The sequence below is a fragment of the Serratia sp. CY47444 genome (assembly GCF_052168635.1).
Classification (GTDB): domain Bacteria; phylum Pseudomonadota; class Gammaproteobacteria; order Enterobacterales; family Enterobacteriaceae; genus Serratia; species Serratia bockelmannii.
The window spans coordinates 53602-110697 of record NZ_JBJNMH010000011.1; the positions used below are offsets into that span (position 1 = coordinate 53602).

Consider the following 57096-nt stretch of genomic DNA (forward strand, 5'->3'; position numbering starts at 1 on the left):
CGTTTTGAAGTGCGCACCGACGACATTGAGCCGAATACGCTGCTCAGTGAACATGAAACCGAGCAGGAAGCGCTCGACGCCAAGCACCGCTATGAAGACGAGGCGCTAGAGCTCTGACCTGCTGCACAGCGGAAACCGGCGCCAGGCCGGTTTCCTGTTTATCCCCCCGCGTTAGCATATATTTCCCAGAACAATATTGATAATGATAATCATTTATGTGATTTTTATCGCCCCTATTGGGTGTTTCACTTCTGGGAAAAGAGATGTCCAATTCCGAGTTGCAGGCGCTGTTTCTGCGCCATATGCGGCCGCTGCAAGCCTATTTGAACGCCAAACTGCGCGACCCTCAGCTGGCCGCGGATTTGGCGCAGGAAAGTTTTACCCGCCTTACCGAGCAATATCCGCAGGGTAACATTCTCGATATCGAAGCCTACCTGTACAAAACCGCCAAAAACCTGATGCTCGACCATGTGCGCCAGCAGCAGCGGCGGCAGACCGAAGCGGTCGAAGACGACATTCTGGCGCAGTATCCCTCCAGTGAACCGGCGCTTGAACAACGGGCGATCGATAGCCAATTGCTGCAGCTGTTGCAGCAGGCGCTAGCGGACATGCCGCCGCGCACGCAGCAAATTTTCCGCCTTAACCGGCTCGATGGCCTGACCCAGGCGCAGGTGGCGGCGCAGCTGGGCGTGTCGCTCAGTACGGTGGAAAAACACCTGGCCAGCGCGCTCGAGCGGCTGATGGCGCGGATGGAAGAACAATAATGGCAATTTTTTTACGGGTTTATCCGCGCTCAGACGTCTTAACCTATAACCAGAAAAAACAGAGGTCTATGCCATTATGAAACCGCTAACCGCACAGGCGCGACAGCAGGCGGCCGCCTGGGCCGTGAGTCTGGCCGAAGGGGCGCTGCCGGCCGATCGGCGGCGAGCGTTGGACGCCTGGCTGGCCGCCGATCCGCAGCATCCGGCGGCGCTGCGTCAGGCTCGCCTGCTGTGGACGACGCTTGGGCAACTGCCGCCTGAGCAGCGGCAGGCGTTACAACCGCAGGTGGCGGCGCTGAAAACGCCCTCTCGCCATCGATGGCCCCGCTGGGCGGTGGCAGCGGCGGTGGCGCTCGCCGTTTCGTTCGGCGTTTATCGCGGGCCGGATCTGTGGATCGGCCTGCAGGCCGATTATCAAACCGTTCGCGGTGAGGTGCGCGAAGTTGCTTTGCCGGACGGCAGCCGGGTGGCGCTGGACAGCGGCAGCGCGATCGCGCTGGCGTATTCCGCAGATGAGCGCAAGGTGCGGCTGCTGAGCGGCGCCGCCTATTTTATCGTCGCGCCGTTGGGCGGGGCGGAAAGCCGTCCGTTCAGGGTGGAAGCGAAAAACGGCGTCACCCAGGCGCTGGGCACCGAGTTCAGCGTGGCGCGCACTGAACAGGGCGTCGACGTCAGCGTGCATCAGCACAGCGTGCGGGTGACGCTTGAGCGCGGCGAGCGCTCGCTGGTGGTCGCGCAACGCCAGGCGGCGCATTACCGCAACGGGCAGCTGCAGCTGACGCGGCAAACGGCCGGCGATGACGCTTGGCGACGCGGCTGGCTGGTGATCGACCGCCAACCGCTGACGCAGGCGCTCGCGCAGCTCAACCGCTATCGCGGGACCCGCATCGTGGCGGTCAATCCCGCGCTAAGAACGCGCACCGTGAGCGGTGTGTTCGCGCTCAATAAACTCGACGACGGCGTCGGCGCCATTCGTCAGGAACTCTCCGCCCGCCAGCTGAATCTCCCCGGCATCACGCTGCTTTACTGAGCGGCCAAGGCGGGCCGGGATGCCCGCTTCGCCGTTATTTTCACTTTCTGTAAAAAATCTTTACGGGTTTTTGCCTCCCGGAACGTCCTTATGTTTAAACGAGATTGATTTCCATTATCACTTAGTTTGGCATTCTTTCGGGTGGAACACACACGCATGCTTATTCACAAGGGAACCACGCCGGCCGGCCGATTGGCCACGGCGGTACGCGCCGCGCTGGCGGCGATGATGTTGACTCAGCCGGCTGTGGCGCTCGCCGTCCAGGCTGAGGCGAACGGCGCGCAGGCCGCACAGCAAAAGAATTTCAACATTGCGGCGCAGCCGCTGCAGAGCGCCATGTTGCGCTTCGCCGAGCAGGCCGGCATGCAGGTGTTTTTTGACGAGGTGAAACTCGACGGCATGCAGGCGGCGGCGCTGAACGGCAGCATGAGCGTTGAACAGGGCCTGCGGCGCTTGATCGGCGGCAATCCGGTGGCTTTCCGCCTGCAGCCGCAGGGGCAAATCGTATTGAGCCGGCTGCCGACGGCGAACGGCGACGGTGGCGCGCTGGCGTTGGACAGCCTGACGGTGCTGGGTGCCAGCGGCATCAACGCCAACGATTGGGTTTACGACGAACCGCGCTCGGTCAGCGTCATCAGCCGCGAACAGATGGACAACCGCCCGGCGCGACACGCGGCCGATATTCTGGAGCAGACTACGGGAGCCTATTCCAGCGTCAGCCAGCAAGATCCTGCGCTGTCGGTCAACATCCGCGGCATACAAGACTATGGCCGGGTGAACATGAATATCGACGGCATGCGGCAGAATTTTCAAAAGAGCGGCCATGGCCAGCGTAATGGCACCATGTACATCGATTCCGAACTGCTGTCCGGCGTGACTATCGACAAGGGCACCACCGGCGGCATGGGCAGCGCCGGCACGCTCGGCGGCATTGCCACCTTCAATACCGTCAGCGCGAGCGATTTCCTGGCGCCGGGCAAAGAGCTGGGCGGCAAGCTGCACGCCAGCACCGGCGATAACGGCACCCACTTCATCGGCAGCGGCGTACTGGCATTGGGCAACGAAACCGGCGATATCCTGCTGGCCGCCAGCGAACGCCACCTCGGCGACTATTGGCCCGGCAACAAGGGCGATATCGGTAACATTCGCATCAATAACGACACCGGCAATTACGATCGCTACGCCGAGAGCATCAAGAACAACAAAATCCCCGACACAAATTACCGTATGCACTCGCGGCTGGCCAAGGTGGGCTGGAATCTGCCCGCCAACCAACGCCTGCAGCTGAGCTATTTGCAGACCCAGACCGCGTCGCCGATCGCCGGCACGTTGACCAACCTGGGCACCCGCCCGCCCTATGAACTGGGCTGGAAGCGCACCGGTTACAGCGACGTGATGGCGCGCAACGCGGCGTTTGATTACAGCCTGGCGCCGGAAGACGTCGACTGGCTCGATTTTCAGGCCAAGCTGTATTACGTCGATACTCAGGATGACAGCGACACCTACAGCACCAGCTCGCTGCTGGACAACGGCTACGCGACGCGTACCCGCCTGCGTACCTACGGCGCGCAGGCGCAAAATACCTCGCGCTTCAGCCTGGCGCCGGGGCATGACTTCCGCGCCAACTACGGGCTGGAGTTTTATTACGACAAGGCAACCAGCGACTCTTCCCGCCAAGGCATGGAAGGGGTGACGCCGGCCGGCAACCGTTCGGTCGCCAGCTTGTTCGCCAACCTGACCTACGACTACGACGGCTGGCTGACGTTGGAGGGAGGGCTGCGTTACGACCGCTATCGCCTGCGCGGCCAGACCGGCCTGAGCTATCCGGATTTGGCCAAGGATGGGCAACGCTACACGATTGACAATCCTTGCAAAGCGTTGCGTCTGACCGGCTGTTCAACCACGACCCGCGAAGATTGGGACGTGGATCGCGATCAGGGCAAGCTGTCGCCAACGCTGGCGGTGGCGGTGCGTCCCGGCGTGGAGTGGCTGGAGCTGTATTCCACCTACGGCAAATCCTGGCGGCCGCCGGCGATCACCGAAACGCTGACCAACGGCAGCGCGCACAGTTCATCCACGCAATACCCCAACCCGTTCCTGCAGCCCGAGCGCTCGCGCGCCTGGGAAGTCGGGTTCAATGTGCAGCAGCCGGATCTGTGGTTTGAGGGCGATCGGTTGGTGGCGAAGGTGGCCTACTTCGATACCAAAGTGGATAACTACATCAACCTGGCGATAGACCGCAATAAACCGGGGCTGGTGCAGCCGAGCATCGGCAATGCTGCTTACGTCAACAACCTGTCGAAAACCCGCTTCCGCGGGCTGGAGTACCAGCTCAACTATGACGCCGGGGTGTTCTACGCCGACCTGACCTATACCCACATGATCGGCAAAAACGAGTTCTGCTCGAACAAGGCCTGGTTGGGAGGGCGTCTGCGCTACGGCGATGGATCGCGCCGCGGCAACTTCTATGTTGAGCCGGATGCCGCTTCCAATGACTTCGTCACGTGTGACGGGGGGACGCAGTTCGGCTCCGCCGCCTACCTGCCAGGCGATCGCGGTTCGGTGACGCTGGGCGGCCGCGCCTTCGATCGCAAGCTGGACGCCGGGGTGACCGTGCGCTTTGCGCCGGGCTATCAGGACAGTTCGGTGCCGTCCAATTACCCGTACCTGGCCGACTGGCCGAAGTACACCCTGTTCGATCTGTACGCCAGCTACAAGCTGACCGACAGCCTGACGCTGCGCGGCTCGGTGGAGAACCTGACTAACCGCGCCTATGTCGTTAGCTACGGCGAGACGCTGGCCAATACCCTCGGGCGCGGCCGCACCGTGCAGGGCGGGGTGGAATACCGTTTTTAAGCAGTAAAAGGGCGTTGCTCATCCTTGAGCACAAGGGCCGCCTCGCAAGGGGCGCCGTTCATCAATGGAGATAGAGAAATGGCATTTTCAGTCAATTATGACAGCAGCTTCGGCGGTTACAGCATTCATGACTATCTGGGCCAGTGGGCTTCGACATTCGGTGATGTCAATCACACCAACGGCAATGTCACCGACGCCAACAGCGGCGGCTTCTATGGCGGCAGCCTGTCCGGCAGTCAGTATGCCATCAGCAGCACGGCAAACCAGGTGACCGCCTTCGTGGCGGGCGGCAATCTGACCTACACGCTGTTCGAAGAACCAGCACACACCCTGTACGGTCAGTTGGATTCGCTGTCGTTCGGCGACGGTTTGAGCGGCGGCGATACATCGCCGTACAGCATTCAGGTGCCTGACGTCAGCTTCGGCGGCCTGGATCTCAGCAGCCTGCGCGGCGAAGGCCACGATGGCGTGGTGCACCAGGTGGTGTACGGCCTGATGTCCGGCGATACCGGCGCGCTGGAGACCGCGCTGAACGGCATCCTCGACGACTACGGCCTGAGCGTCAATTCCACCTTCGATCAGGTGGCGGCGGCGACGGCGGTGGGCGTGCAGCACGCCGACAGCCCGGAACTGCTGGCGGCCTGATTGCGGCTGTTTGCCCGCCGGCGCCGTGCGCCCCGGCGGGCATTTTCTCGTTTTTAGCCGATGGAAAACGCCATGAAAAACGCCGTCAGGCGCGGAGAAGTGATGAGCGTGCTGGCCGCATACCGGCGCGGATTTTGGGGCATCGCGCTGTTTACCGCGGTGATCAACCTGTTGATGCTGGCCCCGGCGCTGTACATGCTGCAGGTCTACGATCGCGTGTTGCCGTCGGGCAACCGCATGACGCTGGCGATGCTGACCCTGATGGTGGTCGGCCTTTACCTGTTTATGGGGCTGCTGGAGTGGGTGCGCAGCCAGGTGGTGATCCGCCTCGGCGCCCAGATGGATATGCGCCTGAATCAGCGGGTCTACGACGCCGCCTTCGAAACCAATCTGAAAACCGGCAACCCGCTGGCGGGGCAGGCGCTGAACGATCTGACCAACCTGCGCCAATTTGCCACCGGCAATGCGCTGTTCGCCTTTTTCGATGCCCCCTGGTTCCCGGTTTATCTGCTGGTGGTGTTTCTGCTCCACCCCTGGCTTGGCGCGTTGGCCAGCGCCGGGGTAATCGTGCTGGTGCTGCTGGCCTGGCTCAACCAGCGAGTGTCGCAAGCGCCGCTCGCGGAGGCTGGCCGGGTCGCGCTGAGCGCCACGCAGCAGGCCAACGGCAACCTGCGCAACGCCGAAGCCATTGCCGCCATGGGGATGCTGACCGACTTGCGCCTGCGTTGGTTGCGGCAGCATCAGCAGTTCCTGCTGTTGCAGAACCGCGCCAGCGAGAAAATCGCCGCCGTCACCGCCTGGTCGAAAACCGTGCGGCTGGCGCTGCAGTCGCTGATGTTGGGCTGCGGCGCGCTGCTGGCGGTCAACGGCGACATTACGCCGGGCATGATGATCGCCGGATCGATCCTGATCGGCAGGGTGCTGGGGCCGATCGATCAGCTGATCGGCGCCTGGAAGCAGTGGTCGTCGGCGCGCCAGTCTCTGCAGCGGCTGGAGGTGATGCTGGCCGCCAACCCGCCGCAGGCGGCGAGCCTGCCGCTGCCGGCCCCCAATGGCACCTTGACCGTGAATCAGCTGGCCGCCAGCGCGCCCGGCGGGAGCGCACCGGTATTGCACGGCGTCAGTTTTCGTCTGGAGGCCGGTGAGGTGCTGGGCGTCATTGGCGCATCCGGCTCGGGCAAAACGCTGCTGATGCGCCAACTGGTCGGCGCGCTGACGCCGCTCAGCGGCGACGTGCGGCTGGACGGCGCGGATATCCGGCAGTGGGATAAACAGCAGCTGGGGCCGCATATCGGCTACTTGCCACAGGATATCCAGCTGTTCGCCGGTACCCTAACGGAAAACATCGCCCGCTTTGGCCAGGTTGACGCCGAGAAGGTGGTGGCCGCGGCCGCGCTGGCCGGCGTGCACCAATTGATACTGCATTTGCCCAAAGGGTATGAAACTGAGCTGGGTGAGGGCGGCAGCGGCCTGTCCGGCGGCCAGCGTCAGCGGGTGGCGCTGGCGCGCGCGCTGTACGGTTCTCCGGCGTTGGTAGTGCTGGATGAACCGAATGCCAACCTCGATCGTGAAGGGGAAGAGGCGCTGCAGCGGGCGATCGAAGCGTTGAAGGCGCGCGGTACCACCATCGTGTTGGTGACCCACAAACCGGCGATCCTGGCGACCACCGACAAATTGCTGGTGCTGGCCGCCGGCCAGGTGCAGCACTTCGGCCCCAGCGACGCCATCCTGAAGAAACTGCCTGGTTTTGCGCCTGCAGCCGTACCGGCCAACGTCGGCCGCAGCAGCGGCGGCTTCAACGTCAACTACGCCAACTTTGCCAAAACGGCCAGCGGTGAACGAAAAGTATGAGCAATCAGAGTGTGATCCCCGGCGATATCGACGCCCTTTCCCGACAGTTCGACGAAGGGCGCCATCTGCGGCTCGGCGGCTGGCTGGTGCTGTTGGGGTTTGGCGGCTTCCTGCTGTGGGGGCTGTTGGCGCCGCTGGACAAAGGCGTGCCGGTTTCCGGCAGCGTGGTGGTGGCCGGCAACCGTAAGGCGGTGCAGCACCCGAGCGGCGGCGTAGTGTCGCAAATTCAAGTGCATGAAGGCGACCGGGTTCGCGCCGGGCAGGTGCTGTTGCTGATGGATACCGTCGACAGCCGCACCCAGCGCGATGCGCTGCGCAGCCAGCAGTTGAGCAACGCCGCGCAGCGGGCGCGGCTGCAGGCCGAACGCGACGGCCTGCAGGCGATCGCTTTCCCGGCATTGCTGCAGGCGCGGCGGGAGGAGCCAGAGGTGATGTCGTTGATGCTGCTGCAGCAGCAGCTGTTCACCAGCCGCCGAGCGGCGCTGCAGAGTGAGCTGGCGGCGATCGCGGAGAGCATTGCCGGATCGCAGGCGATGCTGGAAGGGATCCGTCAGTCTTACGCCAGCAAGCAACGGCAAAAGGCCATGTTGCAGGAGCAGCTGAGCGGTATGCGCAAACTGGCTGCGCAGGGGTATGTGGCGCGCAATCGGCTGCTGGATCTGGAAGGGCAGCATGCGCAGATCGACGGCCAGGCGTCCGAGGACACCGGGAATATCGGCCGCCTGGGCCGCCAAATACTGGAGCTGAAGCTGCGGGCGATCCAGCGGCGGGAAGAGTATCAGAAAGAGGTCAGTAGCCAGCTGGCCGAGGTGCGGATGAAGCTGGACGAACTGGATAACCGCCTGGCCAAGGCGGAGGCCGATCTGGGTCATACGCAGGTGAAAGCGCCGGTGGCGGGCACCGTGGTGGGGCTGAGCGTGTTCACCGAAGGCGGCGTGATCGGCGCCGGTCAGCAACTGATGGAGATCGTGCCCAGCGAGCGGGGGCTGCAGGTGGAGGCGCGTATCCCGGTCGAACTGATCGACAAGGTGCAGGTAGGGCTGCCGGTCGAACTGTTGTTCTCGGCGTTCAACCAAAGCACCACGCCGCGCGTCGAGGGCGAGGTGACGCTGGTCGGGGCCGATCGCCTGACCGACGAGAAAAGCGGCGCGCCCTATTACAGCGTGCGCGTCAAGGTCAGCGAAGCGGGGCTGCAACGCCTGAACGGGTTGGAGATCCGCCCGGGGATGCCGGTCGAAGGCTTCATCCGCACCGGCGAGCGTTCGATGATGAACTACCTGTTCAAACCGCTGACCGATCGCCTTCATCTGGCGCTGACGGAAGAGTGAGCATGTCGGTTTCGCCGCTGCCTTTCGCCGCACCCGGTGCCGTCATGCCCTGGCGCCGTTGCCTGGTGCTGGTGCTGGCAATGCACCTGCTGGTTGTGGCGCTGTTCTGGCCCTGGCGGGACCAGGCCGCGCCGGCGTGGGTGCCGCCGCCGGCGGTTATGGTGGTGATGGCCGCCGCACCGCAGGCCCCGGCTGAGGTAAAACAACCGCCGGGGCAAATGACGCCGCCGCCTCAGGTTGAACCGCCGTCGCCGCCGGAACCCTTGCCGACGGTGAAGGTGCCTGAAGCCGTGCGGCCGAACATCGCCGTACCGCCGAAGCAGAAAAAACCGCCCAAGCCGGTGAAGACTCCCCCCCTGCCGCGCACACCGCCGCAGGAGAAAACGATCGCGCCGCCGAAGGTTCAGGAGCAAAGCGTCGGTGCGCCACCGCCGGGCCGGGCGGATAAAACGGCCGCGCCGCAAACTCGCCTGACGCCCTATGCTCAGGCGGGAGTGGACAACTGGCGCAGCCGCATCAGCGGCCGCCTGAATCGTTTTAAACGTTACCCCAAAGACGCATTGCGGCTAAAGCGCCAGGGCGTCGGGCAGGTGCGTTTCACGTTGGACAGGCAGGGCCATGTGCTGGCGGTGACGCTGGTCAGCAGCGCCGGGTTGCCGTCGCTGGATCGCGAAATCCAGGCGCTGGTCAAACGCGCTTCGCCGCTGCCCACGCCGCCGGCGGACGCCTACGTCAACGGCACGGTGGAATTGACGTTGCCGATCGATTTCAGTTTGCGCGGCGCGGGTTTCTGAGCCGCGGCAATATCTCCTCCTGAGAAAATCATTTTTCAGCAGCTTGTCCTGCTGTTCATTATTTTCAGAGCGTATCGTTATTTTATTCGGCGAGGATAAGTCGGCGTTCTACGCAATATTTTCATTTGAAAAGCACGAATGCCTTTTATTTTGCGGCTGACAAAAAATAAACAGCTTGACGCTGCGGAGTTCGGGTTTTAGTTTTTAATTATAAAACAGGAACTGAGTTCCATATAGTGGAACAAGGCGAATCATGACAACGCTGGAAAATGCCGCTGCGGTATTAAAACTCTTTTCTCAACAACGTGTGATGCATGGCCAACCGGGTATTGCATTCAGCGACGTGGTTGAGCAATTGGCGCTGCCGAAAAGCACGGTATCGCGCCTGCTGCAGACCATGGAAAATCAGGGCATGCTGGAGCGCGATCCCGATAGCCGGCGTTATCACATCGGCGCGCTGTTGCTGGCGGCATCCAGCCACTATCTGTCGATGCCGCTGGTGGACAACCTGGCGGCCAGTATGGCGCAGCTGTGCCGCCAGACAGCGTGTACCGGCTACCTTTCGATATTGGAAGGGCAGGAGATCATGGTGATGCGCATGTTTCCCGGCCGCCACTTTTTGCAGGTGGTCACCCCGGCGGGTTACCGTTCGCCAGCGGCGGAAACCTCGGTCGGCCGGGCGATACTGGCGCGTGAAAGCGACGAGCAGGTTCGGGCGCGTTACGCCGGCGGTTACCGGGCGACTTCGCCCAATGCGCCGCAAACGTTGGATGCGCTGTTGCAGACGTTGCAGCAGGTGAGGCGTCAAGGATGGTCGCTGGCGCGCAATGAAACCTTGAACAGCATCAGTTCGCTGGCGACCGCGCTGGTGAACAAGCACGGCAGCGAGACGGTGGGGTTGTGCCTGTCCTTCCCCTCGCAGGGCGAGGAGCAGCCGTTTGTACCGGAAGTCTTGGCCGAATTAACCGCAGTCAGCCGCCAACTGGCGGAAAAATATGGCGATGATTATTGGCAGCAGATCAAATAACGCGCCTGAGCTATTGTGTTGCATCATAATTAACGAGCGCCGACACCAGGGAACTCATTAATTATATTTCACCGTATTTTATTGGTAAGAAATAGACAGGCTGAATAAGAAAATAATCACGTTGTGACACCGGTAGTTCCAAATAATGGAACTGCCGCGGCGAGCTATCGTTTGGCGTTATTTCCGCCACGCAGCAGGAAATATTCAGGGAAACCAAGCATGAAATCAAATAATCCGCTAAAAGAGGCCGGCACGCTGTTGGTCATGGCGCTACTTTCGGTGGTGGGGGCGATCATCGGCGTTCAGCTGATCACCACGCTGGGCGTGACGCCCAACACCTCGATCATCGGTGCGCTGATTGCCATGCTGTTGGCACGCATTCCGCTGAAAATGTTCCAACGCTACCGCTCGGTGCACACTCAGAACCTGGCGCAGACGGTGATCTCCTCTGCCACCTTCGGCGCGGCCAATTGTCTGCTGATGCCGATTGCGGTGCCTTACGTGATGGGGCAACCGCAGCTTATTTTACCGATGTTCTGCGGCGTGGCGGCGGCGATGTTGCTTGACGCCTATCTGCTTTATCGCCTGTTCGATACCAAAGTGTTCCCCGCCGCCAATGCCTGGCCGCCCGGCGTCGCCGCCGCGGAAGCGATTAAAGCCGGCGATCGCGGCGGCAAGCAGGCCTGGCTTTTGGTGGTGGGCGTAGGGGTAGGTATCGCCGGATCAATGCTCAAGATCCCCATGGCGGCCTTCGGCACCGCCTTTATCGGCAATATCTGGGCGCTGAGCATGTTTGGCGTCGGGTTATTGTTGCGGGCTTACGCCGATCCGGTGGCCGGTTTCGATATCAATGCCCATTTTATTCCGCACGGCGTGATGGTCGGCGCCGGCCTGGTGGCGCTGATCCAGGTTGCGCAGGTGATCCGCAGCCGCCGCGCCGATAGCGCCGGTTATACCCAACCGGACAGTGCGGTAAGCAAAGCGCTCGGCCTGGGCGCGGTCGGCTACATCGCCATCGCCGCGTTTTTGGCTCTGATCGGCGGGCTGTTCAGCGAGATGTCGCTGCCGATGTTGGCGCTGTTCGTGATATACGCGGCGTTCGCCGCTTTCGTTCATGAGCTGATCGTCGGTATCGCCGCCATGCACTCCGGCTGGTTTCCTGCGTTCGCGGTGGCGTTGATCACCCTGATCGTCGGTATCCTGATCGGTTTCCCACCGCTGGCGCTGTGCATCCTGACCGGTTTTACCGCCGCCACCGGGCCGGCCTTCGCAGACATGGGCTTTGATTTGAAAGCCGGCTTCATCCTGCGTGGCTACGGCGAGGATCTGCGGCAGGAGCTGCTGGGGCGCCGCATTCAGCTGTTTGCGGCGCTGATTGCCTTCCTCATCGCCATTCCGGTGGTTTACCTCTCTTATCACAGCTATTTCCTGCAGGACCTGATCCCGCCGGTCGCGCGCGTTTACGCGAAGACCATCGAGGCCGGTGCGCAGCCGGGTATCGCCTGGAGCCTTTTGATCTGGGCGATCCCCGGCGCCGTGGTACAGCTGATCGGCGGCCCTAAGCGCCAGCTCGGTGTGTTGCTGGCAACCGGTCTGCTGATCAATAACGCCTTGGCCGGGTGGGCGGTGCTGGTGGGTATCGCGCTGCGCGTGGCGATCCTGCGCCGTTGGGGCGATCGTGGCCGCACACCGATGGAGATCATGGCGGCCGGGTTTATCGCCGGCGACGCGCTCTACAACTTCTTCAGCTCGATTTTTTCCAGCAAGGGCAAATAGCCCCTGCCGATGACATTGGTGAGGTAAAACGACCATGAGTTTGCAACAAACGCTGCAGGTTTTTGAATTGATTGATAGCGCATTCGTCAGCGGCCAGGACGTCGTCGATCTGTTTGCGCCTTACCCGGCGATCCGGGCCAGCACCTTGCGCGCCGACGGGCCGAAGGGCGGTACCGATTTCGTGCGCATCGAGATCCCCGGTAGCGCAGGCCAATTCGCTGGCGGTGCGGCGCCGACGCTGGGCATTATCGGCCGCCTGGGCGGCATCGGCGCGCGGCCGACGCGTATCGGGCTGGTGTCTGACGGCGACGGCGCGATCGCCGCCATTGCCGCCGCGCTGAAGCTGGCAGAGATGCAGCGTAAGGGCGACACGCTGCCGGGCGATGTGATCGTCACCACTCATATTTGCCCGAACGCGCCGACCCGGCCGCACGATCCGGTCGATTTTATGGATTCGCCGATCGATGACGTGACGATGAACGATAATGAAGTGGTGCCGGAGGCTGACGCCATCCTGTCGATCGATACCACCAAGGGCAATCGCATCATCAACCACAAAGGCTATGCGCTGTCGCCGACGGTGAAAGAGGGCTACATCCTGCGGGTGGCGGAAGATCTGCTGCGCATCATGGAGATGACCAGCGGCCGCCCGGCGGTGACCTTCCCGATCACCACGCAGGATATCACCCCTTATGGCAACGGTGTGCATCACCTCAACAGCATCCTGCAGCCCTCGACCGCTACTGCGGCGCCGGTGGTCGGCGTGGCGATTTGCAGCGAATCGGTGGTGCCGGGCTGCGGCACCGGCGCCAGCCATGAAACGGACATCGCGCTGGTGGTCAAATTCGCGGTGGAGGTCGCCAAAGAATTTGGCCGCGGCACTTGCCGGTTCTACGATGCTGCCGAATTCGGCCAGCTGCTGGCGCTGTACGGCAGTCTGAGCCACCTGCAAAAAAGGAGATAGACCCATGACGGCTTCATTCGCCACGCTGACCCTCGGTCAGGCGCCGCGCAGCGATATCATGCCGCTGCTGTCTGCTTATCTGCCGGCGGAGCGGGTGAGGCACGTCGGTTTGCTGGACGGCCTGGATGCCGGGCAGATCGCCGAGCGTTATGCGCCGCAACAGGGCGATAAGCTGCTGGTGTCGCGCCTGTTGGACGGCACGCAGGTGACGCTCTGTGCCGCTCGCGTTGAAAGCGGGTTGCAGCAGAAGATCCGCGAGTTGGAAGCGGCGGGGTGCCAGGTGATCCTGCTGCTGTGCACCGGCGAATTCGGCGAATTGCAGGCGGAACAGGCGCTGTTGCTGGAGCCGGATCGCATTATTCCGCCGTTGATCTCCGCGATCGTCGGCGCACACCGCGTCGGCATCGTGGTGCCGATGGCGGAACAGGTTGAGCAGCAGGCGCGTAAATGGCGGCAGCTGGCGACGCCGCCGAGCTATGCCGTCGCCAGCCCCTATCTGGCAGATGATGCCGCGCTGGAGCAGGCGGCTTGCGCACTGCTGCGGCAGGGGGCGGAGGTGGTGGTGCTAGACTGCATCGGTTATCACCAGCGTCACCGCGCCTTTTTGCAGGCGCGTCTGTCGGTGCCAGTGTTGTTGTCGAACGTACTGGTCGCCAAGCTGGCTGCAGAGTTAGTCGACTGATTCAAATAGCGAAAAGTTACCGCTCGACGCGGTCTCAGGCGCTTTGCGCCCGTGGATCTCCCCGGGGTTCAGCAGCCCTGACTGCCGGTGAGAAGCCCGGCAGCGTTTTACTCTGCGCCGCGATCGCATTTCGCGCGAAAAACCAGTGACAGATCAACCGCAATCCCCCAATATGGATTTTCCATCAAGATGATTACGCGGGTGCCAGTCTATGCTGAAAGTGAATGAGTATTTTGCCGGAAAAGTGAAGTCTATCGGTTTTGACAGTAGCAGCATCGGTCTTACCAGCGTGGGCGTGATGGAAGAGGGCGAATACACCTTCTCCACCGCGCAACCGGAAGAAATGACGGTGATCACCGGGGCGCTGAAAGTGCTGCTGCCAGGGGCGCCGGACTGGCAGGTGTTTACGCCGGGTGAGAAGTTCTTCGTGCCGGGGCACAGCGAGTTCAACCTGCAGGTGGCCGACGCGACCGCCTATCTGTGCCGCTATCTGAGCAAATAAACGTTGCTCGTTAGGGGAACGCAGGGCTCAGCGGATGCTGGGCCCTGGTCGTTTCTGCGGCGGGATTAACGCTGGGCTTCGCCGCCGAGCGCTTCGATGGTGTTTTTGATCAACGCCGCCAGCTCGCTGGTCATCAGGATAAAGTCGGCGTCAAAGCGCTGGGCGAAGTCGTCGCGATCGATGTCGTCGTTCTGCTCGCGCAGCGTGTCGGCGAACTTCAGGCGCTTGAGCGAGCCGTCGTCCGACAGCATCAGCTGAATGCGCTCCTGCCAATCCACCGCCAGCTTGGTCACCAGCTTGCCGGCTTCGATATGCACCGCGATTTCGTCACTGATCAGATTCTGTTTCTTGCAGCGGATCACGCCGCCTTCTTCCAGAATCGCTTTCAATTCCGCTTCATCCTGAATGGCGAAGCCGGCCGGCATCTCGCCGGAACGCACCCATTCGGTCAGCGTCAGTTCGATCGGGCTTTCCATCGTCAGCGGCACCACCGGCAGCGAGCCGAGGCTCTTGCGCAGCAGCGCCAGCGTATCTTCGGCGCGTTTGGCGCTGGCGGCATCGACCATGATCAGATCGTTGACGGTGTCGATCCACATGAAGGTCTGGTTGAAGCGGCTGAACGCGCGCGGCAGCAGGCTGTGCAGCACTTCGTCCTTCAGCGCGTCTTTCTCGGTTTTCTTCAGTTTGCGGTGTTGTTCCGCCTCCAGGCGCTCAATCTTGGCCTGCAGCTCTTGCTTGATGACCGGCGACGGCAGGATTTTCTCTTCCTTGCGCGCGCAGATGACGATCTGGCCGTTGACCGCGTGCGTCAGCGCATCGCTGTGCGAGCCCATCGGGGAGACCCAGCCAGTCTTCGCCATGTCCTGGCTGCCGCACGGCGTGAAGGCGAACGCGCTGAGTTGTTTTTCCATTTCATCCGCGTTTAACGCCACTTCGCGGCTCAAACGGTAAACCATCAAATTCTTAAACCACAGCATAATGTTATCCCTGGCAGGGCGTGCGCTCGGCACGCTGATTCGTCAAAAGCAGGGCGGCATGATAACGAATTGACGCTGAAAAATCGCCCCATTCTCTCCGAATTGCGTTGCTTTACGCACCGAGAAAGGGCGGGGTGGAGGGTGGGAAACAGGTGATTCATCTGCGCGCTTACATTAGGCTGTGGCAACGCTACGTGGCATCGAGGAGAAAAATACGTGCGCATTGGCATCGACTTGGGTGGGACGAAAATTGAAGTGATTGCGTTGGCGGACGACGGGCGGGAGCTGTTTCGCCATCGCATCGCCACGCCGCGCCATGACTATGGGCAAACCCTGGCGGCGATCGCCGGGCTGGTGAAGCTGGCGGAAGATCATACCGGCGAATTGGGATCGGTCGGGATCGGCATTCCCGGCACGCTGTCGCCGTTTACCGGGCGGGTGAAGAACGCCAACTCGGTATGGCTCAACGGCCAACCGCTGGACAAGGATCTGTCGGCGCTGCTGGCGCGCGAGGTGCGTATCGCCAACGACGCCAACTGCCTGGCGGTGTCGGAAGCTACCGACGGCGCAGGCGCTGGCGCGAAAACGGTGTTCGCGGTCATTATCGGCACCGGCTGCGGCGCCGGCGTGGCGCTGAGCGGCCAGGCGCATTCTGGCGGCAATGGCATCGCCGGCGAGTGGGGCCACAACCCGCTGCCGTGGCAGGATGACGATGAGCTGCGTTACGCTCGCGACGTGCCGTGTTACTGCGGCAAGCCGGGCTGCATCGAAACCTTTATTTCCGGCACCGGTTTCGCTACCGACTATGCGCGCCTGAGCGGCAACGCGCTGCAAGGGCATGAGATCATGGCGCTGAGCGAGCGGGGCGATGCGCTGGCGGAGCAGGCGATCGTTCGCTACGAAATGCGGTTGGCGAAATCGCTGGCGCACGTGATCAACATGCTGGATCCGGACGTGGTGGTGCTCGGCGGCGGCATGAGCAACGTGGATCGCCTGTACCGCACGGTGCCGCAGCGGGTGAAAAGTTGGGTATTTGGCGGCGAGTGTGAAACGCCGATCCGCAAGGCGGTTCACGGCGACTCCAGCGGCGTACGCGGTGCGGCCTGGCTGTGGCCGCAACAGCAGCGCTAAACGTTGCAGCAAAGCGCGAGGCTGCTCGCGCTTTAAACCCTTCCCTGTACAAAAACTGGACGGCGTTTTATGATTTAGCTAACTTAGCTAAGGAGGACGCGTATGCCGATTCAGGCCAATATGCACGAAGCCAAATCCAATCTGAGCCAGTTGGCGGACAGAGCCGCGGAGGGAGAAACCGTGATTATTGCAAAAGCAGGGAAGCCGTACGTACAGCTGGTCGCCATCAAGGGGGAAGCGCGCCGCCCTGGCGCCGCCAAGGGCAAGTTCACCGTGCCGGCGGATTTCAACGCCGAGGATGCGGCCATTGCGGCGTTGTTTGAGGGCGATGCATGAAGCGCCTGTTGCTGGATACCCACGCGTTGCTGTGGTGGCTGATCGATGACGCCTGCCTGGGCGCGAACGCCAAAAGGCAGATCGCCGATCCGGGCAATGCGGTGTACGTCAGCGCGGCCAGCATTTGGGAGATCTCGATCAAGCAGGCGCTGGGCAAACTGGCGCTGCCGGAAGATATCTTTGCGATCATCGAGGCCGAAGATTTTCTGTCGCTGCCGATGGACGCCTTTCACTGCCAACAGGCCGGGCAGTTGCCGCCCTATCATCAGGATCCTTTCGATCGCATGCTGATCGCACAGGCGCAGGCTGAAGGGCTGACGCTGGTCTCCGCCGACGCGGTGTTTCCGCAGTACGGCGTGCGGGTAGCCGACGCTCGCCGTTAAGCCGGCTTTTCCTCGCTTTCGCTGCGCACCCGTTCGATATGAATGGTCAGAAACATCATCTCTTCCGTGGTGAGCTGATGCTGATAGTGCTTTTCGATGTGGCGGTTGATCTTACCGGCGCAGGCGAATGACTCACGGTACTTCTCTTTCACCACCTGATAGAGCGAGTCGTCGTCGCTGTCGACGTAGTTTTTCCCCAGCAGGCGCTGGGCGAAGAATTTCAAATGGGTGACGAAACGGTGGTAGCTCAGGGATTCCTCGTTGTAATCAAAGCGGAAATGGTATTTGACCAGGTTGAGGATCTCTTGCATCACGCGGGTAATATGCAGCGTGTTGTGCATCTCGTCGTTAAGCTGGGCGTTGACCAGGTGTAGGGCGATAAATCCGGCTTCGTCCTCCGGCAACGCGGTGTCCAGCCGTTGGGCGATCAGGGCCAGCGCCTCCAGCCCGACGGCGAACTCGGCCGGATAGAGCTTTTTAATCTCCCACAGCAACGCATTTTTGATATCCAGCCCTTGCGCATGGCGCTGCAGGGCGAAGTGGATGTGATCGGTCAGCGTGATGTAGACGATGTTATGCAACTTGCCCGGCAGGCGTTCGCGGGCGAGAGTAATGATCTTGTCGGCGGTGGTGACGCAGGCTAATGGGATCTCGGCGAGCAGCTCTTTATAGCGCTCGGCGGTTTCTCCGCCGTTATGGGTGAATACCTTTTCGATCAGGCTTTCGTCCAGCGTATCGCCGGGCTTCTTTTTAAAGCCGATTCCTTTTCCCATCACCACCGTCTCTTCCTGACGGTCGTCCAGCGTAATCACCACGTTATTATTGAGTATTTTAGCGATTTTCATGGTTTTTCCCGGTGTTTCAGCATCCTGAAAACGAAAAAACCTGACGCCCGGGAGCGATCCCGGGTGTCAGGTTTTGCCTGTATTTTATGTTTCTTCCCTGCGGCCCTGAGCGGCGGAGGGGATACAGTAACAATCCTATTATGTTGGCATAATAACCCGTGCCCGCCGCGGCTCAACGCTTTTCACTGCGGAGTGCCGCCGCGGTCACACTTCTGCGCCGCGCGCCGCGGGATCATTCCAGCCTGAAATGCGCCTCCAGCCGGCTGACGCCGAGCCCGTTGACCTTTTTCACCTTGATCTGCACCGGAATACGTTCTTTCATCGCCTCGACGTGGCTGATCACGCCGATGGTTTTGCCGGAGGCATTCAGGCTGTCCAGCGCATCCAGCGCGGTATCGAGGGTTTCGGCGTCTAGCGTGCCGAAGCCTTCGTCGAGGAACAGCGAGTCGATGCTGGTTTTGTGGCTGACCAGATCGGACAACGCCAGCGCCAGCGCCAGGCTGACCAGGAAGCTCTCACCGCCGGACAGGGTGCGGGTATCGCGCAGCGCGTCCGCCTGCCAGGTGTCCACCACTTGCAGCTCCAGCGCATCGCTGGTTTTGCGCTGCAGCAGGTAACGCCCATGCAGCCGGCCGAGTTGCTGGTTAGCCAGATAGACCAGATGATCGAGCGTTAACCCCTGAGCGAAGCGGCGGAACTTGTCGCCTTCTTTCGAGCCGATCAGCTGGTTGAGGTAGCTCCAGTCGTCGTAGTCTTGCTGACTGCGGGCGATCTGCTCGAACAGCGCCTGCTGATTAAGGCGACGGGCGGCGTCGCTTTCCAACTGGTTGCGCAGTTCCCCCTGGCGCAGCTGCAACGTTTTCAACTGCTGTGCCAACTCGGCCAGCGATTGGGTGAGCGCGTCGAGATCCGTGTTGGCTTCATCCACCCCCTCAGGGCGGCTCAGCCGATGCTGCTCCAGCGTTTGCGTCGCCTGCGTCAGCAGGGCCGCGGCCTCTACCTGCCGCTGTTGCAGTTGCTCTCTACGCTGCTGCAATTCGCGGCGCAGTGTGTCGTCCAGCAGCGCGGCGGTGAAGGCGGTTTCATCAGCGAATTCGCTGTCGGCCAGCGCCTGCTGCCACTGCTGCTGCGCCTGCTGCAGCCGCTCCTGCATCTGGGTGTGCTGTTGTTGTAACCCGGCCTGCTGGCCGGTCAGGCGCTCGCGCAGTTCCTGCGCCTTTTGCCACTGCTCGGCGGCCTGTAAGCTGGCCTGTTCACAGGCGGTTTGTTTGGCGCGCAGCTGTTCCCGCACCTCGGCGACCCGCTGTTCGCCGAACAGCGCCAGCCGCTGCGCGCGCCGCTCTGCGAGAGTTTTCTCGCCTTCCTGCCAGCGTTGTTGCAGGTCTTGCTGCTGTTGCAGGCTGTCGGCATAGGTTTTCTGCAGCAGCGTAAAGCGCTCTTCGAGCAGCGCCAGCTGTTGCTGCGCCTGCTGCTGCTGCGTTTGCAGAGCGGCGAGCGCGTCTTTTGCCTGTTGTACTGCCTGCGCCGCCTGTTCATGCTGCTGCAGCGCGTGCTGCCCGCGCCGCTCTTCATCGTCGCAACCGCTCAGCCAGGCGCTGAGTCGCTCGCTCTCCGCCAGCGTAAAGTCGAACGCCAGCGGTGCGCTGAGCTGCTGCCACTGCTGCTGTTGGGCAGCCAACTGCTGTTCATCCTGCGCGATGGTTTGCTGCTGGCGTTGTTGCTGTTCCTGCAGGCCTTCGCAGCGGGTACGCAACTCGGTGCCCTGGGTTTGCAGTTTCTCGGCGAGAGTACGCATCTCAACCAAACGCTGTTCCGTGGCCGAAGGCTGTACAGCCTGATACTGCTCTACTGCTGGATGGCTGGTGGAACCGCACAGTGGGCAGGGGGCACCGCTTTGCAGCAGGGCGCGCTCCGCTTCCAGACTGACGATGCGTTTTTCCAGTTCGTGGATCTGCTCCACTTCCTGCAGCTGCGCCTTGTGCTGTTTGAATTGCTGACGCGCGCTCTCCAACTGCTGTTGCAGCCCGGCGAGCTGCGTTTGCCGCTCGGCGTGCTCCGCCTGTTGCCTAGCCAGACGCTCGCGGGTCTGACGGTTAAGGGACGCCAGAGTAAACAGCTGCTGGCGTGTTGGGCGCAGATCCGCCAGGGCGCTCAGGCGTTGGCGCAGCGGGGCCAACGGCGTTTGCGCCTCCAGCGCCTGTTGCTGCTGTTGTTGAACGGCCAGCGCTTCGTTCAGCGCGTTCAACTGCTGCTGATGTAGTGCGCCCTGTGCCGTCAGCTGGCTGCGCTGAGCGGTGAGCTGCTCCAGCGTAGTTTGCTGCTGGGCGCACTGCTGCGTGGTGGCATCGGCGGCCTGTCGTCGCTCGGCCTGTGTCGACTGCAGTTGGGCTATTTGGTGGTCGAGCGGAGCGACTTGCTCATCGATCAGCTGTTGCTGCTGCTGCATATACTCGGCATGGGTTTGCTGCGCCAGGCGGGCTTTTTCCACCGCCTGCTGCAGCGGCGCCAGCTGCGCCGAGTGCTGTTCCTGTTGCTGCGTCAGCTGGGCTGCCTGCTGTTGTATCGTCTGCAGTTCGGCGCGGCAGCGATCGCGTTCGCCGCGCAGCGGCCGCAATTTCTCGGCCGGTTCGCTGAGCGCCAGCTGCTGCAGCTGCGGGGCGGCCTCTGCCTGCTCGCGCTGGGCGGTTTCCAGCCGCCGTTGACCCTCGCCTTGCTGTTGCCGGAGGCGTTGCCATTGCTGCAGCCAGCTCAGCGCCTGTTGCTGTCGCTGGGTTTGCTCGCCGAGGGCGATTTCCTGCGCGCTCAGCGCCGTCAGCTGTTCGGTCAGAGACTGGCGCTGCTCGTCGTTCAGCAGTTCGATGCCGCTGGCGCGTTGGTGTAACCCATCCAGGTCGGTTTTGGCCTGCTTGTGCGACTCGAACACCTGTTCGGACAGTCGCCCATAGATTTCGGTGCCGGTCAGCTCTTCCAGCAGTTCGGCGCGATCGTTGGCATCGGCATTGAGGAAGGCGGCGAACTGCCCCTGAGACAGCATCATCGATTTGGTGAAGCGGCCAAAGTCCAGCCCGGTGATGGTTGCGGTAAGCTCCAGCTTGTCGCGCACCTTGTCCGCCAGGATCTTGCCGTCCTCGCGGCGCGCCAATTCGACCTTCGGCGCCTGCAGATTGCCGTCCGGCGCATTCTTGGCGCGGCGCTGGCTCCAGAAGGCGCGATAGCCGACGCCCTTGACCTCGAATTCGACCTCCGCCAGCGATTCGGCGGTGTGGCGGGTCATCAGTTCATTCTGGCTCGGCGTGACGTTGAGGCGCGGCGTCTGGTGGTACAGCGCCAGGCAAATGGCGTCCAGCAGGGTGGTTTTGCCCGCGCCGGTCGGGCCGGTAATGGCGAACAGGCCGTTGCTGGCGAACGGCTCGGCGGTGAAGTCAATTTTCCATTCGCCCTGCAGCGAGTTGAGGTTTTTTAACCGCAGGCTGAGGATCTTCATGGGTTGGTCTCCTCAGGATTGTGCTGCACCGCATCGACCACCTGGCGGAACAGTTGGTGCATCCGCCGTTGGCGTGCTTCGGGCATGTCGGCCTCCTGCGCCAGGCGCCGTTCGAACACCTCGTTGACGCTCAGTTCGTTCAGCGTTTCCTTATCCTGCTGCGCGATTGCCTGGCGGCGCTGCTCTTTGCTGCGCCGCAACAGCACCACTTCCACCGGCAGCTCATCCGCCATCAGTTGGATGCGGCGCTGAATATCGCTGAGGTAGTCCTGCGTCGCCACTTCGATATCCAGCCACACCGGCAGCTCGCCGGCATAGTCGGCAAATTGCTGCAGTTGCCGTTCGATCTCGGCCAGATCCCCTTTGATCAGCTGCATGGGCTGGAACTGCGGGATCGTTAACGCATCTACCTGCTGGAGGGCTCCGTCGGCGAAATCGACCAGGAAGACGCTTTTGGCTTTGCCCAGCTCATCGAAGCTGAGCGGGATCGGTGAGCCGCTATAGCGAATATGCTCTGACTTGGCGACGTTCTGCGCGCGGTGAATGTGGCCGAGCGCGATGTAATCGGCGGGCGGGAAGGCCTGCGCCGGGAAGGCGTCCAGAGTGCCGATATAGATGTCGCGCACCGAGTCGGAGGTGGTGACGCCGACGGTGGTCAGGTGGCCGGTGGCGACGATCGGCAGCGGCAAGCCCAGCTGGTCGCGGCGCTCGCAGGCCGCCTGATACAGCGTCTGATAATGTTCGGCGATGGCTTCCTGCAGCGCCTGCTGTTTCTGCGCGCCGGATTCGCCGGCGCGGCTGGTAAGCAGATCGCGCGGCCGTAGGAACGGGATGGCGCACAGCACCGCGCCCGGCTGGCCGTCGCGCTGGTTAAGCACCACGATCTGCTGTTCGGCCGCGCCTTGCGCGCTCGCGATCACCGTGGTGTTCAGGCAGGAGAGCAGTTCCCGCGATTCGTTCAGCGTCGCCACCGAATCGTGGTTGCCGCCCAACACGACCAACTGGCAGCCGGTGCGCTGTAGTTCCACCACGAAGCGGTTGTACAGCTCGCGGGCATAGCTGGGCGGTGAGCCGGTATCGAACAGATCCCCGGCGACGATCAGCGCATCCACCTGTTGCTGTTCGATCTGTTCGATCAGCCAGTTCAGAAAAGCCTGGTGCTCGGCGGCGCGGCTTTTGGTGAAAAAGTACTGGCCAAGGTGCCAGTCAGAGGTGTGGATCAGGCGCATGACACTCCCGGATGCAAAGATAATGGCGATGATTATAAAGGCCGCGGCGGCGGCTGTCCCGGCGCAATGATGATGACAACCGGATGATTTTTCTTTACTGCGGGAAATAATCGCTATGCTTACTGCCTATAACAGCCGGTTTTTTTCATAAAAGTGTCACAAAACTGACGCATAATGGCGCCCGAAAAGTCGCTAACACATTGGCAGGATTGACGATGGCAAGACGCATACTGGTGGTGGAAGACGAAGCGCCGATCCGTGAGATGGTGTGCTTTGTGTTGGAACAAAATGGTTACCAACCGTTGGAAGCCGAGGATTATGACAGCGCCGTGACGCGTCTGTCTGAGCCGTTCCCTGATTTGGTGTTGCTTGACTGGATGTTGCCCGGCGGTTCCGGCATTCAGTTTATCAAACATATGAAGCGCGAAGCGCTGACCCGCGATATTCCGGTCATGATGCTGACCGCGCGCGGGGAAGAGGAAGACCGCGTGCGCGGCCTGGAAGTGGGGGCGGATGATTACATTACCAAGCCGTTCTCGCCCAAGGAGCTGGTGGCGCGCATCAAGGCGGTCATGCGCCGCATTTCACCGATGGCGGTGGAAGAAGTGATTGAAATGCAAGGCCTGAGCCTGGACCCGTCCTCCCACCGCGTGATGGCGAACGATCAGGCGTTGGACATGGGGCCGACCGAGTTCAAGCTGCTGCACTTCTTTATGACCCACCCGGAGCGGGTTTATAGCCGTGAGCAGTTGCTTAATCACGTCTGGGGCACTAACGTTTATGTGGAAGACCGTACCGTTGACGTGCATATCCGTCGGCTCCGCAAAGCGTTAGAAACCAGTGGGCATGATAAAATGGTTCAAACCGTTCGGGGCACCGGCTACCGGTTCTCAACGCGCTACTGATCGCGCTGCGCTGGAGAATATGCCGTGTTAGAACGTCTGTCGTGGAAGAGGCTGGCTCTGGAGCTGGCTCTTTTTTGTTTGCCCGCCTTGCTGCTGGGGCTGATTTTCGGTTATCTGCCCTGGTTTCTGCTGGCCTCCGCGCTGGCTGCGCTGGTGTGGAATTTCTACAACCAGCTCAAACTCTCCCATTGGCTGTGGATTGACCGCAGCATGACGCCGCCGCCCGGCCGCTGGAGCTGGGAGCCGTTGTTCTATGGCCTGTATCAGATGCAGCAGCGCAATCGCCGCCGCCGGCGCGAGCTGGCGCTGCTGATCAAGCGCTTTCGCAGCGGGGCCGAATCGTTGCCTGACGCGGTGGTGATGACCACCGTCGAGGGCAATATCTTCTGGTGCAACGGGCTGGCGCAGCATCTGCTCGGCTTCCGCTGGCCGGAAGACAACGGCCAGCACATCCTCAACCTGCTGCGCTATCCGGAATTCAGCCACTATCTGCAACAGCAGGAGTTTTCACGCCCGCTGACGCTGCAGCTGAACAACGAACACTACGTCGAATTCCGCGTGATGCCGTATTCCGAAGGGCAACTGCTGATGGTGGCGCGCGACGTCACCCAGATGCGCCAGCTGGAGGGCGCGCGGCGCAACTTCTTCGCCAACGTCAGCCATGAGCTGCGCACGCCGCTGACGGTGCTGCAGGGCTACCTGGAGATGATGGGTGACGAAGAGCAGGATGGTTCGCTGCGCAGCAAGGCGCTCGGCACCATGCAAGAGCAGACCCGCCGGATGGACGGGCTGGTCAAGCAACTGCTGACACTGTCGCGCATCGAGGCGGCACCCAATGTCGACATGAACGAGCGCGTGGATATCCCGCTGATGCTGCGGGTGTTACAGCGCGAGGCGCAGTCGCTGAGCGGCGGCAATCACGAGATCACCTTCCGGGTTAACGAGCAGCTCAACGTGTTCGGTAATGAAGATCAGTTGCGCAGCGCGGTGTCTAACCTGGTGTACAACGCGGTCAACCACACGCCGAAGGGTACCCACATCGAAGTGAGCTGGCAGCAGACGGCGCACGGCGCGCAGTTCCAGGTCAGCGACAACGGGCCGGGCATCGCCGCCGAGCACCTGCCGCGCCTGACCGAGCGTTTTTACCGCGTCGACAAGGCCCGTTCGCGCCAGACCGGCGGCAGCGGGCTGGGGCTGGCGATTGTCAAACACGCGCTCAGCCATCACGATGCGCGGCTGGAGATCCTCAGCGAACCGGGGATCGGCACCCGCTTTATCTTTACCTTACCCAATCGGTTGATTGTTCCCGCCGCTTTATCAGAGAATGCGGTGAAAAATTAACGCGAGACACCGGTATGACCCGAATAACCCGAGGGCTGTTGCTTTGCCTGGCGCTGCTGGCCGGGCGCGGCGCGCTGGCGCAGCCCGACGGCATGCTGGCGGGCAACCTGTCCAGCGTCGGTTCCGACACCCTGGCGAATCTGATGGCGCTATGGGCGCAGGATTTCAGCCAGCATTATCCCAACGTTAACCTGCAGATCCAGGCCGCCGGATCGTCGACCGCGCCGACCGCGTTGGCGGCGGGCGCCGCGCAGCTGGGCCCGATGAGCCGGCCGATGAAGGCCGCCGAGGTTTCGGCGTTCGAACACCGTTACGGCTATGCGCCGCTGGCGGTGCCGGTAGCAGTGGATGCGCTGGTGGTGTTAGTGCATCAGGACAACCCGCTGCGCGGCCTCAATCTGCAGCAGCTCGATCGCATTTTCTCCGCCACCCGGCGCTGCGGCGAAAGCAAACCGTTGACGCGCTGGGGCGAGCTGGGGCTGAGTGGCGACTGGGCGACGCGTTCGCTGCAGCGTTTCGGCCGCAACTCGGCGTCCGGCACCTACGGCTATTTCAAACTGCGTGCGCTGTGCGGCGGCGATTTTATGCCGCGCGTCAATGAGTTGCCCGGTTCAGCCTCGGTGGTGCAGGCGGTGGCCGGTTCGCTCAACGGCATCGGCTACGCCAGCATCGGTTTTCGCGCCAGCGGCGTGCGGCTGCTGCCGTTGGCGGAGTCGGGAGAGGACTATGTTGCCCCTACCGCCGCCAACGTGCGCAACGATCGCTACCCGCTGTCGCGCTATCTGTATATCTACATCAACAAAGCCCCCAATCAACCGCTGGAGCCGCTGACCGCCGCGTTCCTCGACCGCGTGCTGTCGACTGCCGGGCAGAGCCTGGTCAATCACGACGGCTATCTGCCGCTGCCGCCGGGCGCCCTGCAGAGGACCCGTCAGGCGCTTGGGTTGCCACCGCTCGCGCCGGCCGTGATGAAATAACCGACAAAATGCGACGTAATTTTCGCCTTTTTTCACGGCCAAACGAAGCTCGTGCCACGCGAAAATCGGGCTTATATTGGCGTTTTCGCGCGGTAAAGTGATATATGCTTCACGTTTCGTGAATCTGCTGTTCAAAAATGATACAAATCATGTAGTGTATATTTATTGATAGCCAATATGATCGACTGGTGGCTAAAGTTTATATGGTCGATAGCTCTGCTTTTCGCCGTGCGTCTTGCCTTGAAGCGCTATAAACGTTTACCTTAGCCCTCGTTGTCGGATTAAACCTCCATTTTTATAACTCCTAAAATTTTGCCCATCTTCATGAGCGGCCACTTTCGAATAGGGACATAAACGCCGGATCGACTGCGTTTAGGGTGCTTATTTGGCGCTGCAACGTTAGGGCATGCCGGCAACCGGGTGGGGCGTTACGCCACCACGCTATCGGACCATTTTTTTCATTTGAACAGGCAACACGACATCGTATGAGTCATCGTTTAACGTCAAAAGATATCCTGGCACTGGGTTTCATGACCTTTGCCTTATTCGTTGGGGCCGGGAACATCATCTTCCCGCCGATGGTCGGCTTGCAGTCCGGTGAACACGTCTGGACCGCAGCGCTGGGCTTCCTGATCACCGCCGTGGGTCTGCCGGTCATCACCGTCATCGCGTTGGCGCGCGTCGGCGGCGGCATCGACGCCCTCAGTTCGCCGATCGGCCGCGGCGCCGGCCTGCTGCTGGCGACCGTCTGCTACCTGGCCGTCGGCCCGCTGTTCGCCACGCCGCGCACCGCCACCGTATCCTTTGAAGTGGGCATTGCCCCGCTGACCGGCGACGGCACCATGCCGCTGTTTATCTATAGCCTGGTGTACTTCGCGCTAGTGATCGGCATCTCCCTGTATCCGGGCCGTCTGCTCGATACCGTCGGCCACGTGCTGGCGCCGCTGAAGATCGTGGCGCTGGCCGTACTGGGCATCGCCGCGCTGCTGTGGCCTGCCGGCGCGCCGATCCCGGCGACGGCGGCTTACCAGAGCGTGCCTTTCTCCTCCGGCTTCGTTAACGGCTATCTGACCATGGATACGCTGGGGGCGCTGGTATTCGGTATCGTTATCGTCAACGCGGCGCGTTCACGCGGCGTGAAAGACGCCGGTCTGTTGACTCGTTACACCATTCTGGCCGGTTTGATCGCCGGCGTGGGCCTGACGCTGGTTTACCTGAGCCTGTTCAAGCTGGGCTCCGGCAGCGGCGCGCTGGTGCCTGACGCCACCAACGGCGCGGTGATCCTGCACGCTTACGTTCAGAACACCTTCGGCGGTTTGGGCAGCTTCTTCCTGGCGGCGCTGATCTTCATCGCCTGCATGGTGACCGCGGTAGGCCTGACCTGCGCCTGCGCCGAGTTCTTCGCGCAATATCTGCCGTTCTCGTACAAGACGCTGGTGTTTATCCTGGGCCTGTTCTCGATGGTGGTGTCCAACCTCGGCCTGAGCCACCTGATCCAGATCTCCATTCCGGTGCTGACCGCGATTTACCCGCCGTGCATCGTGCTGGTGGTGCTGAGCTTCACCCTGCGTTGGTGGCACAGCGCGCCGCGCATCATCGCGCCGGTGATGCTTGTCAGCCTGTTGTTTGGTATCCTTGACGCGGTGAAAGCGTCCAGCTTCCAGCAGCTGCTGCCGGCCTGGACCACTCACCTGCCGCTGGCGGAGCAGGGGTTGGCATGGTTGCCGCCTTCGCTGCTGATGCTGGCGCTGGTCGCGATTTATGATCGGGTGTGCACGCGTTCCCAAGTGACCGCGCACTGATAATCCCCCGGCTTAATCTAGGGCCACGGACATGTCCGTGGCTTTTTTACGTTTAAAACTATGGGTCATTTTCATGCAACAACAGTCACCCACCACTGTCCCCGACAATAAGCTGAAACGCGGCCTCAGCACGCGTCATATCCGCTTTATGGCGTTGGGGTCAGCCATCGGCACCGGGTTGTTCTACGGCTCGGCGGACGCCATCAAAATGGCCGGCCCGAGCGTGCTGCTGGCTTACCTGATCGGCGGCATCGTGGCCTTCATCATCATGCGCGCATTGGGGGAGATGTCGGTCAACAACCCGCAGGCCAGCTCATTTTCCCGCTACGCGCAGGACTACCTCGGCCCGATGGCGGGTTACATCACCGGCTGGACTTACTGCTTTGAAATCCTGATTGTCGCCATCGCCGACGTGACCGCCTTCGGCATCTATATGGGGGTCTGGTTCCCGGAAGTGCCGCACTGGATCTGGGTGCTGAGCGTGGTGCTGATCATTGGCGCCATCAACCTGATGAGCGTCAAGGTATTCGGCGAACTGGAATTCTGGTTCTCGTTCTTCAAGGTCGCCACCATCATCATCATGATCGCGGCCGGTATCGGCATCATCATCTGGGGTATCGGCAACGGCGGGCAACCGACCGGTATTCATAACCTGTGGTCGAACGGCGGCTTCTTCAGCAACGGCTTTATCGGCATGATCCTGTCGCTGCAGCTGGTGATGTTCGCTTACGGCGGCATTGAAATCATCGGTATTACCGCCGGCGAAGCCAAAGATCCGAAAAAATCGATTCCGAAGGCCATCAACTCGGTGCCGTGGCGCATTCTGGTGTTCTACGTCGGTACGCTGTTCGTCATCATGTCTATCTACCCGTGGAACCAGGTGGGTACCAACGGCAGCCCGTTCGTGCTGACTTTCCAGCATATGGGCATCACCGTGGCGGCAGGCATCCTCAACTTCGTGGTGATTACCGCGTCGCTGTCGGCGATCAACAGCGACGTGTTCGGCGTCGGCCGCATGCTGCACGGCATGGCCGAGCAGGGCCATGCGCCGAAGATGTTCAGCAAGGTGTCGAAACGCGGCATTCCCTGGGTGACGGTGGTGGTAATGATGCTGGCGCTGCTGCTGGCGGTATACCTCAACTACATCATGCCGGAGAGCGTGTTCCTGGTGATCGCCTCCCTGGCGACCTTCGCCACCGTGTGGGTGTGGATCATGATCCTGTTCTCGCAAATTGCCTTCCGCCGCAGCCTGAGCAAAGAGCAGGTGAAACAGCTGGCGTTCCCACTGCGCGGTGGGGTGTTTACCTCGGTGGTGGCGATCGTGTTCCTGGTGTTCATCATCGGTTTGATCGGCTACTTCCCAACCACGCGCGTCTCGCTGTACGCCGGCCTGGTCTGGGTGGTATTGCTGCTGGCGGGATACTGGTTCAAGGTCAACCATCAGAAAAAACGCGCGCCGTTGGCGACGCAGCAAGACTAAATGGAAAAACACCGGCTAAGGCCGGTGTTTTTTTAGCGTTGGTCTTCCACTTCATCCTCTCCGGCGGCGCGCGCTTCGATGCGTACGCCGCCGTCGTTCAGCCGTTCCTCTTCTTCCTCGCCGGCGCAGCGCGCCAGCACTTCGCGAATGTCCTGCAGGTTGCTGCTGAGCGCACTTAGCGAAGGTTGCAGATTGCGGGGCATGCGGCTTTCATCCAGCGACGCGCTGTGCAGGCAGCCGATAAACAGCAGGGTGGCCAGCAGGGTAAACAGCCGGTGACGTAACCGTTTCAGCAAGGGCTTTCCCTCTCGGTAGTGAAGGTGATGGCGCATTAACGCCGTTTTCGCCGGGGAAAAGAAGGGGATGGAGATATCTGCTGGCAATTGAAAGAGAATAATTACCAGCAGACACAGTTACGTCAGCCGACGTCAGGAAGCGTTCGCGCTTTGTTGCAGCATGCCGCGCAGGTCATTGCCGGTTGGCGTTTGATGCACGCGCAGGCCGAACTCGTCGATCACCGCCAGGATATGGTCGAAAATATCCGCCTGAATGCTTTCGTACTCCGCCCAGACCGTGGTGTTGGTAAAGGTGTAGATTTCCAGCGGCAGGCCCTCCGGCGTTGGCGCCAGCTGGCGCACCATCAGCGTCATATTCTGGTGAATGCGCGGGTGAGCGCGCAGGTAGGCTTCCAGATAGGCGCGCAGCGTGCCGAGGTTGGTCAGGCGGCGGCCGTTGAGCGGCGAGGCCAGATCGACGGCGATCTCCTGATTATGCTGGCTCAGCTCCTGGGTCTTGACGTTCAGGTAGCTGTGCAGCAGCGGGTTGCGCTGCAGGCGGCGCTGTTCCTCTTCCGACAGGAAGTGCACGCTGCCGGTGTCGATATTCAGGCTGCGCTTGATGCGGCGCCCGCCGGATTCCGACATCGACCGCCAGTTCTTGAACGAGTCGGAGATCAGCGCGTAGGTAGGAATAGTGGTGACGGTGTTGTCCCAGTTACGCACTTTGACCGTGGTCAGGCCGATGTCGGTGACCGCGCCGTCGGCGCCGTATTTCGGCATTTCCAGCCAGTCGCCGATCTTCAGCATATCGTTGGCGGAGAGCTGAATGCCGGCCACCAGCCCGAGGATCGGATCCTTGAACACCAACATCAAGACCGCGGTCATGGCACCCAGGCCGCTGAGCAGCAGCAGCGGCGATTTGCCCATCAGCAACGAAACGATCATGATGCCGATCAGGATCGCCGCCACCAGTTTCAGGCCCTGGAAAATGCCGCGCAGCGGCAGCTGATTGGCGATCGGACTTTGGCGCAGCAGCGCCAGCAGCGTATCCAGCAGCGAGAACAGCGACAGCAGGGTGAAGGCGAGGATCCACACCTGCGCGGCGGTGACGATCACCGCCTGGGTTTGGCTGCCGCTCTGCAACCACAGCGTCGCCTGGATGCTGATGATCACCCCTTGCAGCAGCAGCGCCACGCGCTGGAACAGTTTGTATTGGGTGATGGCCTGTTGCCAGACGCGCTGCGATTGCTGGCCGCGGCGCTGAAGGGCGGCCAACACCACCCGGTGCAGCACCAGGTGGATCACCACCGAGATCAGAACAATCAACCCCAATACCATCAACAGCGACATCACTCCGCCGAATTCCAAACCAAACTGTTCCAGCCAGCGCGTTATCTGTTGTTGCATTACCGCTCCTTAAAAAATGCGCAAAAAATATCCTGTAAGCTCAAAACGCGTTAGCCTAAGGGGTAACGTGAAGGATTTGTGCCTGTTTACCTTTTTTTACATCGAGTTAGCGTTATTTTTCGGTCTCCGCCCCCCGGCTCATCCCTGGGTTTTGCGGCCAGAGAGGAGGGGGAGTTGCACTTAACGTGGCATTGTTCGCTTCTTGAAGAACGCCGTCGATTTCGTTTGGTACAGCAGGAGAAACAGTATGCTTAACGCCTGGCATCAACCGGTCCCGCCTTTTGTGGTGAAGCAAGGGCAACGTTTGGATATCACGCTGTGGTTACAGGGGGATGAACTGCCGGAACGGGTGTTTTTGCGCGCCGAACCGGACAACGAAGAGTGGCTGCTGGTGATGAAAGCGCAGCGCCACGAGGGGATGCGGCGCTACCAGGCCAGCCTTACGCTGAATGAGGGCGAGCCGACGCGGCGTTACTGCTTCAAGCTGCTGTGGGCCGATCGCCAGCAGTGGTTCGGCCCACAGGGCTGGTCGCCAACGCCGCCGGGCCAGCTGGCGCAGTTCGCCGTCGACGAGCCCGACCATGGCCCCGAGTGGGTGGCGGATCAGCTGTTCTACCAGATTTTCCCCGATCGCTTCGCCAGCAGCGGCGGCGAGCACGGCATCCAAAGCGGCAGCTACCGCCATCACGCGGCCGGTGCCGAGGTGATTCGGCGCGACTGGCAGCATCCGCTGGAGGATCGTCACGCCGCCTCGACCTTTTACGGCGGCGATCTGGACGGCATCTGCGCCAAACTGCCGTATTTGCAGCAGCTGGGCGTGACCGCGCTGTATCTGAACCCGATTTTTACCGCGCCGAGCGTGCATAAGTACGATACCGAGGACTATTACCAGGTCGATCCGCACTTTGGCGGCAACGCGGCGCTGCAGCGTTTGCGAGTGAGCACTCACAAGGTGGGCATGAAACTGGTGCTGGACGGGGTATTCAACCACACCGGTGACTCGCATCCGTGGTTCGACCGCCATCGCCAGGGCGAAAACGGCGCCTGTCACCACCCCGATTCACCGTATCGCGGCTGGTTCAACTTTTACCCGGACGGCCGCGCGCTCGACTGGAAGGGCAACGCCAGCCTGCCGAAGCTCAACTTCGCCGAGCCGCAGGTGGCGGAAGCGATCTATCGCGGGGAAGGCAGCGTGGTGCGCCACTGGCTGCGCCCGCCGTACAGCATCGACGGTTGGCGGCTGGACGTGGTGCACATGCTGGGGGAGAACGGCGGTGCCACCGGCAACCTGCACCACCTGGCTGGCATCTATCAGGCGGTGAAGCAGGAGAATCCGCAGGCCTACGTATTGGGCGAACACTTCGGCGACGCGCGCCGCTGGCTGCACGCCGGCGTGGAGGATGCGGCGATGAACTACATGGGCTTTGCGCTGCCAGTGCGGGCGTTCTTGGCGGGGCTGGACGTGGCCTATCACCCGGTGCGGCTGGACGCCGCCGGGTGCGCGCAGTGGATGGACGGCTACCGCGCGGGGCTGCCGCACGGCCGCCAGCTGATCCAGTTCAATCAACTGGACAGCCACGATACCGCGCGTTTCCTCACGCTGTTGCAGGGGAACGCGGCGCGCATGCAGATGGCGGCGGTGTGGTTGCTGAGCTGGATCGGCGTGCCTTGTCTCTATTACGGCGATGAGATTGGCCTGGACGGCGGCAACGATCCGTTCTGCCGCAAGCCGTTCCCGTGGGACGTCGGTGACTGGGATCGGCCGCTGCTGGCGCTGTTCCAGCGCATGGCGGCGCTGCGTAAACAGAGCCTGGCGCTGCGTCGCGGCGGCTGTCAGGTGCTGTACGCCAGCGGAGAAACGCTGGTGTTCGTGCGTCTGTATCAGCAGGAGCAGGTGTTGGTGGCGCTGCAGCGCGACGGCAGCGGCCAGGCGCAGCTGCCGCACAACCCGCTGTTGGCCCGCGGCCCGTGGCGGCGTGTGGAAGGGCGGGGAGAGTTGAGCGAAACGGCCGGCGGGCTGCGCCTGCAGCTGGCGGAAGAGTCGGCCACCGTGTGGCGGTATGAAGGCTAAGGGAACTGGGGGGGCCGTAAGGCCCCCGCGATCAAGGTGAGTAGGCGTTTACATCAGTAACCGACCGCGGAGCCTGCCGGGCGACGCACGTCGTTGGCGCCGTACAGGTAACCTTCGCGCACTTTGCCGGAAACCGCCGAATCGTTGCCGGAGTTGGCCGGGCTGACGCCCGCCGCGCCCGGCAAACCGACCAGAATCAGTTCGGCGGCGCCCCATGGCGTTTGCTCGACCATCTTATAGCCCATGCCGCTCAGCAGCTTCAGCGTATCGGCGGAAACGCCGCGCTGTTCGTAGTACACCTCATCCGGCAACCATTGGTGATGGATGCGCGGTGCGTCCACCGCTTCCTGCGGCGCCATACCGTGGTCGATCACGTTCAACGCGGTCTGCAGGGTAATGGTGATGATGCGTGAGCCGCCCGGCGAGCCCAGCACCATAAAGATCTTGTTGTCCTTGGTCACCAGCGTCGGGCTCATCGACGATAGTGGGCGCTTACCGGGGGCAATGCTGTTGGCGGTGCCTTGCACCAGCCCGTACAGGTTTTTCTCGCCCACTTTCACCGTGAAGTCGTCCATCTCGTCGTTGAGGAAGAAGCCGGTGCCCGGTGCGATCACCACGGCGCCGAAGCGGCCGTTGACGGTATAGGTGGTGGAGACCGCGTTGCCGTCGTGGTCGACGATCGAATAATGGGTGGTTTCCGGCTTCTCATGCGGTTCCATGCCGGGCTGTACGTTTTCCGACGGCGTGGCCTTGTCCGCGACGATTTTCTTGCGGATCTGCTCGGCGTAGCTCTTGCTCACCAGCCGGTCGATCGGGTTCTTGATGAATTCCGGGTCGCCGAGGTAGGTGTTGCGATCCATGTAGGCATGGCGCATCGCTTCGGTCATGGTGTGAATGGCCGCCGCCGAGTTGAAGCCCATGCTTTTCAGGTCATAGCCTTCCACCACGTTGAGGATTTCGCACAGCGTGACGCCACCGGAGCTGGGAGGCGGCGCCGACACGAACTTGTAGCCGCGATAGCTGCAGGTGATCGGCGGCGTTTCGGTGACCTTGTAGTCGGCGAAGTCGGCGGCGGTCAAAATGCCGCCGCCCTGTTTGGCCGCCGCCTCCACCGCCTGTGGGATCTTGCCTTTGTAGAAGGCGTCGGTTCCCCCTTTGGCGATGGCTTCCAGCGTATTGGCCAGATCGGTTTGCACCAGTTTGTCCCCCGGCTGCAGCGGGCTGCCGTCCGGGCGCAGGAAGATTTTGGCCGACTCGGGATCCTGTTTGAAGCGTGCGACGGTGGTGTCGAGAATATCGGTATCGGCGCGGGTCAGCACAAAGCCTTCGCGCGCCAGCTTGATCGCCGGCGCAAGCACCTGTTCGCGGCTCAGTTTGCCGTACTTCTCACGCGCGGTTTCCATTCCCAGCACGGTGCCCGGCACGCCCGCCGCCAGATAGCCGTACAGGCTGGCGTCTTTCTTCACCTTGCCGTCGGCATCCAGATACATGTTGGCGCTGGCCGCCGCCGGCGCAGTTTCGCGGAAGTTGATGAAGGTATCGGTACCGTCCGCCAGGTGGACGGTCATAAAGCCGCCGCCGCCGATGTTGCCGCAGCAGGGGTTCACCACCGCTTGCGCATAGCCGACCGCCACGGCGGCGTCGATGGCGTTGCCGCCCATTTTCAGGATATCCACCCCGACCTGCGAAGCCAGATGCTGCGAGGTGACCACCATGCCGTTTTTGGCTTCCACCGCTGGGTTGGATGCCGCATACAGGCTGCCGCTGACCAGCAGCGCCGCCATGGTCAGGGGTTTGCTCCATTTCTGTAAAAACATAGTTATTCCTACCCTGTCAGTTTTTTATTGTGTTGTGTTTGCTTGCTGCTGTTCGCTTGCAAAGCGCGAGCCAGCGTTATTGATAGTAGCCGCAGATGGGCATTCACGCGGCGAACTGGGCGGGAAATGTGAGCGGAAACAGGGAAATAAAGCACTGAAGGCGGGCGGTCTGCCCCAAAAAGGGGCATAAAAAAACCGGCCGCGTGGGCCGGTTGATTCACTATCAGGCTGAAATTACAGCTTGGCAGCGTTTTCAGACAGGTATTTTGCCACGCCGTCTGGGGAAGCGCCCATACCTGCTTTGCCTTTTTCCCACTGAGCCGGGCACACTTCACCGTGCTCTTCGTGGAATTGCAGCGCGTCAACGGTACGGATCATTTCGTCGATGTTACGGCCGATTGGCAGGTCGTTAACAACCTGAGCACGCACGATGCCGTCTTTGTCGATCAGGAAGGAGCCGCGCAGCGCAACGCCAGCTTCCGGGTGTTCGATGCCGTAAGCTTTCTGGATTTCACGCTTAACGTCAGCAACCATTGCGTATTTCACTTCACCGATGCCGCCTTTGTCGACAGGGGTTTTACGCCATGCGTTGTGGACGAATTCTGAGTCGAAGGAAACGCCAACCACTTCAACGCCACGCTTCTGGAACTCTTCATAGCGGTGATCGAAAGCGATCAGCTCGGAAGGGCATACGAAGGTGAAGTCCATTGGCCAGAAGAACAGCACGGCTGGTTTACCGTTCAGGTGCTTCTTCAGGTTGAAGTTTTCAACGATTTCGCCGCTACCCAGTACGGCAGCTGCAGTGAAGTCAGGGGCTTGACGAGTTACCAGGACCATAATTACTCCTGTAATAGGTGTTAAAGGGTGGATGTAAAAACAAGGGCCAGTATAGGGGCCACGACTTGGCGAATAAAGGGCAAAAGACCAATCGATGAGATAGCTTTTACCTATTAAATTCATTAATTAAATTTGACAGGCTTTAAAAATAACCTTTTCCCACAAAAGGGCAAGCGGCAAAGCGTAAATTCTTGCAAGGCGCTGCAATTTCAAACGCTTGAGCTTGACCTCAGAGCGTTTTTTCCTTCGCCTGCCGCATCATTTGTGGATAAAACTGCCAGAATTGTGTTTCAAGCTGATGATAGTGTCGCTCGACGTCGGCGAACGAGCCTGCCAGGGCATCGAGGCGCGGACGGCGGCTGGCCATGCCCTGCAATACCCGGGCGATGAACGGCAATTCGGCGTAGCGTTCCAGCCAGCGTTCCGGCCACAGATAGCCGTTCAGGTTCTGAAAGCGTGGCGGCGTGAGCGGCAGGTAAGGTTCGATCTGGCTGCGGGCTTCCTGGGTAAACTGGTGCAGGTCGCGTGAGGGCTCCAACTGCTGCCAGTGGCGCGCCAAAAAATGGTCCCACACCACGTCGAGGGTGATCGGCGCCACGCGGCGGTAGGGGGCGCTGAAATAGTCGCGGCAGGCTTTGACCTGCGGCAGGCTGTCGGTCAGCACGTCGACGCGACGGTGCATCATGATGCCGGCCACCACGTCGGGCTGGTAGTCGGCGGCTGGGTTGCCGCGCACGAAATCGGCCAGCAGGTTGCCCAGCAGCGAGCTGTCCGCCAGCATGGCCAGGTGAAGATGAGCGAGAAAATTCATCCCTCAACTATACCCGAAGTCAGGCAAATCCTCCTTATTTCTTGCCGCTGACCGCCCCCGGCTTTAGACTAGGCCGCCTGTTTTTTACCAACCAGCCATAAATTGAAGAAGTGAATACCCATGCGCGTCGCTGATTTTTCGTTTGAACTTCCCGAATCCCTGATTGCCCACTATCCCCAGGCCGAGCGCAGCGCATGCCGCCTGCTGCAGCTGGACGGGCCGAGCGGGGCGCTGACGCACGGCGTATTCACCGATCTGCTGGATAAGCTGGAAGCCGGCGACCTGCTGGTGTTCAACAATACCCGCGTGATCCCGGCGCGCATGTTCGGCCGCAAGGTCAGCGGTGGCAAGATAGAAGTGCTGGTGGAGCGCGTGCTGGACGACCATCGCGTGCTGGCGCACGTGCGCGCGTCGAAAGCGCCCAAGCCGGGCGCCGAGCTGCTGTTGGGGGATGATGAGAGCATCGCCGCTACCATGGTGGCGCGCCACGAGACGCTGTTCGAGCTGCGCTTCAACGACGAACGCGATGTATTCACCATTCTCAACGCGGCCGGCCACATGCCGCTGCCGCCTTATATCGCTCGCCCGGATGAAGACGCCGACCGTGAGCTGTATCAGACGGTCTACAGCGAGAAACCGGGCGCGGTCGCCGCGCCGACCGCCGGCCTGCACTTCGACGAACCGCTGCTGGCGGCGCTGCGCGCCAAAGGCGTGGAAATGGCGTTCGTGACGCTGCACGTCGGCGCCGGCACCTTCCAGCCGGTGCGCGTGGAAACCATCGAAGATCACGTGATGCACGCCGAATACGCCGAAGTGCCGCAGGACGTGGTCGATGCGGTGCTGGCCTGCAAAGCGCGCGGCAAGCGCGTCGTGGCGGTGGGCACCACCTCGGTGCGCTCGCTGGAAAGCGCCGCTGCGGCCAGCAAAGAGGCGCTGATTGCGCCGTTCTTCGGCGACACCAGCATCTTTATCTATCCGGGCTATCACTACCAGGTGATCGACGCGCTGGTGACCAATTTCCACCTGCCGGAGTCCACCCTGATCATGCTGGTGTCGGCCTTCGCCGGCTACAAAAATACCATGAACGCCTATCAGCAGGCGGTGGCCGAGCAGTACCGCTTTTTCAGCTACGGCGATGCGATGTTCATCAGCCGTAATCCGCAGGCGGAAAACGAGTCCGTCGGCGGTTAATTTCCCGGGCTGCGCCCACGGCGCGGCCCCGTTTCAACGACATCAGACTGTTTCTCTGATGCTGGAGGCTTTGTGAAGTACGAACTACAAACTACCGATGGCCGCGCACGCCGCGGCCGCCTGATTTTCGACCGCGGCGTGGTGGAAACCCCGGCCTTTATGCCGGTCGGCACCTACGGCACGGTCAAGGGCATGACGCCGGAAGAAGTGAAAGAGACCGGCGCGCAGATCCTGCTGGGCAACACCTTCCACCTGTGGCTGCGCCCGGGCCAGGAGATCATGAAGCTGCACGGCGATCTGCACGATTTCATGCAGTGGCCGGGCCCGATCCTCACCGACTCCGGCGGTTTCCAGGTGTTCAGCCTGGGGGCGATGCGCAAGATCAAAGAGGAAGGCGTGTACTTCCGCAACCCGATCAACGGCGACAAGGTGTTCCTGAGCCCGGAAAAATCGATGGAAATCCAGTATGACTTGGGTTCCGACATCGTGATGATCTTCGACGAATGCACGCCGTACCCGGCCGACTGGGACTACGCCAAGCGTTCGATGGAAATGTCGCTGCGCTGGGCGCAGCGCAGCCGCAAGCGTTTCGACGAGCTGGAAAATAAAAATGCGCTGTTCGGCATCATTCAGGGCGGCGTTTACGAAGATTTACGTGATGTTTCCGTCAAAGGGCTGGTGGATATCGGCTTTGACGGGTACGCTGTGGGCGGCTTGGCTGTAGGCGAGCCGAAAGAGGATATGCATCGCATTCTTGAACACGTTTGCCCGCAAATTCCGGAAGATAAGCCACGCTATTTGATGGGCGTCGGCAAGCCGGAAGATTTGGTGGAAGGCGTGCGCCGCGGCATCGACATGTTCGACTGCGTTATGCCGACCCGCAACGCCCGCAACGGCCATTTGTTCGTGACTGACGGTGTGGTAAAAATCCGTAATGCCAAGCACAAGGATGATACTTCTCCGCTGGATAAGGACTGTGATTGCTACACGTGTCGCCATTACAGCCGCGCCTACTTGCACCATCTCGACCGTTGCAACGAAATATTGGGTGCTCGACTGAACACAATTCATAACCTGCGTCACTACCAGCGCCTGATGGCGGGTTTACGCCAGGCTATCGAAGAGGGTAAATTAGAGCAGTTTGTTGCGGATTTCTATGGTCGGATCGGCAAGCCGATTCCGCCTTTAAACGCTTGATCTAATAATTGATAACTTAATGAGGGAATTTCAATGAGCTTTTTCATTTCTGACGCCGTCGCATCCGCAGGGGCTCCGGCTCAGGGAAGCCCGTACTCTCTGATCATTATGCTGGTGGTGTTCGGCCTGATCTTCTACTTCATGATCCTGCGCCCACAGCAGAAACGCGCGAAAGATCACAAGAAGCTGATGGACTCCATCGGTAAAGGCGACGAAGTGCTGACCACCGGCGGCCTGATCGGTCGTGTGACCAAAGTGGCCGACACCGGCATCATCGCCATCGCGCTGAACGACACCACGGAAGTGATGATCAAGCGTGACTTCGTGGCGGCCGTTCTGCCGAAAGGTACCATGAAGGCCCTGTAATCTTTTTTCCCGAAGGGAATTGCCGTGCTAAACCGTTATCCTTTGTGGAAGTATCTGATGTTGATCGTCGTGATCCTCGTCGGTCTGCTTTATGCGCTTCCCAACATCTACGGTGAGGATCCGGCCGTACAAATCACTGGCGCGCGCGGCGTCGCCGCCAGTGAAACTACGCTGGACCAGGTCCGTACCGTATTAGAAAAAGACAACATCGCGAGCAAGTCGATTGCGCTGGAAAATGGCGCTATCCTGGCTCGCTTTAAAGATCCTGACGTTCAGCTGCGCGCCCGCGAAGCGCTGGTGACCGAGCTGGGTGACAAATTCGTCGTGGCGCTGAACCTGGCGCCGGCCACGCCGACCTGGCTGGCCATGCTGGGCGCAGAACCGATGAAACTCGGCCTGGACCTGCGCGGCGGCGTGCACTTCCTGATGGAAGTGGACATGGACACCGCGTTGAGCAAGCTGCAGGAACAGACCATGGATACCCTGCGCAGCGAGCTGCGCGAGAAGGGCATTCCTTACGCGTCTATCCGCAAGCTGGACAACAACGGCGTGGAAGTTCGCTTCCGTGACGATGCGGCTCGCGACCAGGCCATCAGCTACATCGGCCCGCGTCAGCGCGATCTGGTGCTGTCCGCCAACGGCGCCAACACCATGAAAGCGAACCTGACGGACGCCCGTCTGAGCGAAGCGCGTGAATACGCCGTCCAGCAGAACATCACTATCCTGCGTAACCGCGTCAACCAGCTCGGCGTCGCCGAACCGCTGGTGCAGCGCCAGGGCGCCGACCGCATCGTGGTCGAGCTGCCGGGCATTCAGGACACCGCGCGCGCCAAAGAAATTCTGGGCGCCACCGCGACCCTCGAATTCCGTCTGGTGAACACCAATGCGGACGCCACCGCGGCGGCCAATGGCCGCGTGCCGGGCGATTCCGAGGTGAAATATACCCGCGACGGCCAGCCGATCGTGCTGTACAAGCGCGTGATCCTGACCGGTGACCACATCACCGACTCCACCTCGAGCACCGACGAATACAACCAGCCGCAGGTTAACATCTCGCTGGATAGCGCCGGCGGCACGTCCATGTCCAACTTCACCAAGGACAACATCGGCAAGCCGATGGCGACCCTGTTCGTGGAGTATAAGGACAGCGGTAAGAAAGACGCCAACGGCCGTGCGGTGCTGGTGAAACAGGAAGAAGTGATCAACGTGGCGAACATTCAGTCGCGTCTGGGCAACAGCTTCCGCATCACCGGTATCGGCAACCCGAACGAAGCGCGTCAGCTTTCGCTGCTGTTGCGTGCGGGTGCGCTGATCGCGCCGATTCAGATCGTTGAAGAGCGCACCATCGGTCCAACCCTGGGTCAGCAGAACATTACCCAAGGTCTGGAAGCCTGTCTGTGGGGCCTGGTGGCGTCCATCGTCTTCATGGTGGTCTGGTACCGTAAGTTCGGCGTGATCGCCACCACGGCGCTGGTCGCTAACCTGGTGCTGATCGTCGGCGTGATGTCCCTGTTGCCGGGGGCGACGCTGACCATGCCGGGCATTGCCGGGATCGTGTTGACGCTGGCGGTGGCGGTCGACGCCAACGTACTGATTAACGAACGTATCAAGGAAGAGCTGAAGAATGGCCGGTCCGTTCAGCAGGCAATCCATGAGGGCTATAAAGGCGCGTTCTCCAGTATCGTCGACGCCAACATCACCACGCTGATCACCGCGGTCATCCTGTACGCAGTGGGCACCGGTTCGATCAAAGGCTTTGCGATCACCACCGCGATCGGTGTGGCGACGTCCATGTTCACCGCGATTGTCGGTACCCGTGCCATCGTCAACCTGCTTTACGGCGGCAAACGCATTAACAAGCTGTCTATCTGAGGAGTGCGTTGTGGCACAGGATTATACTGTTGAGCAACTCAACTACGGCCGTAAAGTCTACGACTTTATGCGCTGGGACTATTTGGCCTTCGGCATCTCGTTGCTGCTGTTGGTCGCGTCGATCGTCACCATGTCGGTGCGCGGGTTTAACTGGGGTCTGGATTTCACCGGCGGTACGGTGATTGAAATCAACCTGGAGAAGCCGGCTAACCTTGACCTGATGCGCGACACGCTGGAGAAGGCCGGGTTCCAGGATCCGATCATCCAGAACTTCGGCAGCAGCCGCGACGTGATGGTGCGCATGCCACCGGCGACCGGCACCGCAGGCCAGGAACTGGGCAACAAGGTGATCGGCGTGATCAACGACTCGGTGGATAAAAACGCCACCGTGAAGCGCATCGAGTTCGTCGGCCCGAGCGTGGGCAGCGAGCTGGCGCAAACCGGCGGCATGGCGCTGCTGGTGGCGTTGATCTGTATCCTGATCTACGTCGGTTTCCGCTTCGAATGGCGCCTGGCGCTGGGGGCGGTTATCGCGCTGGCGCACGACGTGATCATCACGCTGGGCGTGCTGTCGCTGTTCCACATCGAGATTGACCTGACCATCGTCGCTTCCCTGATGTCGGTTATCGGTTACTCGCTGAACGACAGCATCGTGGTCTCCGACCGTATTCGTGAGAACTTCCGCAAGATCCGCCGCGGTACGCCTTACGAGATCATGAACGTGTCGTTGACCCAGACGCTGAGCCGTACGCTGATGACTTCCGGTACTACCCTGATGGTGGTGCTGATGCTGTACATCTTCGGTGGCGCGATGCTGCAAGGCTTCTCGCTGGCGATGCTGATCGGCGTGTCGATCGGTACCGTTTCCTCCATCTACGTCGCGTCCGCGCTGGCGTTGAAGCTGGGGATGAAACGCGAGCACATGCTGCAGCAAAAAGTGGAAAAAGAGGGCGCGGATCAGCCTTCGATTCTGCCTTAACCGCCGCAGTATTCAGCGAAATGAGAAGGAGCGCCAATGGCGCTCCTTTTTTTTGCTTTGGGTTTCAGCGTTGCTGCACCACCGCCGGTTGGGCGGTGGCCACCAGACTGTGCAGACGGATATAGCCGAGCTGTTCCGGCGTCAGGCCGCTGAAGCGTAGCTCGAAGTCCTGACCGGGTTTCGGCAGCAGCGAGTCGGCGCTGGCGATCGGTTGCGACAGCGCTTCGGCGGTCAACGGCCGGCCGGTGGCTTCATCCAGCTGGCCCCATTCCACCACGGCTTTGAACGGCGGCAGCGTAGCCTGTGAGAGGATGCGCACATGCAGCTGCGCCTGCGTGCCGTTGGCTTCGCTCTTGATGTGGCTCAGCGAAACGCTCAGTTCGCCGATGCTGCTCTGCAAACGGGCAGCGCTTCGAGCCGCCGGCAGCAGGTAGACGCCATTGTCGGAGTGCTGATTGAGCAAATTCTGCCGCTCCAGTGCGGTGGTTTGGTCGGTCAGTACGCTCACTTTCTGGTTCAGCGCGGCGACCTGATGGCGCAGCTGAGGCACGGCGGTGTTGTGCGCGCAGCCCGCCAGCAAAATGGCGGCGGCGAGCAGGGCGATTTTAGGGTAACAGGTTGTCATGACGGCGATTTCCTATGCTGAGTCTCCTGCTATCAAGCTTAGTCCGCATAGTGGTGAAAGTCATATCGCTGCCACCTTCCCGCCGCCTGTCGCAACAAATGGCCGCCGCCCTTTGTTGTGGCTGCACTTCGGGTTAAACTGCATTTATCTATAAAAAACGTTTATCAGGACGTGTTATGCATTGCCCTTTCTGCGCCGCCGTTGATACCAAAGTCATCGATTCCCGCCTGGTGGGGGACGGTTCGCAAGTGCGCCGCCGCCGCCAGTGTCTGGTATGCAATGAACGCTTCACCACCTTCGAGGTGGCCGAGCTGGTGATGCCGCGAGTGATTAAAAGCGATGAGGTGCGCGAGCCGTTCAACGAAGACAAACTGCGTCGCGGCATGCTGAAAGCGCTGGAAAAGCGCCCGGTCAGCTCGGACGATGTGGAAAACGCCCTTAATCATATCAAATCCCAACTGCGCGCCACCGGCGAACGCGAAGTGCCGACCAAGTTAGTCGGCAATCTGGTGATGGACGCGCTGAAAAAGCTGGATAAGGTGGCCTACATTCGCTTCGCGTCGGTGTATCGCAGCTTCGAAGACGTGCGCGAGTTCGGTGAAGAGATTGCCCGCCTGCAAGACTAAAGGATCTTTCATGCATCACGACGAATTTTACATGGCGCGCGCCTTCGAACTGGCGCGGCTGGGGCGTTTCACCACCGCGCCCAATCCGAACGTCGGCTGCGTTATCGTGCGCGACGGCGAAATTGTCGGTGAAGGCTATCATCTGCGCGCCGGCGAGCCGCATGCGGAAGTGCACGCGCTGCGCATGGCGGGCGACAAGGCGCGCGGCGCCACTGCCTATGTCACGCTCGAACCGTGCAGTCACCACGGCCGCACGCCGCCCTGCGCCGATGCGCTGGTGGCCGCCGGCGTGACGCGGGTGGTCGCGGCGATGCAAGATCCCAATCCTCAGGTGGCGGGGCGCGGCTTGTACAAGCTGCAGCAAGCCGGCGTCGAAGTCCGTCATGGCCTGATGCTGGCCGAGGCCGAAGCGGTCAACCTGGGCTTCCTCAAACGCATGCGCACCGGTTTCCCCTATGTGCAGCTGAAGCTGGGCGCGTCGCTGGACGGCCGCACGGCGATGGCCTCCGGCGAAAGCCAGTGGATCACCTCACCCGAAGCGCGTCAGGACGTGCAGCGCCTGCGCGCGCAGAGCGCCGCCATTCTCAGCACCAGCGCCACCGTGCTGGCGGACGATCCGTCGCTGACGGTGCGTTGGGATGAGCTGGACGCCGAGACGCAGCGCCTCTATCCGCGCGAAAATCTGCGCCAGCCGCTGCGCATCCTGCTCGACAGCCAAAATCGCATTACCCCGCAGCACCGCGTGGTGCAGCAGCCGGGCGCTACCTGGCTGGCGCGCCTGCAGGCGGATGAACAGGCCTGGCCGCAAGAGGTCGAACAGTTTATCTGCCCGGCGCACGGCGGCGGCATCGATCTGGTGGTGATGATGATGCTGTTGGCCAAGCGCCAGGTGAATTCAATCTGGGTAGAGGCGGGCGCAACGCTGGCCGGCGCGCTGCTGCAGGCTGGCCTGGTGGATGAGCTCATTTTGTACATCGCGCCGAAACTGTTGGGCGATAATGGCCGTGGCCTGTGTCATCTGCCGGGCCTGGAACGGCTGGCCGACGCGCCGGAATTCGTCTTTAGTGACGTGCGTCAGGTTGGCCCCGATCTGCGTTTGCGCCTGCGGGCGAAACACTGAATCTCGCGCCCGCGCGCCGGTTTTACAAAAGCGCCGCGCAGGCGGTGAAAGAATATGATAGAATCCGCCCCCCTGCGGGGTATTGAACCCATTTTTAAGGAAAGCCCATGAAAGTTATCGAAGGTGTTGTTGCTACTCCAAATGCCCGTGTGGCGATCGCAATTGCACGTTTTAACAATTTCATCAACGACAGCCTGCTGGAAGGTGCTATCGACGCGCTGAAACGCATTGGTCAGGTTGCTGACGACAACATCACCGTTGTCTGGGTCCCGGGCGCTTACGAGCTGCCGCTGACGGCGAGCGTATTGGCCAAAACCGGCAAATACGACGCGGTTATCGCGCTGGGCACCGTTATCCGTGGGGGCACCGCGCACTTCGAATATGTAGCGGGCGAAGCCAGCTCCGGCATCGGCAACGTTGCGATGAATGCCGAAATCCCGGTTGCCTTTGGCGTGCTGACCACCGAAAGCATCGAACAGGCGATCGAACGCGCCGGCACCAAAGCGGGCAACAAGGGCGCTGAAGCCGCGCTGACCGCACTTGAAATGATTAATGTTATCAAAGCTATTAAAGCCTGAATTTAGTTAAGGGGAATTCCGTGAAACCTGCTGCTCGTCGCCGCGCTCGTGAGTGCGCTGTTCAAGCGCTTTACTCTTGGCAGTTGTCTAAAAACGACCTTGCCGATGTTGAACACCAGTTCCTGACGGAGCAGGATGTCAAAGATGTTGACGTCGCCTATTTTCGCGAGTTGCTGTCCGGCGCGGCAGTGAATGCAGGTATGCTGGACGAACTGATGGCGCCTTACCTGTCGCGTCAGCTCGAAGAGCTGGGCCAGGTGGAGCGCGCGGTGCTGCGCGTCGCGCTGTTTGAACTGAAAATGCGCGAGGATGTCCCTTATAAGGTGGCGATTAACGAAGCGATCGAGCTGGCGAAAACCTTCGGCGCGGAAGACAGCCACAAGTTTGTGAACGGGGTGCTGGATAAAGTGGCGCCAACCCTTCGCAAGAAAAAGTAAAACATTAAGGCCGGCATTCCCGGCCTTAATTTCTTCTAGTGGAATATCGATATGGCATGCGGCGAATTTGACCTCATTGCCCGCTATTTTGACCGGTTTAAGCGCGTGCGCCGGGATGTACAGTTGGGCATTGGAGATGACTGCGCACTGCTGGCAGTGCCGGAAAAACAGCTGGTGGCCGTCAGTACCGATACGCTGGTGGCGGGCATTCACTTCCTGCCGGACATCGATCCGGCCGATCTCGGTTACAAGGCGCTGGCGGTCAATCTGAGCGATCTGGCGGCGATGGGCGCCGATCCTGCGTGGCTCTCGCTGGCCCTGACCCTGCCGGAGGTGAACGAGCCGTGGCTGAAGGCCTTCAGCGACAGCCTGTTCGATCAGCTCAACTATTACGGCATGCAGCTGATTGGCGGCGATACCACGCGCGGCCCGCTGAGCATGACGTTGACCATTCAGGGGCTGATCCCGGCCGGCCGGGCGCTGACCCGCAGCGGCGCGCGCATCGGCGACTGGATCTATGTGACCGGCACGCTGGGCGACAGCGCCGCCGGTCTGGCGATCCTGCAGGATCGCCTGGCGGTGACGGATGCGGCGGCGCGCGATTATCTGGTCGCGCGTCATCTGCGGCCGCAGCCGCGGGTGTTGCAGGGGCAGGCGCTGCGCGATCTGGCCAGCTCGGCGATCGACATCTCCGATGGCCTGATTTCCGATCTGAAGCATATCCTGAAGGCCAGCGACTGTGGCGCACGCATCGTACTGGACGAGCTGCCGATGTCGCAGGCGCTGAGCAGCCACGCCGATGCCGAGCAGGCGCTGCGTTGGGCGCTGGCGGGCGGCGAAGATTATGAGCTGTGCTTCACCGTGCCGGAGATCAACCGCGGTGCGCTGGAAGTGGCGCTGAGCCACCTCGGAGCCGACTACACCTGTATCGGCCAAATTGGCCCGCTGTCTGAAGGTATTCGCTATTATCGCGACGATGAGGCGGTAGAGCTGGACTGGGCCGGTTTCGATCATTTCAACGCGGAGCCGGGCACCGATGGATGAAGCCAAGCGCCGGCTGCGGATGAGCAATCCGTGGCACCTGCTGGCCACCGGTTTTGGCAGCGGTTTGTCGCCGGTGATGCCGGGCACCATGGGATCGCTGGCGGCGATCCCGTTCTGGCTGCTGCTGATCCAACTGCCGTGGCAGCTTTACTCGCTGGCGGTGATGTTCAGCATTTGCATCGGTGTCTATATTTGCCATCGCACGGCAAAAGACATGAAGGTGCACGATCACGGCAGCATCGTCTGGGACGAGTTCGTCGGCATGTGGATCACGCTGATGGCGTTGCCGGTCAACGATTGGCGCTGGGTCGCCGCCGGTTTCGTCATCTTCCGTATTCTGGATATGTGGAAACCGTGGCCGATCCGCTGGTTCGACCGCAACGTGCATGGCGGCATGGGTATTATGGTCGACGATATCATCGCCGGCGTGCTGTCCGCCGGCATCATCTACCTGATTGGGCACCACTGGCCGATCGGGCTGTTCTGACAGACGGGCGCGCTTCTTCGCGCCCGCTTCTCTTTATTCAAACCCTGTCACCCGGTGCGGCACGTAAGCCGTCTCCAGTTCCGCCACCTCTTGCGGCGACAAACTCAAATCGACTGCGGCGATGGCGTCGTCCAGCTGTTCGCTGCGCGAAGCGCCGACGATCGGTGCGCTGACCGCCGGCTTGTTCAGCAGCCAGGCCAGCGCGATCTGCGCGCGTGACACGCCGCGTTCGTCGGCGAGGCTGGCGACGCGCTCGGCGATAATGGCGTCAATGCCTTCGGTTTCCTCGTACAGGCTCTTGCCGAACTGGTCGGAAACCAGCCGCGCGGTGGTTTCGCCCCAGGGGCGGGTCAGGCGGCCGCGCGCCAGCGGGCTCCACGGCAGCACGGCGATGCCTTCGGCGGCGCACAGCGGGTGCATCTCGCGCTCTTCTTCGCGCTGGATCAGGTTGTATTGATCCTGCATGCTGACGAAGCGCGTCCAGCCGTGCAGATCGGCGGTATACAGCGCTTTGGCGAACTGCCAGGCGTACATCGAGGAGGCGCCGATGTATCGCGCCTTACCGGCTTTCACCACGTCGTGCAGCGCTTCCAGCGTCTCTTCCAGCGGCGTTTCGTAATCCCAGCGATGGATTTGCAGCAAATCGACATAGTCGGTGCCCAGACGCCGCAGGCTGTCGTCGATGGATTGCATGATCTTGGCGCGCGACAAACCGCGCTCCAGGTTGCTCAGCGGGAAATACACCTTGGTGGCGATCACCACCTCCTCGCGGCGCGCATAGTCGCGCAGTGCCCGGCCGAGGATCTCCTCGCTGCTGCCGTCGGAATAGCTGTTGGCGGTGTCGAAAAAGTTGATGCCGGCTTCCAGCGCCTGTTTCAGCAGCGGACGGCTACTCTCTTCAGGCAGCGTCCAGGCGTGATTGCCGCGGTTCGGTTCGCCGTAGGTCATGCAACCCAGGCAGATGCGCGAGACGTTCAGATCGGTGTTGCCCAGTTTCAGGTACTTCATGCTTGCCTCCCATTCACAGCTCAGACAGTAACTGTAGCGCGGATCCCGAAGGGCGGAAACGAAAACGCCCCCGCAGGCGGGGGCGTTTGTCAGGTGTAGGCGGTGATTACTGCGCCTGCCAGGTTTCGATTTGGCGCTGAATACCGGCGGCGTCCAGCCCCAGATCGGCACGCAGCTCTTCCTGGCTGCCCTGCGAGACGAAGCTGTCCGGCAGGCCGAGGTTCAGCACAGGCACCGGGCGGCGTTTGGCCATCAGCAGTTCGTTAACGCCGCTACCGGCGCCGCCCATGATCGCGTTCTCTTCCAGCGTGACCAGCGTTTCATGGCTGGCGGCCAGTTCGAGCACCAACTGCTCGTCCAGCGGTTTGACGAAGCGCATGTCGACCAGCGTGGCGTTGAGCGCTTCCGCCGCTTGCGCGGCCTCCGGCAGCAGGGTGCCGAAGTTGAGAATGGCGATCTTTTCCCCCTGACGGCGCACCACGCCTTTGCCGATCGGCAGCAGGCTGAGCGGCTCCAGCGCAGCGCCGGTGCCGGTGCCGCGCGGATAGCGCACGGCGCTCGGGCCATCGTTATAGTGATAGCCGGTATACAGCATCTGCCGGCATTCGTTCTCGTCGCTTGGCGTCATGATCACCATGGTCGGGATGCAGCGCATGAACGACAGATCGAACGCCCCCTGATGGGTCTGGCCGTCGGCGCCGACGATGCCGCCGCGATCGATGGCGAACATCACCGGCAGGTTTTGGATCGCCACATCGTGGATCAACTGGTCGTAGGCGCGTTGCAGGAAGGTGGAATAGATCGCCACCACCGGCTTGTAGCCGCCGATCGCCAGCCCGGCGGCGAAAGTGACCGCGTGCTGCTCGGCGATCGCCACGTCGAAATATTGCTGCGGGTAGTCGCGAGAGAACTGCACCATGCCGGAGCCTTCGCGCATCGCCGGCGTGATCGCCATCAGCGAGCTGTCTTTGGCGGCGGTTTCACACAGCCAGTCGCCGAAGATTTTCGAATAGGTCGGCAGACCTCCGGCGCTTTTCGGCAGCGTGCCGCTGGCGGGATCGAACTTCGGCACCGCGTGGAAGCTGATCGGATCCTTCTCCGCCGGCGCGTAACCACGGCCTTTCTTGGTCATGATGTGCAACAGCTGTGGGCCTTTCAGATCGCGCATGTTTTTCAACGTGGCGACCAGGCCCTGTACGTCGTGCCCGTCTACCGGGCCGATGTAGTTGAAGCCCAGCTCTTCGAACAGCGTACCCGGCACCACCATGCCTTTCAGGTGCTCTTCGGTGCGTTTCACTAGCTCCTTGATCGGCGGCACGCCGGCCAGCACTTTCTTGCCGCCTTCGCGCAGGGTGGAGTAAAGCTTGCCGGACAGCAGCTGCGCCAGGTGATTGTTCAGCGCGCCGACGTTTTCCGAGATCGACATCTCGTTGTCGTTCAGCACCACCAGCATGTCCGGATTGATGTCGCCGGCGTGGTTCATCGCTTCGAACGCCATGCCGGCGGTAATGGCGCCGTCGCCGATCACACACACCGTGCGGCGGCCTTTGCCTTCACGCTCTGCCGCCACCGCCATGCCGAGGCCGGCGCTGATCGAGGTCGATGAGTGGCCGACCGACAGCACGTCGTATTCGCTTTCGGCGCGCCACGGGAAGGGGTGCAAGCCGTTCTTTTGCCGAATGGTGGCGATGCGGTCGCGACGGCCGGTCAGAATTTTGTGCGGGTAGGCCTGGTGGCCGACGTCCCACACCAGATGATCGAACGGCGTGTTGTAGACGAAATGCAACGCCACCGTCAGTTCGACGGTACCCAGCCCGGAGGCAAAGTGGCCGCTGGAACGACTGACGCTGTTCAGCAGGTATTGCCGCAGCTCATCGCACAGCTTCGGCAAGCTCTCTTTGGGCAGCGAGCGGAGTTCCTCGGGGTTTTCCGCTAGCGCCAGGGTTGGGTATTTGGCTATATCAAGACTCATTCGATACTCATATCAGAGGAGTTAACGTCACACGTTAATTGTCGCGTTCAATAATGAAGCTGGCTAACGCTCGCAATGGCGCTGTGTTATAAGATTGCGCTGCCAAAGTGTCCAATGCAGCTAATGCTTCCTGATAGAGATCCCACGCTTTTGCTTTCGCGCTGTCAAGCCCGAGTAACGCCGGGTAGGTACTCTTTCCGTGTTGTTGGTCCGCTCCCTGGCGCTTGCCGATTTTCTCAGTCTCGCCGACAACGTCCAAAATGTCATCCTGAACCTGGAACGCCAGACCAACCGCGGCGGCATAACGATCCAGCTCCGGCAGCGCCGCTCGCCCGGCTTCGCCGGCGCTCAGCGCGCCCAAGCGCACCGCCGCGCGGATCAGTGCGCCGGTTTTGTGGCGGTGGATCTGCTCTAGCGCCTGCAGATCGACGCGCTTGCCTTCGGCTTCCAGATCCAGTGATTGGCCGCCGCACATGCCGGCTACGCCGCTGGCGGTCGCCAGTTCGGAGACCATCGCCAGCCGATCGCGCAACGCCACGTCAGGCATTTCGGCATCGGCCAGGATCGAAAACGCCAGCGTTTGCAGCGCATCGCCGGCCAGGATCGCGTTGGCTTCGCCGAATTTAATGTGGCAGGTCGGCTGGCCGCGGCGCAGATCGTCGTCGTCCATCGCCGGCAGATCGTCGTGGATCAGCGAGTAGGCATGAATGCATTCCACCGCTGCCGCCGGCGCATCCAGGCTGCTCAGCGACACGCCGAACATCTGGCCGGTGGTGTAGACCAGGAACGGCCGTAGGCGCTTGCCGCCCAGTAAGGCGCCATGACGCATCGCCGCCACCATGTTGCCGTCGTTGAACGGCAGCGGGGCGATGAAGTCCAACAGCGCGCGATCGGCACGCTGGCGGAAAATCTGCATTTGATCGGCAAAAGCGGCCGATGGGGCGATCTCAGACATGTCGGTTACTCGGTATCCGGTGTGAAAGGCGTCAGCGCCGCATCGTCGGCGCTGTCGTTAAGGAGTATCTGCACACGCTGTTCCGCCTGTTGCAGTTTCTGCTGGCCTTGACGCGCCAGCTGTACGCCACGTTCGAACTCGTTCAGCGCGTCTTCCAGCGGCAATTCGCCTGACTCCAGACGCGTCACGATGCTTTCCAGCTCGCCGAGGGCGCTTTCAAAGCTGGCAGTTTGCTCTGTACTGGCTGATTGTGCTGGTTTTTTCGGCATAATTTTCTTTTTACGTCATCATGTGAACCGTGGCGCCAGAGCCTATCCTAGCGGATCTTGATTAGCAAATCATGGCGCTCATGTGTGGTTTTGTGCGCAGAGCACGGCGATATGGTGATATACTCCGCGCCGTAATTCTTATCTGACAACAAAGACCGCCATGAAGTTTATCATTAAATTGTTCCCGGAAATCACCATCAAGAGCCAATCTGTGCGCTTGCGCTTTATCAAGATTCTCTCGACCAATATTCGCAACGTCCTGAAGCAGTATGATGAAACGCTGGCGGTCGTCCGTCACTGGGATCATATCGAAGTTCGCGCCAAAGATGAAAACCAGCGGCCGATCATCGCCGACGCCCTGACGCGCATTCCCGGCATCCACCATATTTTGGAAGTGGAAGACCGCGCTTATACCGACATCCACCACATCTTCGAGCAGACGCTGGAAGCCTACCGCGCCCAGTTGGAAGGCAAAACCTTCTGCGTGCGCGTCAAACGCCGCGGCAAGCAGGCGTTCAATTCGCAGGACGTGGAGCGCTACGTCGGCGGCGGCCTGAACCAGCATATCGAGAGCGCGCGCGTTAACCTGACCCGCCCGCAGGTCACGGTAAACCTGGAGATTGAAGACGACAAGCTGATGCTGGTCAAACGCCGCCTCGAAGGCATCGGTGGTTACCCGGTCGGCACCCAGGAAGACGTACTGTCGCTGATTTCCGGCGGTTTCGACTCGGGCGTCTCCAGCTATATGTTGATGCGTCGCGGTTGCCGCGTGCACTTCTGCTTCTTCAACCTGGGCGGCGCTGCGCACGAGATCGGCGTGAAGCAGGTGGCACATTATCTCTGGAATCGCTTCGCCAGTTCGCACAAGGTGCGCTTCGTCGCTATCGACTTCGAGCCGGTGGTGGGCGAGATCCTGGAGAAGGTCGACGACGGCCAGATGGGCGTGGTGCTCAAGCGCATGATGGTGCGCGCCGCTTCGCAAGTGGCCGAACGCTACGGCGTGCAGGCGCTGGTGACCGGTGAGGCGCTGGGGCAGGTCTCCAGCCAGACGCTGACCAACCTGCGCTTGATCGACAATGCATCCGATACCTTGATCCTGCGTCCGCTGATCTCGCACGATAAAGAGCACATCATCAAGCTGGCGCGCGAAATCGGCACTGAAGACTTCGCCAAAACCATGCCGGAATATTGCGGTGTGATTTCGAAGAGCCCGACGGTAAAAGCCGTCAAGGCCAAGATCGAAGAGGAAGAGAGCCACTTCGATTTCAGCATTCTTGACCGCGTGGTGAGCGAGGCGAAGAACGTTGATATCCGCTCTATCGCCGAACAGACGCAGGAACAGGTGACCGAGGTGGAAACCGTCGCGGCCTTCGGCGCCGACGAGGTGATCCTGGATATCCGCTCCAACGACGAGCAGGAAGAGAAACCGCTGCAGCTGGAACAGGTTGAAGTGAAAGCGCTGCCGTTCTACAAGCTGAGCACCCAGTTTGGTAATCTGGACCAGAGCAAAACCTACCTGCTGTACTGCGAGCGCGGCGTGATGAGCCGCCTGCAGGCGCTGTACCTGTTGGAGCAGGGCTTCAACAACGTGAAGGTTTATCGCCCGTAACGCACGGAGCGGCATCAACGAAAAGGGCTGAACCGATGTTCAGCCCTTTTTTTATCGGCAAGCCGCTCAGTCGCGGAAGTCGTACATCCCCGGGATCAGCACCAGCTGCGCGGCGATCTCCGCCGCCTTGGCTTTACCAAGCAGCAGGTCTATCAGCTTCAGCGCGAACTCCATCGCGGTGCCCGGCCCCTGGCTGGTGAGCAGGTTGACGCGGGCATCGTACACCACGCGGCGCTCCATCCATTTATCCGCCGGTATCTGGTCTTTCAGGCCCGGGAAGCCGGTCATGTTGCCGATCGGGAACAGATCGTGGTGTTGCAGCACCAGCGCCGGCGCCGCGCAGATGGCGGCGACGATGTTGCCCTGCAGATGCATTTGCCGCACCTTCTCCACCAGCAGCGGGCTGTCGCGGAAGCATTCCGCGCCTTTCAGGCCGCCGGGCAGCACGATGGCGTCGAACGGCTCATCGACGATCGCCACCAGCGGCGCGTCGGCCAGCAGCTTGACGCCGCGCGAACAGACGATAGTCAGCTCGCCGTCGCCGGCAACGCTGGCGGTAGTGACTTTTACGCCCGCCCGCACCAGCAGGTCGATGGTGGTGACGGCTTCGGTTTCTTCGCTACCAGGTGCCAGGCAGACCAGCGCCGATACGCTCATATTCATTTTCCTTTCGTTTAATCAATTCAAACAGCCGCGCATTCTCCGGCAGCGTGAGGCCGTGGCTGCGCGCGCGGCGCAGCAGGTAACCGGTGATGTAGTCGATCTCGGTGTGCCGCTGGCTGCGGATGTCCTGCAGCATCGACGAAATGTTGTCGGCGGTGCTGTGGATCACGTCCATCACGTATTGCATCAGGCCTTCACAGGAGGTGTGGTAGCCCTCCATCGCCATCACGCTGGCGACTTCACGGCACAGCGTTTCGATCTGTTCCGGGTAACGCTGCAGGTCGCCGTTGCGGCAGCCGTACAGCGCCGTCAGTGGGTTGATCACGCAGTTGACCGCCAGCTTGCGCCAGTTGGCCGAGGCGATATTGTTGTGCCAGGCGACGTCAGGCAGTGCCTGATGCAGCACTTCCGCCAGGTGGCTGAGGTGTTGGGCGGCCGGCGAGGTTGGGCCGATGTGGGTGATGCCGGTGGCGACGTGGATAATGGTGCTGCCTTCGTGGCGCGCAGCGTGGGTGGTGGTGCCCTGCAGGATGGGCTGGCCGTTCGGCGGCAGCTCTTCCTGGGTGCCCATGCCGTTGTGCAGCAGCAAAATAGCGCACTGGGGGTCCAGCTTCGGCAGCAGCGCGCTGACCGCGCTGGACACCTGCCAGGCTTTTAGCGTCACCAGCAGCAGCTCGCTTTGCGCAAGATGCTCCGGATCGTTGGTGGGCAAATTGCGATTGAACGAGACGCCTTCCGGCTCTATCACGTTCACTGCGCAAAAAGGCTGTGGCACTCTTAGCCATCCCTGTACATCGTGGCCCTGCTGATACAGCCGGGAGAGCCACAGTTGTCCGAGCGCGCCGCAACCAAGAATGGTTATTTTCATTCAGTCTCCTTGGAAACACGGGAATACCGCTCAATTACCGTGAATTAACTATAGGCTTTATGGCAGCCCGAAGCGCTATCCCTGCGTGCGTTCAGCAGATTTTGTCTGAGGCGGCAAAGCGGTTATCATGCTCGGCATCAAAATCGCCTAAGCTATTAGGCACTCATTCAGGAGGAAGAAGTATGCCATCTTTCGACATCGTTTCCGAAATTGATATGCAGGAAGTGCGTAACGCCGTTGAGAACGCTACCCGCGATCTCGGTACCCGCTGGGATTTTCGCAACGTGCCGGCCAGCTTTGAGCTAAACGAGAAAGACCAAAGCATCAAGGTTGCCACCGAGTCTGATTTCCAGGTGCAACAGCTGCTCGACATTCTGCGCGAAAAGCTGAGCAAGCGCAGCATCGACGGCGCTGCGCTGGAGATCCCGGAAGAGTTTACCCACAGCGGCAAAACCTACAGCGTGGAAGCCAAGCTGAAGCAGGGGATTGAAACCTCTGTGGCGAAGAAAATCGTCAAGCTGATCAAAGACAGCAAGCTGAAGGTGCAGGCGCAGATCCAGGGTGAAGAAGTACGGGTGACCGGCAAGTCACGCGACGATTTGCAGAGCGTGATGGCGCTGGTGCGCGGCGGCGATCTGGGGCAGCCGTTCCAGTTCAAGAACTTCCGCGATTAATCTCTACGGGGCCGGCATTGCCGGCCCTGATTCTTTACAGCGAATTGACCAGCGCTTCCAGCTGACCGCGATTAGTCTGCTTAGTATCCACCTTGACGTAGGCGCTGCGCTCTTCCGGCACGACTATCGCCTCGGCCACACCGGGCTGTGCCTTCAGGCGGCTTTCCAGCGCCGAATCCTTCACCGCCAGTTCCGACAGCGTAATGCGCAGGCTGCTGACATACGGCGGCTCTTTCATGGTGCTGCTGACCAGGAACCAGACTGCGGCCAGCACGGCGCCGGCGATAAACACCAAGCCCGCCCCCTGCAAACCGTACAGCCAGCCTCCGAGGCTGCCGCCGATCGCCACGCCGATAAACTGGCTGGTGGAGTAGACCCCCATCGCGGTGCCCTTGTAGCCGGCCGGTGATTCTTTGCTGATCAGTGAAGGCAGAATGGCTTCCATCACGTTGAAGGCCATGAAGAACAGCTGCACGCCGGCGATGATGCCCCATAGATGAGCGCCGGAGAGCCACAGCAGCACTTCGGCGCAAAACAGCACCGCCACGCAGCCCATAAACACCTGCTTCATGCGGCGATATTTTTCGGCATAGATGATGAACGGCACCACGGCGGCGAACGACACCAGCATGGTCACCAGGTAGACGATCCAGTGTTCGCTGGCCGCCAGCCCGGCTTTCTCCATCGCTAGCGGCAGCGCCACGAAGCTCGACATCAGCAGGATATGCAGGCACATGATGCCGAAGTTGAGCTTCAGCAGGCGCGAGTTGCTCAGCACTTTGCGGAAGCTGCCGCGCACGATGCTGGACTCGCGGTTCAGCAGATGGGTATCGGCGGAAGGTACTACTGCCAGAGTGATGACGATGCCGGCCAGCGCCAGCACGGCGATCATCCAGAACAACGCATGCAGGCCCAAGGCATGGGTGATGATGGGGCCCAGAACCATGGCGATGGCGAAGGTGATACCGAAGCTGACGCCGATGAACGCCATCGCTTTGGTGCGGTTCTGCTCGCGGGTCAGATCGGAGAGCAGCGCCATTACCGCGGCGGCGATGGCGCCGGAGCCTTGCAACGCGCGGCCGAGGATCACGCCCCAGATAGAGTCAGTGACGGCGGCGATCACGCTGCCGAGGGCAAAGATCAGTAGGCCGCCGACGATCAGCGGCTTGCGGCCTATGCGATCGGACACCAGGCCGAACGGGATCTGAAATACCGCCTGTGCCAGGCCGTAAATGCCGATGGCGATACCGATCAGCGCTTCGCTGGCGCCGTTGAGCGCCATGCCGTAGGTGGTCAGCACCGGCAGTACCATAAACATGCCGAGCATGCGCAGGGAGAATACGGTGCCCAATCCCCAGGTGGCGCGGCGCTCCTGCGGGGTCATTGAATTATCGTTCACATCAAACCTCTGTAAAAACCATGCCATCAGACGTTGCGACAGCGCCTGATGGCATGATTTCTGTAAAGCTGCGTCATTTTAGTGTGCAGGGCAGGGGGGGTAAATCGAATGTTGTTTAACAGATATTACAGTTTGGCCGCTTTTCGGCGTGACAAATAAAATGGGCCGCAAAAGCGGCCCATTCACAGATGATTTGGCTTACCAAACGTAGGTCACCAGCGCTTCAGGCGCCGCCGTGGCGCTGAAGTCGATCGACATCATCACGCTCAGCGAGGTGATGGCGACGATGGAGAACACGAACAGTTTACGCGCCCAGACGCTGTCGTTTTCGGTCTTGTAACCGCGCAGCGCCATGCCCAGCCACCATACGCTCACCGCCGCAGCGACGATCAGGTACTTGTAGCCGGCATAACCAACCAGGGTCAGCATCAGCGTGGCGATCATAAATGCCAGGATGTAGACCGTGATGTGGTTCTTGGCGACGGAAATGCCTTTCACCACCGGCAGCACCGGAATGTTGGCCGCCTGGTAATCTTTAAAGCGGAAGATAGCGATCGCATAAGAATGCGGCATCTGCCACAGGCTAAAGATAGCCAGCAGGATCAACGCGCCGGCGTCGAACTCGTTGGTCACCGCGCAGTAGCCGATAACCGGCGGCGCGGCGCCCGACAGGCTGCCGATCAGCGTGCCGTAGACCGAGTGGCGTTTCATGTACAGGCTGTAAACGCCGACATAAACCACGAAGCCCATCACCGCCAGCCACATGGCCAGCGGGTTGGCTGCGATATACAGCAACGCAAAGCCCACAATACCCAAAGCGGTCGCAT

At 61.1% G+C, this 57096-nt stretch carries 53 protein-coding genes (2 of these 53 cut by a window edge); 35 read left to right on the plus strand and 18 right to left on the minus strand.

The window, feature by feature from the left end; genetic code table 11:
• The 13 genes from ACJ8IL_RS15285 to ppnP form a co-directional block, all read left to right on the plus strand.
• Positions 1-117: the 3' portion of a YaiA family protein gene (locus tag ACJ8IL_RS15285; protein ID WP_004940491.1), read on the plus strand. Its footprint begins 84 nt before the window's first position; the window shows 117 of its 201 coding nt (coding positions 85-201); its start codon lies off the left edge, out of view; its stop codon occupies positions 115-117.
• Between the two features lie 146 nt (positions 118-263).
• Positions 264-764: an RNA polymerase sigma factor gene (locus ACJ8IL_RS15290; RefSeq protein WP_197770066.1), complete on the plus strand. Its 501-nt coding sequence runs from the start codon at positions 264-266 to the stop codon at positions 762-764.
• A 76-nt stretch (positions 765-840) separates the two neighbouring features.
• Entirely contained in the window at positions 841-1794 is a 954-nt protein-coding gene (locus ACJ8IL_RS15295) for a FecR family protein (RefSeq protein WP_025301724.1), read from the plus strand.
• Between the two features lie 156 nt (positions 1795-1950).
• Positions 1951-4650, plus strand: a complete 2700-nt coding sequence (locus ACJ8IL_RS15300; protein WP_197811595.1) for a TonB-dependent receptor — start codon at positions 1951-1953, stop codon at positions 4648-4650.
• A 78-nt stretch (positions 4651-4728) separates the two neighbouring features.
• Positions 4729-5295 carry a heme acquisition protein HasA gene (locus tag ACJ8IL_RS15305; RefSeq protein ID WP_197770070.1) on the plus strand — a complete coding sequence of 189 codons (567 nt, stop codon included), beginning with the start codon at positions 4729-4731 and terminating at the stop codon, positions 5293-5295.
• Positions 5296-5367: 72 nt separating this feature from the next.
• A complete protein-coding gene (locus ACJ8IL_RS15310; RefSeq protein ID WP_047572472.1) occupies positions 5368-7146 on the plus strand; it encodes a type I secretion system permease/ATPase in 1779 nt (592 codons plus the stop codon).
• A complete protein-coding gene (locus tag ACJ8IL_RS15315; protein WP_197815266.1) occupies positions 7143-8474 on the plus strand; it encodes an HlyD family type I secretion periplasmic adaptor subunit in 1332 nt (443 codons plus the stop codon). Before ACJ8IL_RS15310 ends, ACJ8IL_RS15315 begins: the two co-directional genes overlap by 4 nt.
• A gap of 2 nt (positions 8475-8476) precedes the next feature.
• Positions 8477-9268, plus strand: a complete 792-nt coding sequence (locus ACJ8IL_RS15320) for an energy transducer TonB (RefSeq protein ID WP_442516649.1) — start codon at positions 8477-8479, stop codon at positions 9266-9268.
• Between the two features lie 253 nt (positions 9269-9521).
• The gene (locus ACJ8IL_RS15325) at positions 9522-10295 is read left to right on the plus strand and encodes an IclR family transcriptional regulator (RefSeq protein ID WP_025301730.1); all 774 of its coding nucleotides are present in this window, start codon (positions 9522-9524) and stop codon (positions 10293-10295) included.
• Between the two features lie 219 nt (positions 10296-10514).
• Entirely contained in the window at positions 10515-12071 is a 1557-nt protein-coding gene (locus ACJ8IL_RS15330) for an OPT/YSL family transporter (protein WP_049209291.1), read from the plus strand.
• 34 nt (positions 12072-12105) lie between these two features.
• Positions 12106-13035: a DUF1177 domain-containing protein gene (locus tag ACJ8IL_RS15335; protein ID WP_025301732.1), complete on the plus strand. Its 930-nt coding sequence runs from the start codon at positions 12106-12108 to the stop codon at positions 13033-13035.
• Positions 13036-13039: 4 nt separating this feature from the next.
• On the plus strand, positions 13040-13717 hold the full coding sequence (locus tag ACJ8IL_RS15340; RefSeq protein WP_049206213.1) for an AroM family protein: 678 nt from the start codon (positions 13040-13042) through the stop codon (positions 13715-13717).
• Between the two features lie 211 nt (positions 13718-13928).
• A complete protein-coding gene (gene ppnP, locus ACJ8IL_RS15345) occupies positions 13929-14219 on the plus strand; it encodes a pyrimidine/purine nucleoside phosphorylase (RefSeq protein ID WP_004940463.1) in 291 nt (96 codons plus the stop codon).
• A 65-nt stretch (positions 14220-14284) separates the two neighbouring features.
• Here ppnP and rdgC read toward each other — a convergent pair whose 3' ends face one another.
• Positions 14285-15196, minus strand: coding sequence for a recombination-associated protein RdgC (gene rdgC / locus ACJ8IL_RS15350; RefSeq protein ID WP_004940461.1), 912 nt, complete (start codon positions 15194-15196; stop codon positions 14285-14287).
• Positions 15197-15412: 216 nt separating this feature from the next.
• Between rdgC and mak the strand changes: the two genes are divergently transcribed.
• The 3 genes from mak to ACJ8IL_RS15365 all read left to right on the plus strand — a co-directional run bounded on the left by mak (position 15413) and on the right by ACJ8IL_RS15365 (position 17046).
• Positions 15413-16327, plus strand: coding sequence for a fructokinase (gene mak, locus ACJ8IL_RS15355; protein ID WP_025301734.1), 915 nt, complete (start codon positions 15413-15415; stop codon positions 16325-16327).
• Between the two features lie 102 nt (positions 16328-16429).
• The gene (locus ACJ8IL_RS15360) at positions 16430-16663 is read left to right on the plus strand and encodes a type II toxin-antitoxin system Phd/YefM family antitoxin (protein ID WP_025301735.1); all 234 of its coding nucleotides are present in this window, start codon (positions 16430-16432) and stop codon (positions 16661-16663) included.
• A complete protein-coding gene (locus tag ACJ8IL_RS15365; protein WP_049206211.1) occupies positions 16660-17046 on the plus strand; it encodes a type II toxin-antitoxin system VapC family toxin in 387 nt (128 codons plus the stop codon). The genes ACJ8IL_RS15360 and ACJ8IL_RS15365 overlap by 4 nt, the downstream gene beginning before the upstream one ends.
• On the opposite strand, the gene licT is transcribed toward ACJ8IL_RS15365, so the two are convergent.
• The 3 genes from licT to sbcD form a co-directional block, all read right to left on the minus strand.
• The gene (gene licT, locus ACJ8IL_RS15370) at positions 17043-17891 is read right to left on the minus strand and encodes a BglG family transcription antiterminator LicT (RefSeq protein ID WP_043135622.1); all 849 of its coding nucleotides are present in this window, start codon (positions 17889-17891) and stop codon (positions 17043-17045) included. The two genes, ACJ8IL_RS15365 and licT, sit on opposite strands and share 4 nt — an antisense overlap.
• A 232-nt stretch (positions 17892-18123) precedes the next feature.
• On the minus strand, positions 18124-21375 hold the full coding sequence (sbcC, locus tag ACJ8IL_RS15375; protein ID WP_025301738.1) for an exonuclease subunit SbcC: 3252 nt from the start codon (positions 21373-21375) through the stop codon (positions 18124-18126).
• Entirely contained in the window at positions 21372-22604 is a 1233-nt protein-coding gene (gene sbcD, locus ACJ8IL_RS15380; RefSeq protein ID WP_025301739.1) for an exonuclease subunit SbcD, read from the minus strand. Before sbcD ends, sbcC begins: the two co-directional genes overlap by 4 nt.
• Positions 22605-22819: 215 nt before the next feature.
• Here sbcD and phoB point away from each other — a divergent pair, with 215 nt between their 5' ends.
• The 5 genes from phoB to proY all read left to right on the plus strand — a co-directional run bounded on the left by phoB (position 22820) and on the right by proY (position 29109).
• Positions 22820-23509: a phosphate response regulator transcription factor PhoB gene (gene phoB / locus ACJ8IL_RS15385; RefSeq protein WP_004940438.1), complete on the plus strand. Its 690-nt coding sequence runs from the start codon at positions 22820-22822 to the stop codon at positions 23507-23509.
• Positions 23510-23533: 24 nt separating this feature from the next.
• Positions 23534-24850 (plus strand): phosphate regulon sensor histidine kinase PhoR, encoded by a 1317-nt coding sequence (gene phoR, locus ACJ8IL_RS15390; RefSeq protein WP_025301740.1) that lies wholly within the window; start codon positions 23534-23536, stop codon positions 24848-24850.
• A 14-nt stretch (positions 24851-24864) separates the two neighbouring features.
• Entirely contained in the window at positions 24865-25827 is a 963-nt protein-coding gene (locus ACJ8IL_RS15395) for a PstS family phosphate ABC transporter substrate-binding protein (RefSeq protein WP_173889168.1), read from the plus strand.
• Positions 25828-26312: 485 nt separating this feature from the next.
• Positions 26313-27629 (plus strand): branched-chain amino acid transport system II carrier protein, encoded by a 1317-nt coding sequence (brnQ, locus tag ACJ8IL_RS15400; protein ID WP_025301742.1) that lies wholly within the window; start codon positions 26313-26315, stop codon positions 27627-27629.
• A gap of 73 nt (positions 27630-27702) precedes the next feature.
• Complete coding sequence (proY, locus tag ACJ8IL_RS15405; protein WP_025301743.1) at positions 27703-29109, plus strand: proline-specific permease ProY; 1407 nt, start codon at positions 27703-27705, stop codon at positions 29107-29109.
• 32 nt (positions 29110-29141) lie between these two features.
• Here proY and ACJ8IL_RS15410 read toward each other — a convergent pair whose 3' ends face one another.
• Positions 29142-29405 carry a hypothetical protein gene (locus ACJ8IL_RS15410; protein ID WP_089180595.1) on the minus strand — a complete coding sequence of 88 codons (264 nt, stop codon included), beginning with the start codon at positions 29403-29405 and terminating at the stop codon, positions 29142-29144.
• 132 nt (positions 29406-29537) lie between these two features.
• Positions 29538-30794, minus strand: coding sequence for a mechanosensitive ion channel family protein (locus ACJ8IL_RS15415; RefSeq protein WP_265536286.1), 1257 nt, complete (start codon positions 30792-30794; stop codon positions 29538-29540).
• Positions 30795-31041: 247 nt separating this feature from the next.
• On the opposite strand from ACJ8IL_RS15415, the gene malZ reads away from it, so the two are divergent.
• Entirely contained in the window at positions 31042-32865 is a 1824-nt protein-coding gene (malZ, locus tag ACJ8IL_RS15420; RefSeq protein ID WP_025301746.1) for a maltodextrin glucosidase, read from the plus strand.
• Positions 32866-32918: 53 nt separating this feature from the next.
• On the opposite strand, the gene ggt is transcribed toward malZ, so the two are convergent.
• The 3 genes from ggt to ACJ8IL_RS15435 form a co-directional block, all read right to left on the minus strand.
• Positions 32919-34682 carry a gamma-glutamyltransferase gene (gene ggt / locus ACJ8IL_RS15425; protein WP_060432547.1) on the minus strand — a complete coding sequence of 588 codons (1764 nt, stop codon included), beginning with the start codon at positions 34680-34682 and terminating at the stop codon, positions 32919-32921.
• Between the two features lie 234 nt (positions 34683-34916).
• Positions 34917-35519 carry a peroxiredoxin C gene (locus tag ACJ8IL_RS15430; RefSeq protein ID WP_004940403.1) on the minus strand — a complete coding sequence of 201 codons (603 nt, stop codon included), beginning with the start codon at positions 35517-35519 and terminating at the stop codon, positions 34917-34919.
• Positions 35520-35748: 229 nt separating this feature from the next.
• Positions 35749-36330 (minus strand): ACP phosphodiesterase, encoded by a 582-nt coding sequence (locus ACJ8IL_RS15435; RefSeq protein ID WP_173889166.1) that lies wholly within the window; start codon positions 36328-36330, stop codon positions 35749-35751.
• 120 nt (positions 36331-36450) lie between these two features.
• On the opposite strand from ACJ8IL_RS15435, the gene queA reads away from it, so the two are divergent.
• The 5 genes from queA to secF all read left to right on the plus strand — a co-directional run bounded on the left by queA (position 36451) and on the right by secF (position 41935).
• Positions 36451-37521, plus strand: a complete 1071-nt coding sequence (queA, locus tag ACJ8IL_RS15440) for a tRNA preQ1(34) S-adenosylmethionine ribosyltransferase-isomerase QueA (protein WP_016928878.1) — start codon at positions 36451-36453, stop codon at positions 37519-37521.
• Between the two features lie 72 nt (positions 37522-37593).
• Entirely contained in the window at positions 37594-38718 is a 1125-nt protein-coding gene (gene tgt, locus ACJ8IL_RS15445; RefSeq protein ID WP_033634014.1) for a tRNA guanosine(34) transglycosylase Tgt, read from the plus strand.
• 33 nt (positions 38719-38751) lie between these two features.
• Positions 38752-39084 carry a preprotein translocase subunit YajC gene (yajC, locus tag ACJ8IL_RS15450; protein ID WP_004940391.1) on the plus strand — a complete coding sequence of 111 codons (333 nt, stop codon included), beginning with the start codon at positions 38752-38754 and terminating at the stop codon, positions 39082-39084.
• A 24-nt stretch (positions 39085-39108) separates the two neighbouring features.
• Entirely contained in the window at positions 39109-40956 is a 1848-nt protein-coding gene (gene secD, locus ACJ8IL_RS15455) for a protein translocase subunit SecD (RefSeq protein ID WP_004940390.1), read from the plus strand.
• Between the two features lie 10 nt (positions 40957-40966).
• Entirely contained in the window at positions 40967-41935 is a 969-nt protein-coding gene (gene secF / locus ACJ8IL_RS15460; protein ID WP_004940389.1) for a protein translocase subunit SecF, read from the plus strand.
• A gap of 64 nt (positions 41936-41999) precedes the next feature.
• Here secF and ACJ8IL_RS15465 read toward each other — a convergent pair whose 3' ends face one another.
• A complete protein-coding gene (locus ACJ8IL_RS15465; protein WP_442516650.1) occupies positions 42000-42560 on the minus strand; it encodes a DUF3251 domain-containing protein in 561 nt (186 codons plus the stop codon).
• Between the two features lie 176 nt (positions 42561-42736).
• Between ACJ8IL_RS15465 and nrdR the strand changes: the two genes are divergently transcribed.
• From nrdR to pgpA, 6 genes are all read left to right on the plus strand, one after another.
• Complete coding sequence (gene nrdR, locus ACJ8IL_RS15470) at positions 42737-43186, plus strand: transcriptional regulator NrdR (RefSeq protein ID WP_004940387.1); 450 nt, start codon at positions 42737-42739, stop codon at positions 43184-43186.
• A 10-nt stretch (positions 43187-43196) separates the two neighbouring features.
• Positions 43197-44306, plus strand: a complete 1110-nt coding sequence (ribD, locus tag ACJ8IL_RS15475) for a bifunctional diaminohydroxyphosphoribosylaminopyrimidine deaminase/5-amino-6-(5-phosphoribosylamino)uracil reductase RibD (protein ID WP_025301750.1) — start codon at positions 43197-43199, stop codon at positions 44304-44306.
• Positions 44307-44413: 107 nt separating this feature from the next.
• Positions 44414-44884, plus strand: a complete 471-nt coding sequence (gene ribH / locus ACJ8IL_RS15480; protein ID WP_004940385.1) for a 6,7-dimethyl-8-ribityllumazine synthase — start codon at positions 44414-44416, stop codon at positions 44882-44884.
• Between the two features lie 20 nt (positions 44885-44904).
• Positions 44905-45321 carry a transcription antitermination factor NusB gene (gene nusB / locus ACJ8IL_RS15485; protein WP_004940384.1) on the plus strand — a complete coding sequence of 139 codons (417 nt, stop codon included), beginning with the start codon at positions 44905-44907 and terminating at the stop codon, positions 45319-45321.
• Between the two features lie 51 nt (positions 45322-45372).
• Positions 45373-46365 carry a thiamine-phosphate kinase gene (gene thiL, locus ACJ8IL_RS15490; RefSeq protein WP_043135634.1) on the plus strand — a complete coding sequence of 331 codons (993 nt, stop codon included), beginning with the start codon at positions 45373-45375 and terminating at the stop codon, positions 46363-46365.
• Entirely contained in the window at positions 46358-46852 is a 495-nt protein-coding gene (pgpA, locus tag ACJ8IL_RS15495; protein WP_004940382.1) for a phosphatidylglycerophosphatase A, read from the plus strand. The genes thiL and pgpA overlap by 8 nt, the downstream gene beginning before the upstream one ends.
• Before the next feature lie 33 nt (positions 46853-46885).
• Here the strand turns inward: pgpA and ACJ8IL_RS15500 are convergent, their stop codons facing one another.
• The 4 genes from ACJ8IL_RS15500 to xseB form a co-directional block, all read right to left on the minus strand.
• The gene (locus ACJ8IL_RS15500; protein ID WP_049206201.1) at positions 46886-47860 is read right to left on the minus strand and encodes an aldo/keto reductase; all 975 of its coding nucleotides are present in this window, start codon (positions 47858-47860) and stop codon (positions 46886-46888) included.
• A gap of 106 nt (positions 47861-47966) precedes the next feature.
• Entirely contained in the window at positions 47967-49832 is a 1866-nt protein-coding gene (gene dxs, locus ACJ8IL_RS15505; RefSeq protein WP_049209302.1) for a 1-deoxy-D-xylulose-5-phosphate synthase, read from the minus strand.
• A gap of 34 nt (positions 49833-49866) precedes the next feature.
• A complete protein-coding gene (gene ispA / locus ACJ8IL_RS15510) occupies positions 49867-50787 on the minus strand; it encodes a (2E,6E)-farnesyl diphosphate synthase (RefSeq protein ID WP_442516651.1) in 921 nt (306 codons plus the stop codon).
• Between the two features lie 5 nt (positions 50788-50792).
• On the minus strand, positions 50793-51056 hold the full coding sequence (xseB, locus tag ACJ8IL_RS15515; protein WP_025301755.1) for an exodeoxyribonuclease VII small subunit: 264 nt from the start codon (positions 51054-51056) through the stop codon (positions 50793-50795).
• A gap of 160 nt (positions 51057-51216) precedes the next feature.
• Here xseB and thiI point away from each other — a divergent pair, with 160 nt between their 5' ends.
• Positions 51217-52665, plus strand: a complete 1449-nt coding sequence (gene thiI / locus ACJ8IL_RS15520; RefSeq protein ID WP_025301756.1) for a tRNA uracil 4-sulfurtransferase ThiI — start codon at positions 51217-51219, stop codon at positions 52663-52665.
• Positions 52666-52731: 66 nt separating this feature from the next.
• On the opposite strand, the gene yajL is transcribed toward thiI, so the two are convergent.
• Positions 52732-53322 carry a protein deglycase YajL gene (gene yajL / locus ACJ8IL_RS15525; RefSeq protein ID WP_043135643.1) on the minus strand — a complete coding sequence of 197 codons (591 nt, stop codon included), beginning with the start codon at positions 53320-53322 and terminating at the stop codon, positions 52732-52734.
• The gene (gene panE / locus ACJ8IL_RS15530; protein ID WP_049209304.1) at positions 53285-54196 is read right to left on the minus strand and encodes a 2-dehydropantoate 2-reductase; all 912 of its coding nucleotides are present in this window, start codon (positions 54194-54196) and stop codon (positions 53285-53287) included. The genes yajL and panE overlap by 38 nt, the downstream gene beginning before the upstream one ends.
• A 182-nt stretch (positions 54197-54378) precedes the next feature.
• Between panE and ACJ8IL_RS15535 the strand changes: the two genes are divergently transcribed.
• A complete protein-coding gene (locus ACJ8IL_RS15535; RefSeq protein WP_025301759.1) occupies positions 54379-54870 on the plus strand; it encodes a YajQ family cyclic di-GMP-binding protein in 492 nt (163 codons plus the stop codon).
• 34 nt (positions 54871-54904) lie between these two features.
• Here ACJ8IL_RS15535 and ACJ8IL_RS15540 read toward each other — a convergent pair whose 3' ends face one another.
• Both ACJ8IL_RS15540 and cyoE read right to left on the minus strand, forming a co-directional pair.
• On the minus strand, positions 54905-56269 hold the full coding sequence (locus tag ACJ8IL_RS15540; protein ID WP_025301760.1) for an MFS transporter: 1365 nt from the start codon (positions 56267-56269) through the stop codon (positions 54905-54907).
• A 198-nt stretch (positions 56270-56467) separates the two neighbouring features.
• A protein-coding gene (gene cyoE, locus ACJ8IL_RS15545) for a heme o synthase (protein ID WP_025301761.1) crosses the window boundary here: on the minus strand, positions 56468-57096 show its 3' portion. The gene runs 262 nt beyond the window's last position; 629 of the gene's 891 nt are visible here — the last part of the coding sequence; its start codon lies off the right edge, out of view; the stop codon is at positions 56468-56470.

Bases quoted from the DNA above. Each gene is read 5' to 3' on its own strand.
- ACJ8IL_RS15290 (WP_197770066.1), top strand. From the start codon at position 264: ATGTCCAATTCCGAGTTGCAGGCGCTGTTTCTGCGCCATATGCGGCCG.
- ACJ8IL_RS15295 (WP_025301724.1), top strand. From the start codon at position 841: ATGAAACCGCTAACCGCACAGGCGCGACAGCAGGCGGCCGCCTGGGCC.
- ACJ8IL_RS15300 (WP_197811595.1), top strand. From the start codon at position 1,951: ATGCTTATTCACAAGGGAACCACGCCGGCCGGCCGATTGGCCACGGCG.
- ACJ8IL_RS15305 (WP_197770070.1), top strand. From the start codon at position 4,729: ATGGCATTTTCAGTCAATTATGACAGCAGCTTCGGCGGTTACAGCATT.
- ACJ8IL_RS15310 (WP_047572472.1), top strand. From the start codon at position 5,368: ATGAAAAACGCCGTCAGGCGCGGAGAAGTGATGAGCGTGCTGGCCGCA.
- ACJ8IL_RS15315 (WP_197815266.1), top strand. From the start codon at position 7,143: ATGAGCAATCAGAGTGTGATCCCCGGCGATATCGACGCCCTTTCCCGA.
- ACJ8IL_RS15320 (WP_442516649.1), top strand. From the start codon at position 8,477: ATGTCGGTTTCGCCGCTGCCTTTCGCCGCACCCGGTGCCGTCATGCCC.
- ACJ8IL_RS15325 (WP_025301730.1), top strand. From the start codon at position 9,522: ATGACAACGCTGGAAAATGCCGCTGCGGTATTAAAACTCTTTTCTCAA.
- ACJ8IL_RS15330 (WP_049209291.1), top strand. From the start codon at position 10,515: ATGAAATCAAATAATCCGCTAAAAGAGGCCGGCACGCTGTTGGTCATG.
- ACJ8IL_RS15335 (WP_025301732.1), top strand. From the start codon at position 12,106: ATGAGTTTGCAACAAACGCTGCAGGTTTTTGAATTGATTGATAGCGCA.
- ACJ8IL_RS15340 (WP_049206213.1), top strand. From the start codon at position 13,040: ATGACGGCTTCATTCGCCACGCTGACCCTCGGTCAGGCGCCGCGCAGC.
- ppnP (WP_004940463.1), top strand. From the start codon at position 13,929: ATGCTGAAAGTGAATGAGTATTTTGCCGGAAAAGTGAAGTCTATCGGT.
- rdgC (WP_004940461.1), bottom strand. From the start codon at position 15,196: ATGCTGTGGTTTAAGAATTTGATGGTTTACCGTTTGAGCCGCGAAGTG.
- ACJ8IL_RS15360 (WP_025301735.1), top strand. From the start codon at position 16,430: ATGCCGATTCAGGCCAATATGCACGAAGCCAAATCCAATCTGAGCCAG.
- ACJ8IL_RS15365 (WP_049206211.1), top strand. From the start codon at position 16,660: ATGAAGCGCCTGTTGCTGGATACCCACGCGTTGCTGTGGTGGCTGATC.
- licT (WP_043135622.1), bottom strand. From the start codon at position 17,891: ATGAAAATCGCTAAAATACTCAATAATAACGTGGTGATTACGCTGGAC.
- sbcC (WP_025301738.1), bottom strand. From the start codon at position 21,375: ATGAAGATCCTCAGCCTGCGGTTAAAAAACCTCAACTCGCTGCAGGGC.
- sbcD (WP_025301739.1), bottom strand. From the start codon at position 22,604: ATGCGCCTGATCCACACCTCTGACTGGCACCTTGGCCAGTACTTTTTC.
- phoB (WP_004940438.1), top strand. From the start codon at position 22,820: ATGGCAAGACGCATACTGGTGGTGGAAGACGAAGCGCCGATCCGTGAG.
- ACJ8IL_RS15395 (WP_173889168.1), top strand. From the start codon at position 24,865: ATGACCCGAATAACCCGAGGGCTGTTGCTTTGCCTGGCGCTGCTGGCC.
- brnQ (WP_025301742.1), top strand. From the start codon at position 26,313: ATGAGTCATCGTTTAACGTCAAAAGATATCCTGGCACTGGGTTTCATG.
- proY (WP_025301743.1), top strand. From the start codon at position 27,703: ATGCAACAACAGTCACCCACCACTGTCCCCGACAATAAGCTGAAACGC.
- ACJ8IL_RS15415 (WP_265536286.1), bottom strand. From the start codon at position 30,794: ATGCAACAACAGATAACGCGCTGGCTGGAACAGTTTGGTTTGGAATTC.
- malZ (WP_025301746.1), top strand. From the start codon at position 31,042: ATGCTTAACGCCTGGCATCAACCGGTCCCGCCTTTTGTGGTGAAGCAA.
- ggt (WP_060432547.1), bottom strand. From the start codon at position 34,682: ATGTTTTTACAGAAATGGAGCAAACCCCTGACCATGGCGGCGCTGCTG.
- ACJ8IL_RS15430 (WP_004940403.1), bottom strand. From the start codon at position 35,519: ATGGTCCTGGTAACTCGTCAAGCCCCTGACTTCACTGCAGCTGCCGTA.
- ACJ8IL_RS15435 (WP_173889166.1), bottom strand. From the start codon at position 36,330: ATGAATTTTCTCGCTCATCTTCACCTGGCCATGCTGGCGGACAGCTCG.
- queA (WP_016928878.1), top strand. From the start codon at position 36,451: ATGCGCGTCGCTGATTTTTCGTTTGAACTTCCCGAATCCCTGATTGCC.
- yajC (WP_004940391.1), top strand. From the start codon at position 38,752: ATGAGCTTTTTCATTTCTGACGCCGTCGCATCCGCAGGGGCTCCGGCT.
- ACJ8IL_RS15465 (WP_442516650.1), bottom strand. From the start codon at position 42,560: ATGACAACCTGTTACCCTAAAATCGCCCTGCTCGCCGCCGCCATTTTG.
- nrdR (WP_004940387.1), top strand. From the start codon at position 42,737: ATGCATTGCCCTTTCTGCGCCGCCGTTGATACCAAAGTCATCGATTCC.
- ribD (WP_025301750.1), top strand. From the start codon at position 43,197: ATGCATCACGACGAATTTTACATGGCGCGCGCCTTCGAACTGGCGCGG.
- ribH (WP_004940385.1), top strand. From the start codon at position 44,414: ATGAAAGTTATCGAAGGTGTTGTTGCTACTCCAAATGCCCGTGTGGCG.
- thiL (WP_043135634.1), top strand. From the start codon at position 45,373: ATGGCATGCGGCGAATTTGACCTCATTGCCCGCTATTTTGACCGGTTT.
- pgpA (WP_004940382.1), top strand. From the start codon at position 46,358: ATGGATGAAGCCAAGCGCCGGCTGCGGATGAGCAATCCGTGGCACCTG.
- ACJ8IL_RS15500 (WP_049206201.1), bottom strand. From the start codon at position 47,860: ATGAAGTACCTGAAACTGGGCAACACCGATCTGAACGTCTCGCGCATC.
- dxs (WP_049209302.1), bottom strand. From the start codon at position 49,832: ATGAGTCTTGATATAGCCAAATACCCAACCCTGGCGCTAGCGGAAAAC.
- ispA (WP_442516651.1), bottom strand. From the start codon at position 50,787: ATGTCTGAGATCGCCCCATCGGCCGCTTTTGCCGATCAAATGCAGATT.
- xseB (WP_025301755.1), bottom strand. From the start codon at position 51,056: ATGCCGAAAAAACCAGCACAATCAGCCAGTACAGAGCAAACTGCCAGC.
- thiI (WP_025301756.1), top strand. From the start codon at position 51,217: ATGAAGTTTATCATTAAATTGTTCCCGGAAATCACCATCAAGAGCCAA.
- yajL (WP_043135643.1), bottom strand. From the start codon at position 53,322: ATGAGCGTATCGGCGCTGGTCTGCCTGGCACCTGGTAGCGAAGAAACC.
- panE (WP_049209304.1), bottom strand. From the start codon at position 54,196: ATGAAAATAACCATTCTTGGTTGCGGCGCGCTCGGACAACTGTGGCTC.
- ACJ8IL_RS15535 (WP_025301759.1), top strand. From the start codon at position 54,379: ATGCCATCTTTCGACATCGTTTCCGAAATTGATATGCAGGAAGTGCGT.